Origin of the sequence: Methylorubrum sp. SL192, from assembly GCF_026672325.1 — a bacterium.
GTDB classification, from domain to species: domain Bacteria; phylum Pseudomonadota; class Alphaproteobacteria; order Rhizobiales; family Beijerinckiaceae; genus Methylobacterium; species Methylobacterium extorquens.
In genome coordinates this window covers 4,177,951-4,232,679 of the sequence record NZ_JAPPQV010000003.1, presented here as the reverse complement: position 1 = coordinate 4,232,679, position 54,729 = coordinate 4,177,951, and the positions used below count along the sequence as shown (strand labels likewise).

The window sequence follows — 54,729 nt, the reverse complement described above, 5'->3', positions numbered from 1 at the left end:
CGCGAGCCGCGTCAAGCGCAGCGCGATCAGCAAAGCCGCCACGTAGAGGCTGCCGAAGAAGCCCGCGACGCCGGGCCAGCCGTAATGCAGGAAGAACCAGCCGCCTGCCGTGCCGAGCAGGGACGAGCCGAGATAGTACATGCATAGATAGATCGCGGAGGCCTGTGCCCGGTCGCTCAAGGCCCGGCGCCCGACCCAGCTCGACGCCACCGAATGCGCGCCGAAGAAGCTGACCGTGACGACGACGATGCCACCGATGATGAGAACGAGGTTGTCCGCCAGCGTCAGGGCGATGCCGCCGATTCCGAGCAGGATCGCCAGCCACAGCACCTTGCGCCGCCCCAGCACCCCGGCGATGTGGCCGGTGATGGCCGAACTCGCGGTGCCCGCGAGGTAGACGATGAAGATCAGGCCGATCACCGTCTGGCTCAACGAGAACGGCGGATCGAGCAGGCGGAAGCCGATGTAGTTGTAGACACAGACGAAGCCGCCCATCAGCAGGAACGGTTCGAAGAACAGCCAGGGCAGGCCCGCATCCCGGAAATGGTGGGTGAAGGTGCCCGGCACCTCGCGCCAGCGCATCCGGTGGGCGAGAAAGTGCCGCGAGGGCGGTAGGGCGAACTGGAAGGCCAGAGCCGCGAACAGCGCCAGCACGCCGATGATGCCGAGGCCCCAGCGCCAGGAGGCGTGATCGGCGATCACCCCCGCCAGCAGCCGCCCGACCATGCCGCCGAGCGCGTTGCCGCCGATCAGCAGCCCCATCGACAGGCCGATGGCGCGGCCATGCATCTCCTCGCTGAGATAGGCCATGGCGACGGCGGGCAGGCCGCTCGCGGCGATGCCGGTCAGCGCCCGCAGCACCAGGAATCCGTGCCAGCTCGGCATCAGGACGGCGCCGATGGTGAGCAGGGCCGAGGCGAACAGCGAGACCGCCATCACCCGCTTGCGCCCCCACACCTCGGAGAGCGGGCTGACGATCAGCAGCGCGATGGCGAGTGTGGCGCAGGGCAGCGACAGCGCGAGGCTGCTCTCGGCCGGGGAGACCGCGAAGGTGTCGTGAAAGATCGGCAGCAGCGGCTGGACGCCGTAGAGCACCGCGAAGGTGGAAAACCCCGCCGCGAACAGGGCGAGCGTCGCCCGGCGAAAGGTCGGCGTCCCGGCCTCGATGAACCGGTCGCTGTCGTCCGCCATCGCCGTCCCGTGTTGCTCACGCTTAACCCTCCCCCACCTGCGCCGCAGGTGGGGGAGGGTCAAGATGTTGATTAACGCGGCGCCGGGGGTTGTTGCCCCTCCGCCTGCTGCTGGAGCAGCGGGGTGATGCGGCGGACGGTGACGCGGCGGTTCTCGCGGTTGGCGTCCTGCGTATTCACCTTCAGGTACTGTTCGCCGTAGCCCTGCGTGGTGAGGTTCTCCGGCGGCACCTGGAAGTTCTGCGTCAGCACCGAGGCGACCGACTGCGCCCGGCGGTCGGAGAGCGAGAGGTTGTCGATGTCCGAGCCGACCGCATCGGTGTAGCCCTCGATCAGGAACACCTCCTGCGGATTGTCCTTGATCGTCCGGTTGATCGCCTCGGCGATGGTCGAGAGGCGCTTGGCCTGATCGGGCGTGACGGTGAAGGAGCCGGTGTCGAAGGTGATCGTGTTGATGTCCACCGACGGCATCCGCGCACGGAGCTGCGGGCTGTAGCGCACCTGATCGAGCGTGTAGCGCCGATCGAGCTTCTGCACCGGCGGGGCTGACAGCGCCTCGTAGACGGCGCGCTCGTCCGCCTGCTCGTAATCGACCACGTAACGGTCGCGGGGGATGCGGATGTCCGGCGGGGGCAGTTCCACCACGTCCTCGTAGATCGGCCGGGGTGCGCCGCCATAGGCGTTGTTGATGATCACCACCTCGCGGCCGTCGCGGTAGCGGCGGGAGCGGCGCAGGAGCCGGCCGTCATCGTCCACGACGGTGATGATCTGGCCGCCCGCCGGGCTGTCGACGTAGCTGTAGATCTCACCGCCGCGCCGCTCGCTGCGATAGCCGCGGTCGCCATAGATGGTGCGGAAGCGCTCGTTCTCGTCGTGGCGGATGAAGGTGGTGTCGCGGTCGCGCACGATGATGCGGCCGGGCTCCCGGTAATAGGTCCGGCCATCGACATCGTACTCGCGGCGGTCGCGCCGGATCGTATCGTAGTCGCGGCCGCGATAATCGTCGTCGCGGAAGCCGCCGGGGACGTAGGCCGGTGTGCCCGGCACGTTTAAGCGGTCGCGACGGTCGCCACGGCGGTCATCGAACCGGTTTTCGTCGCGGCGATCACCGTCACGGCGGTCATTGGGGTCGCCGCGCCGGTCATCGCGGCGGTCGCCGTCGCGACGATCATCGAGGCTGCGCGAATCCGGCTGTGTGCCAGGAGCCGGCGCCGGCTGGCCCAGCGGGACGGCACCGGGCTGGGTCGGGGCCGCACCATCAGGCGGTTGAACCGGACGGCCGGGAACACCGGGTTGCTGGTTCGGCGCCACCGGACGGCCGGGAACGCCGGGCTGCTGATTCGGCGGCGTGCGACCGCCGGGCGCCTCCCGCGTGCCGTCGGGCTGCGCCGCGGAGGGTGCGGCCGGCTGGTCCGGTCGGGTGGGCTGCTGCACATTCGGCGTCGCCGGACGGCCGGGAACACCGGGCCGCTGGTTCGGCGGGGTGTTCGGCTGAGCCGGATTCGGGGCCGACGGCGTCGTCGGCTGCTCCGGGCGTTCCGCATTGGGCGGCGTCGGCGCGTTCGGAGCACGGCGCTGGTTCGGGGCGCTGTCGGGACGATCGGCCTCGCGGCCGGCGGGACGGCCCGGACGGTCCTGACCATCACGGTCGGGCCGGTCCGGGCTCTCGCGTCGGGCCGGCGCCTCGCGCTCGGGCGCTTCGCGCCGAGCGGGTGCGTCGCGGTCCGGCGTGCGCTCGCGGGACGCAGGCGCCGCCGGCCGTTCTTCGGAGCGATCGGGCCGCTGGGGCGGTGCCGCACGTTCGGGACGGTCCGGACGCTCCTGACGATCAGGACGCTCTTGACGTTCCTGGCGGTCGGGACGCTCCTGGCGCTCGGGCCGCTCTTGCCGCTCCTGCGCCGCCGGACGTTCGGGACGAGCCGGCCGCTCGGCGGGCTCGGGCCTCTCACGGGCGGCAGGCGCTTGGCGCGGCTCGGGCCGCTCCGGACGCTCGGATCTTTCCGGCCTCTCCCTTGCCGGCGGGCCACCGCGCTCGACGCCGCCACGCTCCGCCGGGCCGGCACCATCGGGTCCGCCGGGACCACCCGGTCCGCGTCCGCCACCGCGCGGTCCCTCGCCGGCATCCTCGCGCTGGGCCAGTTCGATCCGCCCGCCGTCACTGAGAGACCGCGCTGCGGACAGATCGGACAGGACGAGCGCGGGCAGCATGGTGCCGGCAAGGAGCAGCGAGCGGGTCATCCGCATGAAGTCGGCCTCGTAAAACACAATCGGCGGTTCCGAACACGGGCTGGCCGGATTGGTTCCCGATCGCTCCACGTCGAGATCCGACGGCGACCGGTCGAGGCAGGTGCTTCGTCTGCGGCTCATCAAACGATGAAACCGGGCTTTGCGCCCGGCGGCGCCGGTCTCAGGGGATGGGTGTCAGGGCCGGGGGCGGAAGCAGGCTCGGCACGATGACGCGAATGGCGCTGCTTCTCTCGCCGGTCGAGCCTGTCTGTTCGGCCTGCTCGGCGGCGTCCTTCGAGGCCGGGGCCACGGCGCCGTCGCGGCTGGCGGCGTCCGCCGCAAGCCCCGCCGCGGTCCGGTCGGCTCGACCGACCAGGGTCAGGCGCACCTTGGGCGCGCGGGAGAGCTTCTCGGCCGTCATCGGGGTGACGAAGATGTCGCCCTTGTGCCGCACCAGCATGCTCTCGGCCTTCACGAGCGACTGGGCCCAGGTCTGGCCCTCCTGCTTGCACGAGCAGTCGGCGGTGAAGCTCTTGCGGAACTTGAAGGCGGTGGGCAGCGCCGTGTAGGCGCGGCTGCCTTTGAGGGTGGCGGCGTATTTCAGGGCGTCGTCGCCATGCGGCATCGAGTAGGCGACCGCTTCCGTGCCGGGGCAGAGCGCCTGGCACATCTCATCGGCCCCGCCGCGCCCGTCCGGCAGGTTGCCCATCGGGAAATACGACCCGTCGCAGGTCTTCACGCAGATGACCTTCGGGCCGCCCCGGGCGGTCTGGCCGCCTGAAACGCCCTCTTGTCCCTCGCCGGGGATCAGGCCGGTGCAGGCGTTCGACACGGCGGAGACGAGTTGCCGACGGCGGGCGGCGACGACCTCGCCATCCCCACCGCCATAGGTGGCGTTGAGTGAACGGATCCGCGCTTCGACGGCGCCGCATTGCGGCGGCCGCGTATCGAAGAACAGGAACTTGCCGCCCTCGCAGTTGAGGCTGCGATAGTAAGACTCGAGACGCGCGACCTCGCTCTGGAGCGCCGACGCGGTCGAGGCGCTGGCGTTGAGGTTGGCGAGTTCCGTGCGGTAGCGCTGGCATGCCCAGACATCCGGCGCAGCCGCAGCCGGCCACGCTCCAGCGAGGACAAGCGCGGCGAGCGCGGCGCCGATTACGCGGCGAAACTGCGGTCCGATCATCGGCATGGTGCGGATGCTGGGGATCTCGAGCAGGGGGTCGCGGGAAAGGACGCGTGAGGATGCCGAGCCGCACGAAGCGGCACAAGCGATCACCGACATGTGTTAAAGCCCCTCGCCCTTTCGGGACAGAGACACCATGTCTCTGCGGCCAAGCTTTGAGGGGATTGCGTCGATGATGTGGCTCACGGGCACCAATGGGAGCGGCCGCTCGGTCGCGACCGGCCTCGTCGCGGGCGTCGCCGCCCTCGTCGTCTCTTGTCTCGCCGCGTCCGCCCCGGCCCGGGCCCAGGAGCCCGACCGGATCTTCGACAAGTCGACGGTCTGGCGCCCGCTGACACCCAACGATAAGCTCGTGGTCTACGGCATCGACGATCCGGCCGTGGCCGGCATCGCCTGCTGGTACACCCAACCCGAGAAGGGCGGCATCAAGGGGACGTTCGGTCTTGCCGAGGATGTCTCGGACATCTCGCTCGCCTGCCGGCAGGTCGGCCCGGTCCAGTTCAAGGACAAGGTCAAACAGGGCGAGGTGGTGTTCAGCGAGCGCCGCTCGCTGATCTTCAAATCGATGCAGATCGTGCGTGGCTGCGACGTCAAGCGCAATGCGCTGATCTACATGGTCTATTCGGACAAGGTGGTTCAGGGCTCGCCCAAGAACTCTACCTCCGCCGTGCCGCTCGCGCCGTGGGGGACCGAGCCGCCGCCGAAATGCGCGGATTTCGTGAAGTAGCGCGTCCGCCGAATCAATCCTGGCAGGTGATGCGCAGCGGGCGCGGCGCGCTCTTCACCGGAGCGGCGTCGCCGATGGCGCCGGTATACTCGTCCTGGGCAGCGACGCCATAATTGGCGGCGCTGGCAAAGCCCTGCGACTCGCACCACGCGTTGGCGACGACCTGTCCGCACTCGCTCGGGCCGCCGCTGAGGCACTCGCCGACGCCGTAGCCGTCTTCGGCCGGAATCAGGAACGTCTTCTCGACATGCTTGGGCGCAGGCGCGGGCTCACTACCGGCGATGGCCGGGAGGGCGGCGGTGGCGAGGACGAAGAGGGCGGCGACCGTGCGGCGCATGGTGAAAACCTTGTGAACGGGTTCGTTCGAGTGCGGAGTGTTCGGACGGCGCGGTAAACAAATCCTTGCCGGTCCGCCTTCGGTCGGTTGAGGGAGGGCGCATCCGCCGCCCCGCTCGAATTCATCACCGTTTTGCGGTAGCCCAACCCTGGCGCGGCGACCGTCGCGGCAGCGCAACAGCGGCGGCCGGCGGCTCCGGCGACACTGTGGCAGCGGTGCCGTTAGGCGCCGTGGGACGGCCGGCGGAAGCTGCTGGGCCGCAACGACAAACGACGAGGGCGGCACAGGCCGCAGGGGAGGCCGGGCAAGCCCGGCAGGAACGCAGTCGATGACGCCGATGTTGCGCCTCTACAACACGCTGACCCGCGAGAAGGCGGCCTTCGTTCCGATCGATCCGACGAATGTGCGGATGTATGCCTGCGGGCCGACGGTCTACGACGCGGCGCATATCGGCAACGCGCGGCCGATCATCGTCTTCGACCTGCTGTTCCGGCTGCTGCGCCACCTCTACGGCGCGGCGCACGTCACCTATGCCCGCAACGTCACGGACGTGGACGACAAGATCAACGCCCGCGCGCTCGAACGCGGCATCACCATCCGCGAACTGACCGACGGCACGCTGGCACAGTTCCACCGGGACATCCGTGACCTCGGCGTGCTGATGGCCGACGACGTGAACCGCGCGGGCGAGCCGGCGCGCTTCATCGAGCCGCGGGCGACCGACCACATCGCCGAGATGCACCGGCTGATCGAGGGGCTGGTTGCCGCCGGCCACGCCTACGTGGCGGAAGGGCACGTTCTGTTCGACGTGCCCTCCATGCCCGATTACGGCGCGCTCTCGAAGCGCCCGCTCGACGAGATGGAATCGGGCGCACGGGTCGAGGTCGCGCCCTACAAGCGCTCGCCGCTCGATTTCGTGCTGTGGAAGCCGTCAAAAGCGGGCGAACCGTCCTGGCCCTCACCCTGCGGGATCGACCTGCCCGGCCGGCCCGGCTGGCACATCGAGTGCTCGGCGATGTCGTGGAAGCATCTCGGCGAAACCTTCGACATTCATGCCGGCGGCCTCGATCTGATCTTCCCCCACCACGAGAACGAGGTAGCCCAATCGCGCTGCTGCTTCGGCACCGACGTGATGGCCCATGTCTGGCTCCACAACGGCTTCCTGCAGGTCGAGGGGGAGAAGATGTCGAAGTCGCTCGGCAACTTCATCACCATCCGCCAGGTGCTGGACGACTGGCCGGGCGAGGTCGTGCGCCTCAACATGCTCAAGACCCACTACCGCCAGCCGATCGACTGGACCCTGCGCGGCCTCGAGGAATCGAGCCGGATGCTGGACCGCTGGTACGAGGCCGCCGGCGAAGCGGCGCCCGACGCGGAGATGCCCGAAGGCGTGGTCGAGGCGCTCTGCGACGACCTGAACACGCCCGCGGCCCTCGGCGAATTGCATCGCCTTGCCGGCACCAGCCCCTCCGCACTCAAGGCCGGCGCGGGCCTGATGGGTTTCCTGGCCGTCACGCAGGCGCAGCGCGAAGCGGAGCGGGTCGGCGCGGCCGGCATCGACGTGGCGCGGGTCGAGGCGCTGATCGCCGAGCGCAAGGCGGCCCGCGCCGCGAAGGACTGGGCGGCCTCCGACCGGGTGCGCGACGCGCTCACCGCAATGGGCGTGAGCGTGAAGGACAACAAGGACGGCACCACCACCTGGACGGTGGCGGGCTGAAGGGCTGCCCGAACCCTAGGGGATGGCTGGGCGAGGTGCGCAGCGCCGAAGCGATCAGCCCTTCAGCCGCTGCAACCAGCCGCCACGATGGGCGTAGGAGCGCCCGCCGAGGCGGCGCAAAGCCTCGGTCGTCGGCACGATCGGGTACTCGGCATAGACCTGCGCGATCTCGGCGGCCGTGTTGGGCAGCCGCGAGAATTCCTCGAGGATCGCCTCGTAGTTCGTCTTGAGCGTGCGCGAGGACGGATCGAGGCCGGTGACGATCACGAGGCCCGTGGGGGCGGCGTCCACGAGCATCACGTCGAGATCCGGCCGGTAGCGCTTCAGGATCGGCACGATCTTCCAGACGTCACCGGTCCACCAGTTCTCGAACGGGGTGCCGCGCCCGCGGATGCCGGCCTGCATCGGGTCGCGGTCGGCCATCGGCGCGGCCACCGGCAGGCAGTCGTGCATCACGATGATCGAATCCCGCCGGCAGATCGCTTCCGTGTTGAAGAAATCCCGCAGCAGGAATTCGAACAGGTGCATCCCGTCGAGGAAGGCGAGATCGATCCGGCCGCCGACATGGCGGCGCAGGTTCAGGTTCGCGAAAAACACGTCGCTCATCGTCTGGAACAGCGAGACCCTGACCTTGTTGGCCGCGACGTTGGTCTTGAGCTGGAACTCCGGATCGACGGCGACGCCGTGACGGCAGGCGATGCCCGAGAAGATGTCGCCGAAGGCAACGCCGATTTCCAGGTAGCGCTGGACGGCGGCATTGCGCGAGAGGCGGGCCAGCACCGTCCCGTAATACTCGCCCTGGTGCTCGCCGGCGATGGTCTGGCCGGGCTCGATCGTGGCGGCCATCAGAAGCGCTTCTCGATCAGTTCATCCGCCAGCGGCGCCGGCTCGACCCGGCCCAGAACCTCGCGCAGCGTTTCCACGACAAGGTCGGGATCCTCGCCGACGAGGTAGTTCAGATCGAGCCCCTCGCGGATGAAGCCGTGGGCGCGCATGTGGTCGATCAGGGTGATCAGCGGGTCCCAGAAGCCGTTTACCGAGAGCAGCAGGATCGGCTTGCGGTGCTGGCCAAGCTGGGCCCAGGTGAGCTGCTCGACCAGTTCCTCCAGCGTGCCGATGCCGCCGGGCAGGGCGACGAAGGCGTCGGCGCGGTCGAACATCAGCCGCTTGCGGGTGTGCATGTCGGAGACGACGATCGTCTCCTGCACCGCATCGAGCATGCGCTCGCGCGACTTCAGGAAATCCGGGATGATGCCGGTGACGTAGCCGCCCGCCTCGAGCGTCGCACTCGCGACGGTGCCCATCAGGCCGACATTGCCGCCGCCATAGACGAGCTTGATCCTCTGACAGGCCAGCGCCGTGCCGAGCCGTTGGGCGGCGTCGGCAAAGGCCGGATCACCGCCGAAGCCGGACCCGCAATAGACGCAGACGGAAGTGAGCGGCACCATCACAGGCCTCCCCGACCGCGACGGCGGGACACGGCCGGGCCTTTATCCGAGCGACAGATTGCTGAGTTTGCCGAGGAAACGACGGCGCAGCCGTGTTCGAGCTTTGGTGTTCTTCTCATGTTCGTTAATATGTCACCGGATTTAGACGGGTTTTCGACACGCGGCGGCAGATCGTGCGCGCCCGCGGCGGCCCGTGGCGTACGGGAGTAGGCGGCCATGACGGCTGAGGTACGGCGAAGCATCGTCCTCGCGATTGCGGGCCTGCTCGGCGGCTTCGCCATGGTGGTCGCGTTGTTCGGGACCGGAGAGCTTCTCAAGCGCAACGCGGCGGTCAATCCTTCTGCCGAAACACCGGCCACGCCGGACAAGCCTTCGGCCGGGACGCAGACCGGCGACCGCGCGGGTAAGGCGCCCTCGACGGACTCCCCTCATGCCGCCCTCGGAGCCCTCTCGCAAGAGGGGATCGGGCCGGGAGAACCGAGCGCAGCCGATGCGAGGCCGCGTGCGGATGACGGCACGCCGACCTTCGACATCGTGCGTGTCGAGCCCGACGGAGCGAGCGTGATCGCCGGGCGCGCGGCGCCGAACAGCCGCATCGAGCTGCTGCGCGACGGAAAACCCTTCGCCAGCGCTCAGGCCGACGCCGCCGGCCAGTTCGCCCTGACGCCGCCGGACCTGCCGCCGGGCTCGAGCGAAATCGCCTTGCGCGCCACCGGCGCCGACGGAAAGCCGCTGCCGGGGCGTGAGAGCGTGACCGTCGTGGTCGCCGAGGCACGCAACACCAAGCCGCTGATCGCCCTGACGGCCCCGGACGCGCCGACGCGGGTTCTGTCCCAACCCGGCGCGCCGGACGCCTCCGGCAAGCCGCCGGCCACGGTTGCCGCCGAAACGCCCGGCCGGGCCGGGCCCGAGCCGAAAGTCGCCGAGGGATCGCGGGGAGCCGGCAAGGCGGCATCGGGGGCGGGCGCCCTTCGCATCGTCAGCGTGGACGCGCAGGAGGGCGGGCGCCTGCACGTCACCGGCCAGACGACGGCGTGGAGCAGCCTGCGCCTCTACCTCAACGACACTATGGTCGCCTCGGGACAATCCGGAGCCGACGGGCGGGTGGCGTTCACGATCGGGCGCGGGGTGAAGCCGGGCGCCTACCGCATCCGTGTCGATTCCGTCGATTCGGGGGGCAGCAAGGTGAAGGCTCGCGCCGAGGTCGCCTTCGCCTATCCCGACAGCGTGCCGCCGACGCGCTACGCCGACAACAGCCCGGCCGAGACAACAGCACCCGCGGCGACGGGCAAGCCTTCCGCGACGGCACCGGCTGCGGCGAAGCTCAAATCCGGCGAGGTGGGGGCCGCACCGAGCCCCGCAGCTCCCCCGACCAGGGCAGGTGGCGCGGCAGGGACCGAACCGGAGCGTCCGGCTGCGTCCGGCACCGGGTCTTTGGCCGCAGCGGCACCGGCGCCGGGCGCGGATGGCAGAGCCGCCGCGCTCTCGCCGCGCCGTCCGGACGGCATCGAGGGGGGCGCCGTGTTCGTGCCGGAGGTCGCCACCGCCCGGATCACGCGCGGCGACAGCCTGTGGCAGATCAGCCGGCGCACCTATGGCCGCGGCAACCGCTACACCGTGATCTACGACGCCAACCAAGAGCAGATCCGCGACCCGAACCGGATCTATCCCGGCCAGATGTTCGTGCTGCCGAACAACGAATCCAAGCCGAGCGTGCCGTCCGCCAAAAGCGGCCCAGACCGCCGGACCTGACGGAACGGGCGGAGGCCCGAGGCGCGAAGAGGATGTGCGATCCGGTGCGAGCGCCTATATGCGCCTCGCGACGGCCGCCTGGCGCCGAAAGATCTCTTCGAACCTCATCATGGCAAATGCACCCGTGCCGGCGGGGGAGGGCGCGTCTCCGCCCCTCGAACGCCCTGGCCTTCTGACGACCTATCGCCGGCTCTGGCCCTATCTCTGGCCACACGGCCGCGTCGATCTTCAGCGCCGGGTCTTCCTCGCCTTCGGCCTCCTGTTCGTCGCCAAGGCCGCGACGATGGTGATGCCCTTCACCTTCAAATGGGCCACCGACGCGCTGGTCGCGGCCATCGGCTCCAAGGACGGCGCCGGCGAGGCCGCCGCTGCAGTGCCGGCCGGGCTCCTCTCGGCGCCCTTCCTGCTGATCGCGCTCTACGGCCTGTCGCGTATTGCCATGGCCGGGCTCACGCAGGTTCGCGACGGGCTGTTCGCCAAGGTCGCGATGCATGCCGTGCGCAAGCTCGCGCTCCAGACCTTCGAGCACATGCATCGTCTGTCCCTGCGCTTCCACCTCGAGCGCAAGACCGGCGGCCTCACCCGCGTGCTGGAGCGCGGCCGCTCCGGCATCGAGGAATTGTCGCGCCTGATGGTGCTGACGCTGGTGCCGACCATCGTCGAGCTGGTCCTCGTGCTCGGCATCCTCGCCTACGAGTTCGACTGGCTCTACTCTGTCGTCGTGGCGGCGATGATCGCCAGTTATCTCGGCTTCACCTGGAAGGCGACCGACTGGCGCATCGGCATCCGCCGCCGGATGAACAACTCGGACACCGAGGCCAACTCCAAGGCGGTCGATTCGCTGCTCAACTTCGAAACGGTGAAGTATTTCGGTGCCGAACGGCGCGAGACCGCCCGCTACGACGCGTCGATGGAACGCTACGAGAAGGCCTCGACCCAGACCTACGTCTCGCTCGCCGTGCTCAATGCCGGCCAAGCCGTAATCTTCACCGTCGGCATGACGGCGGTGATGCTCCTGGCCGCCCGCGATATCATGGCTGGTAACACCACCATCGGCGGCTTCGTGCTCGTCAACACGATGCTGATTCAGCTCTCGATGCCCCTGAACTTCATGGGCATGATCTACCGTGAGATCAAACAGGCGCTGATCGACATCGACGACATGTTCCTGATCCTCCACCGCAACCCGGAGATCGCCGACCGCGCGGGCGCGCCCCCGCTCAAGGTCGAGGCCGGGACGGTGCGCTTCGAGGATGTGCGCTTTGCCTACATCCCGGAGCGGCCGATCCTGCGCGGCGTCTCGTTCGAAGTGCCGGCCGGGAAGACTGTGGCCATCGTCGGCCCCTCGGGGGCGGGCAAATCCACGCTGTCGCGCCTCCTCTTCCGCTTCTACGAGCCGGGGGCCGGCCGCATCACCATCGACGGCCAGGACATCACCGCCGTCCGTCAGGATTCGCTGCGCGCGGCGATCGGCATGGTCCCGCAGGACACGGTGCTGTTCAACGACACGATCGGCTACAACATCCGCTACGGCCGCTGGGACGCGACCGAGGCCGAGGTGCGGGAGGCCGCTCGCCTGGCCCAGATCGACCGCTTCATCGAGAGCCTGCCGGAGGGCTACGACACGCCGGTGGGCGAGCGGGGGCTCAAGCTCTCGGGCGGCGAGAAGCAGCGCGTGGCGATCGCTCGCACCATCCTGAAAGGGCCGCCGATCCTCGTGCTCGACGAGGCCACCTCGGCGCTCGACTCGTTCACCGAACGCGACATCCAGACGGCCCTCGACCGGGTCAGCCAGGGCCGCACCACGTTGGTCATCGCGCACCGCCTCTCGACGGTCATCAACGCCGACGAGATCCTCGTGCTCGACCAGGGCCGCGTGGTCGAGCGGGGCAATCACGCCGAATTGCTCGCCCGCGGGGGCGTCTACGCCGCGCTCTGGAACCGCCAGCGCGAGGCGGATGCCGCCCGCGAGGCGCTCAAGCGGGCCGAGGACGAGCGCCTGCTGCTGGAAGAGGCGCGGCGCTCGGAGCCGGAAGCCGTGCACTAACCCGCGGTTGACGGAACCGCGCCCCCCTGCCATCCGGCGGGGAAGATTCGCCCCGCCGGAGTCCAACGGGAGCCCATGACCGACCTCATCGAGACGATCCGCCGGACGCTCGTGCCGATCCACAAGGAGGGCTACCCCTTCATCCTGATCGGCATCGTGCTCACCGTGGTGCTCGGCTACTTCTCGCAGTTCTTCGGCTGGATCTTCCTGATCCTGACGCTCTGGGTCTGCTACTTCTTCCGCGATCCCGAGCGGGTGGTGCCGGTCGGCGACGGCCTCATCGTCTCCCCCGCGGACGGGCGCGTGAACCTGATCTCGACCGTGCTGCCGCCGGCCGAACTCGACCTCTCGCACGAGCCGATGCTGCGGATCTCGGTGTTCATGAACGTGTTCGACTGCCACGTGAATCGCGTGCCGGTCTCCGGCAAGATCGGGCAGATCCACTACACGCCGGGCCTGTTCCTCAACGCCGAGCTCGACAAGGCGAGCGAGGACAACGAGCGCAACGGCCTCGTCATGGAGACGACGCATCGCGGCCAGCCGGTGCGCATCGGCGTGGTGCAGATCGCCGGCCTCGTGGCCCGGCGCATCGTCGGCTTCGTCTCGGCCGGCGAGTCCCGCCAAGTCGGCGAGCGCTTCGGCCTCATCCGCTTCGGCTCGCGGGTCGATGTCTACCTGCCGCTCGGCACCCGCGTGCTCGTTGGCCTCGGCCAGAAGGCGGTGGCCGGCGAGACCGTATTGGCCGACCTCGGTGGCGGCTCGGAGCGGGCCTTCCGCCGCATCTGATCTCTTTGCAGAAGAGCGACATGCCGAGAAGCGACGAGCCGAAAGACACGTCGAGAGACGAGTCGAGCGACGACATGGACGATCTGTTCCCGCCCTTCGCGCCGGACCCGAACGATCGGCCGCGCCGGTTCCGGCCGGTGCCGTTCCGGATGATCGCGCCGAATATGATCACCCTGCTCGCGCTCTGCCTCGGGCTGACCGCGATTCGGCTGGCCTTCGAGGGCCGGTTCGAGCCGGCGGTGATCGCGGTGATCGTCGCCGCCGTCCTCGACGGGATCGACGGCCGCGTGGCGCGCCTGCTCAAGGGCACGTCGCGCTTCGGCGCCGAACTCGACTCGCTCTCCGACTTCGTCAATTTCGGCTGTGCCCCGGCGCTGATCCTCTACAGCTTCACCCTGCACAACCTGAAATCCGTCGGCTGGATCGTCGCCCTGGTCTTCGCCATCGCCATGTGCCTGCGGCTCGCGCGCTTCAACGCGATGCTCGACGATCCCAACCGCCCCGAATGGAAGAAGGACTACTTCGTCGGCATGCCGGCGCCAGCCGGCGCCATCACCGGCATGCTGCCGCTCTATCTGCATTTCCTCGGCCTCGACTTCAGTGCCTGGGGTCGGCCGGTGATCCTCGTCTACGTGCTCGCCATCGCGCTCCTCGTCGTCTCCACCGTGCCGACCTTCTCGGGCAAGACCTGGGGCAAGCGCGTGCCGCGCGACCTCGTGGTTCCGATCTTCCTCGTCGTGGTGGTGGGCTTCGGCCTCGTGATCAGCTTCCCGTTCGAGGCGATGGCGGCGGTGAGCCTGGCCTATCTCGCGGGCCTTCCCTTCGGCGCCGCGCAGTACCGCAAGCGCCTGAAGCAGGAGGCGGCGCGCACGACCGCCTCCGCGACGGCGGAGCATCCGGCGTCGCCGGGGGCCTAGCGCTCCGCCCCCGCGACGATCCCTCCGCCGACCGGGATCTGGCCCCGCGCCCCGTCCGGCCTCCGTCCCGTCACCCGTATTGGGGCGAGTGAGGAGACAGCCGTGACAGGTGAGACGGATTTCGTCCGGCGGATCGGGATCGTACATCCGATCATCCAGGCTCCCATGGTCGGCCCGAAGGCGCCGCTCGCCGCTGCCGTTAGCGGCGCCGGCGGCCTCGGCTCGCTCGCCTGCGCCGCGCTCACGCCCGATCAGATCCGCGCCGAGACGGCCGCGATCCGGGCCGTGACGGAGGCGCCATTCAACCTGAACTTCTTCTGCCACGAGACGCCCGCACCCGACCCGGCGCGCGAGGCCGCGTGGCGGGCCGCCCTCGCACCCTACTACGCGGCGTTCGGGCTCGACCCGACGGCGCCGGTGGCGATGGCCAACCGTACGCCCTTCGACGCCGCGATGGCCGAGGTGGTGGAAGAGCTGCGCCCGGCGGTCGTCAGCTTCCATTTCGGCCTGCCGGCAGAGCCGCTGCTGCAGCGGGTGCGGGACGTGGGCTGCCTGATCCTGTCCTCGGCCACCACCGTGCGCGAGGCGCGCTGGCTCGCCGAGCGCGGCGTCGATGCGGTGATCGCGCAAGGGGCGGAGGCCGGCGGTCACCGCGGTATGTTCCTCACCGACGCGACCGCCTCGCAGGTCGGCACCATCGCCCTCGTGCCGCAGATCGTGGACGCCGTGGATGTGCCGGTGATCGCGGCGGGCGGCATCGGCGATCCCCGCGGCGTCGCGGCGGCCTTCGCGCTGGGTGCCAGCGCCGTGCAGGTCGGCACCGCTTATCTGCGCTGCCCCGAGGCCGGCATTTCCGCGCCCTATCGTGCGGCGCTGGCGGCGGCCCGCGACGAGGACACGGCGCTCACCAACGTGCTGACCGGGCGCCCGGCCCGCGGCCTGCTCACCCGTGCGGTGCGCGAGCTCGGACCCATCAGCCCGCTCGCTCCGGCCTTTCCCGGCGCGGCGGTGGCGGCTCCAGCCCCTGCGCACGGCCGCGGAGGCGGTGGGCTCAGGCGATTTCTCGCCGCTCTGGTCCGGGCAGGCGGTCGGCCTCTCGCGGGAGCGGCCGGCGGCGGAACTGACCCACCTGCTGGTGAGCGGGAGTCCACGATAGGCCGAAACGAGAAAGGGCCGCCCCGAGGGGCGGCCCTTCCAGATTCCGAGACGATCTCGAAAAATTAGCGCGAGTAGAACTCGATGACGAGGTTCGGTTCCATCTGCACCGGGTAGGGCACCTCGGTGAGGCCCGGGATCCGGGTGACGCGGGCGGTCATCTTGTGATGATCGACCTCGATGTAGTCCGGCACGTCGCGCTCGGCGAGCTGCGAAGCCACGACCACGATCTCGAGCTGGCGGGACGCTTCCTTCACCTCGATCACGTCGCCGGCCTTGACCTGGTAGCTCGGGATGTTGACCCGGCGGCCGTTGACCTTGATGTGCCCGTGGTTGACGAACTGGCGCGCCGCGAACGGGGTCGCCACGAACTTCGAACGGTACACCACGGCGTCGAGGCGGCGCTCGAGCAGACCGATCAGGTTCTCACCGGAGTCACCGCGCAGGCGGATCGCCTCGGCGTAGTAACGGCGGAACTGCTTCTCGGTGATGTTGCCGTAGTAGCCCTTGAGCTTCTGCTTGGCGCGCAGCTGCGTGCCGAAGTCGCTCATCTTGCCCTTGCGGCGCTGGCCGTGCTGGCCGGGGCCGTATTCGCGGCGGTTCACGGGGCTCTTCGGGCGGCCCCAGATGTTCTGGCCCATGCGGCGATCGAGCTTGTGCTTCGCCTGGACGCGTTTTGACATCGCTGTTCCTCTGGAACAAAATTTTGAGGAACGCGCCCTCCTCTCCCTCTTCGCCGAAGCGGCGAGGGCGACAGGGCGGCTGTTACCGCCCACGGGTGCGCATGAAATGCGACGGGGCCCCAAACCGGAGCCCCGTACACCAGCGGGTGCCTAGACGAGAACGCCGACACGGTCAATGCCGCGCCCTGGAGGATCGCTCGTAGCGATCCTCCAGGACTTTCTCATTCGGCCTCAAACGCCGGCGGCCGCCTCCGCGGCCTCAGGCTTTCGCTCCGCTCGGTGCTTTCCGGGGCTCACGCCCCGAAAAGCCCGCTCCGCGCGGCGCTCTTCGCGCCGCGAAGCCGCTCAGGCGGCTTCGAGCGATGGCCCTGCCCCTATCCTCACCTTTCGTTAACCCTCGTATCGCCTGAATCGCGCGAGAGAATCCCCGAACTCTGACGGAGCGCCGACCCATGCCGACGCCAGCCACCCGCGCCAGCCTGATCGGGCTTGCCCTTGCCAGCGGCCTTCTCGCCGGCCCTGCGCGAGCCGACTTCCAATCCTGCCTTGCCGGCATCCAGGCGCAGGCCGCCGGGGCCGGCGTCTCGGCCCAGACCTTCCGCGCCGCGACGGCCAACATCGCCTACGACGACAAGGTGATCGAGCTGTCCCAGGCGCAGCCGGAATTCAAGACGCCGATCTGGGACTACATGTCGGCGCTGGTCGACGAGGAGCGGGTCGAGGACGGGCGCGCGGCCATGCGCCAGCATGCCCAGGCCTTGGCGAACGCAGAGGCACGCTACGGCGTCGATCGTCACACCATCGCCGCGGTGTGGGGCGTCGAGTCCAATTTCGGCAAGAACCTCGGCAAGATGCCGCTGGTGCAGTCGCTTGCCACGCTCGCCTGCTCAAGCAACCGCCGTCGCGACTTCTTCCGCACCGAACTGATCGCGACGCTGAAGATCATCGAGCGCGGCGACATTGAGGCCTCGCGGCTGACCGGCTCCTGGGCCGGCGCCTTCGGCCAAACGCAGTTCATGCCGACCACCTACCAGCGTCTGGCCGTGGACGGCGACGGCGACGGGCGGCGCGACGTGGTCGATTCGGTGGCCGACGCGGTCGCCTCCACCGCCAACTTCCTGCGCGTCGCCAAATGGTCGAACGGCCAGCCCTGGGGCTACGAGGTGCGGCTGCCGCGCGGCTTCAACGTCGCCACCGCGGGCCGCAAGAACAAGCACGCCGTCGGCCACTGGGCCTCGCTCGGCGTCACCCGGGTCGATGGCAAGGCGCTGACGGGGGAGGGGCCTGCCGGCATCATCGCGCCCGCCGGCATCAACGGCCCGGCCTTCCTCGTGACGAAGAACTTCGACGCGATCTATTCCTACAACGCCGCTGAGTCCTACGGGCTGGCCATTGCCGTCCTCTCGGACCGCCTGCGGGGCCGCCCCGGCGTCCAGGCCGACTGGCCGACCGACGATCCGCCGCTCTCGCGTGCCGAGCGCCGCGACCTCCAGACCCGCCTGACCGCTCGCGGCTACGATGTCGGCGAGCCGGACGGCAAGGTCGGCTCCAAGACCCGCGAAGCGATCAAGGAGATCGAGCGCCAACTCGGCATGCCCGCCACCGGGCGGCCGGGCGGCAAGGTGCTGGAGGCGCTGCGGCGGGGGTAGCGGCAACCCGGCGCGCCACTCTCGTCCGCGCTCAGAGCCCCGGAAAACGGGCTTTGACCTCGTTGACGAAGGCATCCGCCTGCTCGACGGCCCAACGGCCGTCGTCCGCCGCCAGCACGTCACCGAAATAGTCGGAGGAAAGCCGAAGCTTCTCGACCTGATTCAGAGAGCGTCCGAAAGCCGGATCGATCCGGCCCGTTGCGACGAGACGCTGACCGAACGCCGCAATCAAACCGCGGTGCGTCTTGATGGTCGCCAGCGGGCCAACGTCTTCGGGAAGCGTCATCAACGCGGCACGAGCCGCGTCGAACATCGCGTAATACGCGCGATTGCAGGCCCCCTCGGGATCACCGTCATGGAGAAGCACCCGCGCGCTCGCCAAGGCTCGCTCAGCCTTCCGCATGAAGGACGCGGGACTGTCGGGCGTCTCGCTCACACGCGCACCCCGTCGCGCCAAATCGCATCGATGAGCGCCGGGTTGCTGAACGCGACCCGGCGTTCGAGTTCGTCCTCCCAAAGCGGAAGCGGATCAACGAGCACACCCGTTTCCATCAGAACGTCGAATGCGATTCCGGCCATCTCTCGCGACGCGGAACGTCGATCGCCCGAAGAGCCCGCGAGCACGACGGCCAAATCCGCATCGCTGTCCGCTTGATGGCTGGCACGCGCGCGGCTCCCGAACAAGACGCCGCCCCGAACGGGATAGCGGCCTTCGAGCCGCTCCAGAAACACCTTGGCGACATCCAAGATCTTGCGATCGACCGATCCGCCAGGTGCGCTGATCGTCCTCATCACAGTGGTTGTCCAATCCTCGGTAGTCTCCAACTCATCTAGCACGGCACAAGGGCTAGAGGAGCCGCAGATTCTCCTCACACGCTTTTCGGTCGGTCGCTGGGGTTTCACCCCACCCCGTCAACGCGAGGCGATCGAACGGAACCTCCCGAACGTCGCCGAAAAACAAAAAACCCGCCCCGATCATCTCGGGACGGGCGCATCGGCAAGAGCGGCCCCGCAGGGCCACTCTCAGATAGGACTTACTCAGCGGCAGTCGCGGCGGCGGCCTTCTGGGCCTTGGCCTTATCGGAGCGGTCCGAACGCTCGACGATACGGGCCGACTTACCGCGGCGGTCGCGCAGGTAGTAGAGCTTGGCGCGACGCACCTTACCGCGGCGGACCACCTTGATCGAATCGATCATCGGGGAGTGCACGGGGAAGACGCGCTCCACGCCCTCGCCGTAGGAGATCTTGCGGACGGTGAAGCTCTCGTTGAGCCCGCCGCCGTTCCGGGCGATGCAGACGCCCTCATAGGCCTGGACGCGGGTACGCTCGCCTTCCTTGACGCGAACGTTGACGATGACCGTGTCGCCCGGCTCGAAATCCGGAATGGTCTTGGCGAGGCGGGCAACTTCTTCCCGCTCAAGCTGCTCGATGATGTTCATTGAAAAAGCTCCGGCCGTTAGCGCCCGTCCGGTAAAGTCCGGGCGTCAGGATTTCGGCATCCTGTTGTGAGTTGGGCGGGGCTGTACAGGATGCCCGCCGCTTTGTCGATGGGGTGAGCGCCCCGCTCCGGCAATCACCCGAGCGGGAGCGTCACGATACGATCATGCTCCCGAACGCCGACGATCCGTCAGGGGCGATCAGTTCCGCAGGGAACCGGTGGTCGTGACCGCGGCCTGCGGCTTCGCCTTGGGGGCCTCGGATTTGTGGGTCTCGGGCTTGTGGGCCTCGGCGGCCTTTTCGTCCTTGCCGGGCTTCTTGCCCAGGACCTTGCTGAACGCGCTTACATCGCCGTCCGCGTCGGCCACGGTGACACGGGCCGGCTTGGCTGAGCCGGGCTTGGTGTGACCCGCCTTGCTGTCAGCCGCCTTGGCCGGCTCCTGCACGGCGACCACCGTCGTCGGCTTCACCTGCTCCTTACGGGCGGCGGCGGCCTTGGTCGGGCCGGGCGCGTCGGCGGGAGCGGCGGCGATCAGGACGGGCTTGCCCTTGGCATCGACCTCGAACTCGTTCGGCCCGAGCGCGAGGCTCTCCGGCCGGCTGACGTCACCGAGGTGATAGCGGCCGTATTCCTTGGCCGTATAGGCGAGCTCCTTCTCCTTTTCCTTCTCGTTCTCGATCAGGGCTGCGAAGGTCGGCCCCTCCGGCTTCTGGGGGCGGAAGACCGGGTTCTGACCGCCGTCGTCATAGACGACGCGGGTCGCAGGCGTGCCCTTGGCGATCAGCTCGGCAACCTCGTGGCTGTCGCGGTCGCGCTTCTCGGCGACCAGCGGATCGACCCGCGGCGTGCAATTGCCCGCCGCCACATCGGCACCGCCGAACACGTATTTGGTGCCGCAGGCCGCGACCCGCGGCTCCTCCTTGAGGGTCTCGAAATAGTCCGAGCCTTCCTTGAGGTTCTTCCAGAACGGCGCGTTGGGGTCGTTACGGAACTTGGCGATGTTCGAGGCCGTCATCCGGAACGGGTAGGACTGGAACTGGAACGCGCGCTGGCCGCCGTTGAAGGCCTCGCGGGCGATGGCGTAGATCTCCGACATCGAGGCGTCGGTCATCGCGAAACAGCCCGACGACGAGCAGGTGCCGTGCACCATGATGTAGTTGCCGGTGCCGCCCTTGGCCCGGTCGATGGCGTTGGGGTAGCCGACATCGAAGGAGAGGTAGTAGCTCGAATTCGGGTTCATCTGACCCGGCGTGATCGCGTAGAACCCTTCCGGCGCCTGCCGGTCGCCCTGCTTCAGCTTGGGGCCGAGCTGGCCCGACCAGCGGCAGATCGGGAAGGTCTTCAGCAGCGCGTACTGGCCATTGGCGCCGCGCTTCCACACCTCCATCTCCGCTTCCTTCTTGAAGGCGCGGATCAGGATCGGGTCGGATTGGCTCATGCCTTTGGTCTGCATGAGCGCGAGCGTCTGCGGGGGAATCGGCGTCAGGCTGCGGGTCGAAGCGCCGCCAAGCATGGCGCTGTCCTGGCAGGCACCGAGGGTCATCGCCAGAGCGACGGCAGCAGCCGCCACAAACGGACGCACAGCCATGGGGAACCCGTCCTTACGTGTCCTCGCCCGCAGGGCAATTCCTGCCCTTTTGCGGACGTCACTCCCCGAACCCTATAGGCTCGCTAAGCTTACCCAGAGCTTACCGCAAGACGGCGATCCACATTGTGGACAGCCGTTGCAAATCCATCACGGTTCCGCGGGAAATGGGCTGCGCTCCCGCAGAACAGCCTTCACGAAGGCGTCATCGGCGGAATCGGCGAAGCGAACACCGACCGATGGCGAACGAACCTCGATCCGGAGCCAGTCGAGATGCGGCTCCTGCGCGAGCACGCTCAGCGTCCGGCTCTCCCCCTGGTGCAGCTGAAGCATCAGGAGGTGATTGTCCGCACCCCGCGCCGTCAGCGCATCACAGATCGCCCGAACCGTCGCGGCCTCGGTGGGGAGGGCGGTCATCAGGTAGAAGCGGTTGCGGGCGCCGGGCCGGTCCAGGGCCGCACGCAGCCGCCGCACGCCGGCTTGCAGGAAACGGTAATCCTCGTCGCTGGCCGCCGGGTCGTGGTGGTTGAACACGAACGGAATCGCGTGCCGATCCCGGTAGAGGAGATGGCGGCACCGCGTCTCGTTCGGTGCCTGCCGCTCATGCAGGGGCGTGCTCTCGTAGTGGCGCCGGTCGAGCAGATCGGAAAAGTCGTCGGCCAGGCAATCGCGGACCATTCCCGGCGACGAGAAGATCCAGTCGAAGGGCGCCGACCATGTGCGCAGGTCGAGCCCCTTCAGGATCTGCGCGGTATGGCAGTGGCTGCCGAGCGAGATGTGGTTGACGGCGCCGGGCTCGCGGAGGTCGCGCCGGCCGAGGCGGCGCAGACCGTTCAGCAGGCCCGCGCCGAGCCCCCGTTTCACAGCTTGCGGCCGATCTCGAGAAACTTCTGAGCGCGCCGGTCGCGGACCTCGTCCGGGCTCAAACCTTCGAACTCGGTCAGCGCGCGGGCGATAGCGTCACCGGTGGCGTTGAGCGCCGCCTGACGGTCGCGGTGCGCGCCGCCGGTGGCTTCGGGGACGATGGAATCGATGATGCCGAGGCGCAGCAGATCCTGCGCGGTGATCTTCATGGCGGTGGCGGCGTCGTGCGCCCGGCCCTGGTCGCGCCAGAGGATCGAGGCGGCGCCCTCCGGCGAGATCACGCTGTAGATGGCATGTTCCAGCATCATCACCGTGTTGGCGGTGGCGATGGCGATGGCCCCGCCCGAGCCGCCTTCGCCGATGACGACGGCGACGTTCGGCACGCCAAGCGCGAGACAGGCTTCCGTGGAACGGGCGATGGCCTCGGCCTGGCCGCGTTCCTCGGCCTCGATGCCGGGGAAGGCTCCGGCGGTGTCGACGAAGGCGAGGACCGGCAGGCCGAAGCGGTCGGCGGTCTCCATCAGGCGCACGGCCTTGCGGTAGCCCTCCGGCCGGGCCATCCCGAAATTGTGCCGCAGCCGCGCCTCGGTGGTCGCGCCCTTCTCCTGGCCGAGGACGCAAACCGGGCGGCCGCGAAAGCGCCCGAAGCCGCCGATGATGGCCTCGTCCTCGCCGAAGGTGCGGTCGCCGGCCAGCGGCGTGAACTCCTCGATCAGCCCGGCGCAGTAATCGACGAAATGCGGTCGCTGCGGATGGCGCGCGACCTGCGTCTTTTGCCAGGGGGTGAGGGCGGCGTAGATCTCGGCGAGCGCCTGGGCCGCCTTGCCCTCCAGGCGTCCGACCTCCTCGCTAATCGAGACCGCGCCGTCGCGCTGGCCCAGGGCCTTGAGTTCCTCGAGCTTCGCCTCGAGTTCCGCCACGGGCTTCTCGAAGTCGAGATAGGAGCGCATCACCGCCATCGATCGTCGGTCCAACTTCTTGCTCGGCAGCCGTGCACCCGCCTGGCGCCCTGCGACCGGCGCGAGGTGTTCGGGGAAGCGGGCATGGGTGTCAACCGCCGCTTAGCGTCAGCGCGTGCGGCGCAGCAAGATCGACTTCGCCGAACCATTGGGGCAAGTCGTGGGGTGAGAGGGTCCGCGCGGCCCGCGAACCGGAGGGAAATCATGAGCCTGCAAGGGAAAGCCGCCGTGGTCACCGGCTCGACGAGCGGCATCGGCCTCGCCATCGCCAAGAGCTTCGCGAAAGACGGCGCCAACGTGGTCCTCAATGGATTCGGCAACCCCGAGGACATCGAGCGGACCCGCAGCGGCATCGAGAGCGAGTTCGGGGTCAAGGCGGTCTATTCGCCCGCCGACCTCACCAAGCCGGACGAGATCGGCGGGCTGATCGCACTCTCGGTCGAGACGTTCGGCAGCATCGACATCCTCGTGAACAATGCGGGCATCCAATACGTCTCGCCGATCGAGGACTTTCCGGTCGAGAAGTGGGACCAGATCATCGCCCTCAATCTCTGCTCGGCCTTCCACACCCTGCGTGCGGCCGTGCCGCACATGAAGGCGAAGGGCTGGGGCCGGGTCATCAACACGGCTTCGGCGCACTCGATGGTCGCCTCGCCCTACAAGTCGGCCTACGTCGCGGCCAAGCACGGCGTCGTCGGCCTCACCAAGACGGCGGCGCTCGAACTCGCCACCCACGGCATCACCGTGAACTGCATCTCACCGGGTTATGTCTGGACGCCGCTGGTGGAGAGCCAGATCCCGGACACGATGAAGGCGCGCGGCCTCACCAAGGAACAGGTGATCGAGGAGGTGCTGCTCAAGGCGCAGCCGACCAAGGAATTCGTGACGATCGATCAGGTGGCCGCGCTCGCCCTGTTCCTGTGCACGGACAGCGCCAGCCAGATCACCGGCGCCAACATCGCCATGGATGGCGGCTGGACGGCGCAGTAGCACCGCCGAACTGTGGAGCGCAGCGCTAAGGCATCGTCCCGAAAGTCGGTAGCCGGCTTTCGGAAAAAATGCTGCAAAAGCAGGAGTCTAAGTCATCGTCCTGGGTTTGGAATCCAGGACGATGATCGAGAGCCGCGCTCCGATGGCTTCGCTCAGCGGCGCGAATGCAGCAGCAGGGCGAGGCCGTAGCCGACAGCGCCGGCGATCATGAGAGCAAGGAACGGGTTCTCCCCGACCTGCGTCTCGACCCGCTCGCGCCCGTCGCGCAGATACGTGCCGCCGTTGCGGCTGACGCGGTCATAGGCATCCTCCGCATAGCCGCCGACATCGTCGGCGATGTCGCGCACGGTGTCCTTGGCCTGCCCGTAGATGCGCTGCGCGCGGCCCTCGGCTTCCCGGTAGCGGCCCTCCAGCGAATCCCGGTCCGAGCCGAGCGCATCGCCCACCACGCCCTGCGCCCGGCCGCCGAGATCCTTTGCGGTGCCGACGATGCGATCCGAATCCACCATGGCGGAACTCCTGTTTTTGTTAGGCCCGCCACCTTGAGAGTTTCGGGCGGGCGTCGGACAGGAGAACGTGCGAGGAGGGATTCGGTCCCGCGCCGCCGCGAAAAAGCGGCGTCCGCCGTCCCGCTGAAGACGCGGATCAGCCCGCCTCGGCCAGCACCACCGCCCGCGGCGGCGGGAGGTTGGAGCGCAGTTCGCGGCTGACCGCCGAGGAGGTCGCGACGGTACCGAGATTGACGTAGGTCTCGTGGTTCTTCTCGATCGCCGAGAGGTCGTAGAGGTAGTTCACCATCAGCCCGTAGGACTGCTTCAGACCCTTCTTCGAAGTGTCGCCGAGGAAGTTCATCCGCTCCAGCCGGGCGCCGTTGCCGAGATGGAAGCGGGCCACCGGATCGAGCGGGCGGCCCTTCTCGTTCTTGGCGCGCAGGAAATAGGCCGCCGCCGCGGGCAGCATGGCGCGCCGCACCGCCTCGCACTTCGTCTTGTCGCTGCGCCAATCCTCGGTATCGAGCAGGCGCAGCGCCTCCACATCCTCCCGCGTCAGGCCCTGCGGCGCGTCGGCGCCACGCTCCCGGTCGAGCCAGGTGCGGAAGCCGGGCACCGGCGAGAGGGTGACGAAGGTCTTCAGCGAGGGAATCTCGCGGGCGAGATCCTCGACCACCTGCTTGATGAGGAAGTTGCCGAAGGTGACGCCGGCCAAGCCCTTCTGGCAGTTCGAGATCGAGTAGAAGATCGCGGTCGTGGCGCTGCGCGCGGGCACCGGTTCGCGCCCGTCGGCCAGGATCGGCTGGATCGCCGGAGCAATGGCGTTGGTGAGCGCCACCTCGACGAAGATCAGCGGCTCGTCGAGCAGGGCCGGGTGGAAGAAGGCGAAGCAGCGCCGGTCCGTCGGCTGGATGCGGCGGCGCAACTCGTCCCAATCGGCGATCTCGTGGACCGCCTCATAGCGGATGATCTTTTCGAGGATGTCGGCCGGCGTCGACCAGTCGATCGGGCGCAAAACGAGGAAGCCCCGGTTGAACCAAGAGGCGAACAGGTGCTCGAAATCGCTGTCGAGGCTCACCGCTGCGTCGATCGTCTCCGGGGCGGCTTCCCGATCCTTCAGGCGCTTGCGAAGCGTGAACAGATCCTCGCGCATCCGCACCAGCGCCAGGGTGCCGCCGCGGGCGAGGTTGAGCCGCCGAATCAGCTCCTGCGAGCGCGGCTCGGCCGCCACGTGCAACAGACCGAGTCGGGCCCGCGTCGGATCGGCACGGTAAGCGGCGATCGCAGCATCGACCGCGTCATGGTCGGCACCGAATTCGGTGGCGACGAGTTCGAGGAAGGCGAGCCGGTCCTCAAGGGGAAAGGCGGCATAGCGATCGAGGATCAAGCGCGCGAGCGCGACGCCCGAGGCTTCGCCGCGCCGGGAAATCAGGTCTTCGCAGAACCGGGCGAGGTCGGCCGCGCTCGCCGTCCGCGCCAGATCGGAACGGGCCAAGCCGATGAGGTCCCGGCCCCGGTCGCTGATGGTCTGGATGAGATCGCCGAGGAACGAGATCGCCGCCATGACCGAACAAGCCCTTGGATCCGCCGAGCCGACGCAGACAAGGCTCGGCCGTTACCGGAACCTAAAGCCTACGCCGCCTCGGCGCCAGATATGGGAGGTATGCGGGAACCCCGCCGGGCGCCTCCGGCAACACCATTCCGCTGCGCGAATCACCCTGTCGCGGCAGGCGATGGTCGGCCGAGGCCGAGCCGTCGGCGGCCCTCAGAACTCGGCCTCCGCATGCGGCGCGAGATCCACCGTGTCGGCGCGTTCGCGCCAATCGTTCACACCGCGTGAGCGGGCAAAGCGGATCTCTGCGGCCTTCAGGGCGCGCTCCGGATCGCGGGCGCGCGAAATCTCGACGAAGCCGACCGTGAAGGGCACCCCGAGGATCTGCTTCGCGAAGTGGACGCGGTAATTCGACATACACGACTCCTCATCTTGAAGCGGCGGCCGGCCACCTGGAAAAAATGTGCGCCATCACGCGCCCATCTGTAAATGGTTACCCGGCCAAGCTGCTGCGAAGGCTGTGCGTTTTTCTTACAATTGATCATATAGGCGCTCTTTTGAGGGATGCTACCACCGCGCGTCCGGGTGTCGCCGGTGCGACGTGCGCTCCCCATTCGCCCTTGGCGAGGACACGGTCTTTGACCGGGCGTTTCGTCGGGCCGTCCGAGCAAAATCGGACATTCTGCCGCGCGAAGGCTGCGCCTCACCGTGTCGCCGGGGCTGGCGGTCCGGCGGCGGCCTGCCGTATGGGGCGGTGCATGCCGTTTTCCACGCCCCTCAATGCCCCTCCGTCCCAACCCTGCGAGATGCGGGCGGCGCAGCGATGAGCCGTGATGCGGGGGGCGACCGCACCCTTTCTCCGACGACGCGCATCGGGCTCACCCTGATCGCGGGCGGGGCCGTCGCCAACATCTACTACAATCAGCCTCTGCTCGCGGTCCTCGTCGCCGAGTTCGGCGAGCGGGCGGCCCTGCTCGTGCCCACGGCCAGCCTCGTCGGCTACGGCCTGGGCATCCTGTTCCTTGTGCCCCTGGGCGATGCCCTGCCGCGGCGCGACCTGATCGTGTGGCAATTGCTGGGGATGGCCGTCGCCCTGGTCGTCGCGGCGCTCAGCCCAAATCTCGCCGTGCTCGCGGCGGCGAGCCTCGTGATCGGCGTGCTCGCCTGCGCCGCGCAGCAGGCGGTGCCCTTCGCCGCCGAGCTTGCGCCCGATGCGAGCCGGGGGCGAATCGTCGGCGGGGTGATGACCGGCCTCCTCTCCGGCATCCTGCTCGCCCGCACCGCGAGCGGCTTCGTCGGCGCGCAGTTCGGCTGGCGTGCGGTGTTCTTCGCCGCGGCCGGCCTCGCCGTCGCCATGGCGGGGGTCGCGTGGCGCACGCTGCCGCGCAGCGCTCCGAAGCAGCGCCTGCGCTATCGCGCGCTGATGATCTCGCTGCTGCATCTCGTGCGCAGCCAGCCGATCCTGCGCAACGCCAGCCTGTCCCAGGCCCTGCTATTTGCCAGCTTCAACGCGTTCTGGGCGACGCTGGCCCTCCTCGTCGAAGCGCCGCCCTTCGACCTCACCGCGGCGGGCGCGGGCCTGTTCGGCGTCATCGGCGTGGCCGGCGCGCTGATCGCCCCGTATTCCGGACGCTACAGCGACCGGCGCGGCGCCCGGCCGGTGGTGATCGTCGGCAGCGTCCTGGTCGCGGCGGCCTTCGCGGTGCTGGCACTGGCCGGTGAGGTGTCGCTCCTCGCCATCGCGGCAGGCGTGCTGCTCCTCGACATCGGCATCAACGGCGCGCTGATCGCCAACCAAACCCGCGCCTACGCCCTCGCGCCGGGCGCTCGCGGGCGCATCAACACCGTGCTGTTCACCGCGGTCTTCATCGGCGGGGCGGCCGGCGCCTTCCTCGGCTCGCGCGCCTTCCTCCTCGCGGGCTGGCCCGGTGTCTGCGCCGTCGGCGGCGCCTTTGCGCTTGCCGCGCTGGCCGTGTCCTGGCTCGGCGGCAGAACCCAGCCTACTTGAGCACCCGCGAGAGGCGGCACCACGCCGCCTTATCCGGAGGCAGGCCGAAGCGCAGCCGCTCCGGCGCCTCGACAAAGCGCCGCACGTAAATCCCGGCCTCGCCGAGTGCCCGGAACAGGCCGGGCCCGTCCGGGAAATCCGCCGTGCGGAACAGGGCCGTCCCGCCAATGACCCGTCCACCGACGCGCCCGATCATCCGGTCAAGGCGGCCCGCATCCTTCGCCCGAGCGGCGGCGGCCTCACGGCGCCACGCGGCATCCGGCAGCGCCGCGCAGCCTGCGGCGATGGCGGGTCCCGAGACCGCCCAGGGTCCGAGGGCGGATTCGAGACGTCGCGCCAGTGCCGGCTCCGCAAGCGCGAAGCCGAGCCGAAGGCCCGCGAGCCCGTAGGTCTTGCCGAACGAGCGCAGGATTACGAGGCCGGGCCCCGGCCGCGCCGCCTCCACGGGTTCAAGGTCGGCGAAGGCCTGATCGAGCACGACGAGACCGCCCCCGGCGACGCGCGCCAGCGCCTCGGCCGAGAACACGCGCCCGTCGGGATTGTTGGGGCTGACCGCCACCACGATTTCGGCGCCCTCGGCCTCACGCGGATCGGTCACCATCCGCACCGTATGGCCGGAGCGGGTCCAGGCGGCGGCGTGCTCGGCATAGGTCGGGCCGACCACCGCGACGCGGGACGGCGGCCTCAGCCGCGGCAGGGTTTCGATCAGGATCTGCGTACCGGGCGCGGCGACGACGTGATCCGGCCCCGGCGCGCCGTAGGCCTCCGCCGCCGCGGATTTGAGCCGGGCAAGGTCGGCGGGGGAGGGCAGGCGGTAAAGGGCACTGGCTATGAGGGGCGGCAGCGGATAGGGCACCGGGTTGATGCCGGTCGAAAGGTCGATCCACGGCTCGGGTGCGCCCGGAAACAGCCGGCGGGCCGCGTCGAGATCGCCGCCATGCGCGATCCCGTCGCGCGAATCGTCCGTCAGCACCTCGCGTCCGCCCATCCCGCCCCGCACCGACCCCACCAACGATGTCCTGGATCGCCCTGACCCATCCGCCCGACACCCTCGGCATCCTGGCCCTTGCCCTGCTGATCGAGGCCATGGCGGGTTATCCGGACCGCCTCTACAGGGCGCTCGGCCATCCTGTCACCTGGATCGGCCGACTGATCGCCGCGCTCGAACGCAGGCTCAACCGGGGCGCGCCGCGAACGCGCCGGCTCGGCGGCATCCTGGCGCTCACCGGCCTGCTCGCCACGGTGGCCGCCGTCACCCTGGGGCTGACGGCGCTCGCCGGGCTCACGGGCCACGGGTTCGGGCTGGTCGTCCTGGCGATTCTCGCCGCGAGCCTGCCGGCGCAGCGCAGCCTGTTCGTCCATGTCCGGCGCGTCTCCGCCGCCCTGCGAACGGAGGGGCTGGCCGGGGGTCGCACCGCCGTCTCGATGATCGTCGGCCGAAACCCTGAAAGCCTCGACGAGGCGGCCGTGTGCCGGGCCGCGATCGAGAGCCTCGCCGAGAACTTTTCCGATGGCATCGTCGCGCCGGCCTTCTGGATCGGCGCGGGCGGGCTCACCGGCGGTGCGCTCTACAAGGCGATCAACACCGCCGACAGCATGATCGGCCACCGGACTCCCCGCTACGAGGCGTTCGGCTGGGCCTCGGCCCGTCTTGACGACCTCGTGAACCTGCCGGCCTCGCGGCTCACCGCCCTTCTGCTGATCGCCGCGGCGGCCCTGAGCCGGGATGTCTCCGCGGCGGGCGCGTGGCGGGCGATCCGCCGCGACGCGGGCCGCCACCGCTCGCCCAATGCCGGCTGGCCCGAGGCGGCCATGGCCGGCGCACTGGGCTTACGGCTCGCCGGTCCGCGCATCTACGGCGACACCCGCGTCGAGGATGCCTGGATGGGCGACGGGCGGGCCGAGGCCAACCCCGACGACATCGTGCGCGCGCTGAAGCTCTACCGGACGGCCTGCGCGCTGCAATTCACGCTGGTCGCGGCCGGGACCGGACTCTGGCTCACCTTCGGCCGCTAAGGTTCTTGTCTTTGCATCATCTTTTTCCGAAAGTCGGCAACCAGCTTTCGGAATGATGCTCGAGCGTCACTCAACGCAGGCGCAGCAGCCCGTCGCAGTCGAGATGCGCTTCGAGATGGTCGGCAAAGCGGTCGAGCACCTCTTCGATGCCGGCCTCGTAGCGGGTGAGGCCCGGCCCGGCGCCGAGCCGGGCGAGCCAGGCCGCGCGTTGGCGATCGTCGGCGAACAGGCCGTGGACATAGGTGCCGGTCACGAGCCCGTCGCCCGAGACGGCGCCGTCGACCCGACCGTCGGCGAAGCGCAGCAGCGGTCGGGCAGTGTCCGGCCCGGTCGTGTCGCCGATATGCATCTCGTAGCCGGAGAACGGCGCGCCATCCGCGAGCGTCGTGCCGGTGGCCGCGACGAGGCGCTTCTCGCCCGTCATCACCGTCTCGACGTCGAGGAGGCCGAGACCCGGCCGGTCACGCGGCGCGCCCTCGATCCCCTGCGGATCGGCAATGGAGCGCCCGAGCATCTGGTAGCCGCCGCACAGCCCGAGCACGCGACGGCCGCGGCGCAGATGCGCGCGGATATCGATGTCCCATCCTTCCGCGCGCAGACATTCGAGATCGTCGATCGTGGTCTTCGAACCCGGCAGGATGATGAGATCGGCTTCCGCCGGGACGGGCTCGCCGGGGGCCAAGAAGGTCACGGCGACGCCGGGCTCCTGCCGCAGCGGGTCGAGGTCGTCGAAATTGGCGATGTGCGGAAAGCGCAGCACCGCGATCAGCGGCACGGCGCCGTCACGGCGCGCTTGCGGGGCATCGAGCGCCACCGCGTCCTCCGGCGGCAGGCGGCCGGCATCGGGAAAGAACGGCACGAGGCCGAACGGCGACCAGCCGGTGCGCGCGGCGATCAGGGTCATGCCGTCGGCAAACAGCGTCGGGTCGCCGCGAAAGCGGTTGACGATGAAACCGCGGATCATCGCCGCATCGTCGGGCTCCAGCACCGCCTGCGTGCCGACGAGGCTGGCGATGACGCCACCCCGGTCGATGTCGCCGACGAGCACCACCGGCGTTCCGGTCGCCCGGGCAAAGCCCATATTGGCGATGTCGCCCTGCCGCAGGTTCACCTCGGCCGGCGAGCCCGCACCCTCCACGAGCACGATGTCCGCCTCGCCGCGCAGCCGCTCGAAGCTGTCGAGCACGGAGGCCATCAGGCGCGGCTTCCAGGCCTGGTACTCCCGCGCCCGCGCCGTGCCGATCATCCGCCCCTGCACCACCACCTGCGCGCCGACCTCGCTCTGCGGCTTCAGGAGCACCGGGTTCATGTGAACCGAAGGCGCGACCCGCGCGGCGCGGGCCTGGAGCGCCTGGGCCCGGCCGATCTCCCCGCCATCGGCGGTGACGGCGGCATTATTCGACATGTTCTGCGGCTTGAACGGACGCACCGTCAGGCCGCGCCGGGTGAAGGCACGGGCGAGGCCGGCCACGAGCAGCGACTTGCCGACATCGGATCCGGTCCCCTGGATCATCAGGGCGCGGGTCATCGGCGGTTCTTTGGTCGAGGCGCGGGCATCACGCTGCCATGGCATCGGGGCCGGGCGGCGTCGAGCCGATTTACGGCGCTCTGCGCTCACTGCGCCGTGCCATCAGCCAGGAAAGCGCGCCCGCGGCATCGGGGATGGCGGGCACATCCGGCAGGGCAGGGCGGTCGACGATCACCACGGGGAGCCCGAGCCGACGCGCCGCCTCGATCTTCGGATAGGTCGCCGCGCCGCCGGAATTCTTCGTCACCAGCACCTCGATTCGCGCCTCGCCCATGAAACGGATCTCGTCCGCGAGCGTGAAGGGACCGCGGGCGCTGACGGTGACGAGGTTCGGCACCGGTAACGCATCGCCGACCGGCTCGATCGTGCGCACGACGTAAGCGTGCTGCGGCGCGTGGACGAAGGCGGCCAGTTCCTGCCGGCCGATGGTGAGGAACACCGTTCTCGGTGCGGCCCCGAGCGCGTCGAGACAGGCCGGCACGTTCGCCGCCGCGATCCAGTCGTCGCCGGGCTCGCGCTCCCAGGCCGGGCGGCGCACCGCGAGGAGCGGCACCGCGACAGCCTTGCACGCTTCGGCCGCATTGGCCGAAATCCGCGCGGCGAACGGGTGGGTCGCATCGATCACCGCCTCGATGCTGTTCTCCGAAAGCCACCGCGCCAGCCCCTGCGCACCGCCGAACCCGCCGATGCGGGTCGGCACCGGCTCGGGCCGCGGCGCGGCGGTGCGGCCGGCCAGCGACAGCGTCACCGCGACATCCGGCTCCCGCACCAGAAGGGCGACGAGCGCGCTGGCCTCGGTGGTCCCGCCGAGGACGAGGATGCGCAGGGGCGTTGCATCGGCATTCGGCGTGGGATGGCGCGCGGGAGAACCCTGGTCGGCGGCTCCGGACATTCGTACAACCTGTCTCGCCCGCATCAGCCCGGCAAAGGCCGGGCGAGGTTTTCGACGTGAGACCCTTCTGCCGCGATTGCCTGACGATGCAAGCTGAGGGCGCCCTGCGCTGCCGCGGATGCGGCTCGCCGCGCCTGCTCACGCACCCGGCCCGCGACGCCTTGAGCATCGCCCACGTCGATTGCGACGCCTTCTACGCGGCGATCGAGAAGCGCGACGACCCGTCCTTGCGCGACAAGCCGCTCATCATCGGCGGGGGCAAGCGCGGCGTCGTCTCCACCGCGTGCTATCTCGCCCGGATCTCCGGGGTGCGCTCGGCGATGCCGATGTTCGAAGCGTTGAAGCGCTGCCCCGACGCCACAGTACTGCGGCCGGATATGGAGAAATACGCCCGCGTCGGGCGCGAGGTGCGGGCGATGATGCTGGCGCTGACGCCTTTGGTTGAGCCGGTCTCCATCGACGAGGCGTTCCTCGACCTCTCCGGCACCGAGCGCCTGCACGGGACGAGCCCGGCGCTCACGCTCGCCCGCTTCGCCGCACGGGTCGAGGCGGAGGTCGGCATTACCGTGTCGGTGGGACTGTCCGACAACAAGTTCCTGGCCAAGATCGCCTCGGACCTCGACAAGCCGCGCGGCTTCTCGATCATCGCGGGCGAGGATGCCGCGACCTTCCTCGCCGACAAGCCGGTCGGCATCCTGCCCGGCATCGGCGAAAGTGCACGAAACCGCCTCGCTTCCCTCAACATCCACCGCGTCGGCGACATCCCGCGGGCCGATCCGACGCGCCTCCAGGCATCCCTCGGGCGGGATGCGCTGCGTCTCATCGATCTCGCCGCCGGCCGGGACCGGCGGCCGGTGCGCCCGACGCGGGAGACCAAGAGCGTCTCGTCCGAGACGACCTTCTCGACCGATCTCACCCGGTTCGAGGATCTGCGGCCGATCCTTTGGCAGCTCTGCGAAAAGGTGTCGGCACGGCTCAAGCGGGCGGAACTCGCCGCTGGCAGCGTCACGCTGAAGCTGAAGGATGCCCGCTTTCGGCTGCGGACCCGCACCCGCGGCGGCCTGAAACCCACCCAGCTCGCCGACCGCCTCTTCCGCGAGGGCGAGCCCATGCTGCGGGCGGCCTGCGACGGCACGGCCTTCCGGCTGATCGGCATCGGCGGCGGCGATCTCTGCGGCGCGATCCATGCCGACCGCGGCGATCTCGCCGATCAGGGTATCGAGCGCGTCGCCCGCCGCGAGGCGGCGCTCGACCGGCTGCGGGAAAAGTTCGGAAGCGCCGCGATTCAGCGTGGGCTCGTCTTCACCGGCGAGCCGGAGCGGCGGCGGACCTGACGCGCGGCGACTACTTCTTGCAGGTGGGATCGGCCTTCGGGTCGGCTTTGGCGAGGTCGAGCCGCGTCAGATTCCCGTCGATGGCGAAATCCCCGTAATCGAGGTGCAGCCGCCCGCTGACGCCGTCCTCGTAGAGGTCGAAGGTGAGGGTGTAAATCGGCGTGCGCTCACCCGCTCCGGCGGTGAAGTAGCTCAGCGTCACCGGCCACCGGCGCATGCCGCCGTGGTCGCCCTCGCGCAGCGGCTTGTCGCGCTCGGTGTCGGCGGCGGGCGCCGCGTTCGGGCGGCCGATGATGGCCAGCGTGTCGTAGACCTTGCGCCCGTCATCCGAGCCGTCGAACACCTTGGCCGAGACCGTCGTCTCACCCGCCTTGGCCGCCTCGATCAGGCGGATCATGTGGTGGATCGGAAACAGGACCGCGCCCTCGGCCTGGAACTGGTCGCGCTTGGGCTCCTTGAGCTTCACCTTGAGCGCGTCGGCTGCCTCGGCCGTCCCATCGACGGCCGGGGAGGGCGCGTTGTTGAGAACGGTCGTGGTGCGGAAGCGGAAGCTCTTGCCGTCGCCGTTCTCGAAGGTGGTGCTGCGCAGATCCGAGGTGCGGTCGCCGGACTCGCCGGAATTGAGCATCGTCACCTGACGCGTCTGCATGGTGTAGCCGCGGCAGGCGTCGCCCGAGAAATCGATGACGATGCGCCCGCGCACGCCCTCGACCGCACGCGTCCCTTCGGAGCGCGCCAGCGACAGGTCGTAGACCGCGCGGTGGTTGGCCAGCCGGATCGCGGCGTCGTTCGGAACCGGTGCGGCCGGCCCCGCGGCCATCGCGCTTCCCGGCATCGCGGCAAGGAGGAAAAGGGCCGGCGCGAGGCGCAGTCGCATGCGATCTCCCAAAGTCCGCTTGAAGTGGGTTGTCCACAGGCGGCAGGCCGGCGGACGACGTCCGTCACATAGTCATCCCGTCCGCCCGGACAATCTTTTTCGATCGCGCTTCCGACGCGACCACGGACATCTCGGCGATAGGCGCAACCGCCCGGCACTCCGGCCAGCCGGCCCTCGCCCGGTCCGCATGCTCGGAAAAGATCAAGTTTACGCAACGCGTTAACGGATGGCGGAGGATTCGCTTGCTCCACCACGGAAACCGACCCGTCTCACCGTCCGACGGGTCCGATTGCCGGGGGAAACCGGACCGTGAGACGCGCGGACCCTTGCTCCGCGGCCGAGCTGTCCTGTAGTCTCCACAGCGTCGCCAACGGCATCTTTGGCGTCTGTTAACCGACATGTGCAGGGCCGGATCGCGGGCCCTGGCCATGCCTGCTGTCGCCATGCGCGCCAGCAGCGCCGCGCTGCCGGCCGGTCTCGCGTTCAAGGATGTTTCGACGTGGAGGGGACAATGACGGAAGCGGTCCCGAGCTGGACGGATGAGCGCGTCGAGCTGCTTCGTCGCCTGTGGGACGACGGCCTGAGCGCCAGCCAGATCGCCCTGCAGATCGGTGGCGTCTCGCGCAATGCCGTCATCGGCAAGGTGCATCGCCTCGGGCTCTCCGGCCGCGTCAAGTCGATGGGTGCGGCGTCGCAGGGACGTCGCCGGGAGGGCTTGGCCGCCGAGGTCGAGATGGAGGTCGTGGTCGTCGAGGAGCCGACGCTGCCGGAGCCGCCCGCGATCGTCGCGCACAGACCCGCACCGGACTTCCCGCTGCCGCAGAAGCCTGCCCCGGAGCCGGTGGCCCTCGCGGTTTCCGAGCGGGTCACCATCATGGATCTGCGCGAATCGATGTGCCGCTGGCCGATGGGCGACCCGACCTCGCCGGACTTCCGCTTCTGCGGCGGCCGCGCGATCACGGGCCTTCCGTACTGCACCCAGCACGCGCAGATCGCCTATCAGCCGGCCGCCGAGCGCAAGCGCGACCGCCGCGTCGCCGGTTTCCGCTAACGACTCTGGGAGAGGACGGCCGGGCACGCCCGAGACGACGGGCGGATGCCCGCGTGCACCGAGCAGGGACGGGCTTTGCCCGACTCGCAGGACCGCCCCTCGGGCCAAATCCGGTCGATCCGTTCGGATGGCGGATTTGGACTTGGCTCAAGCGCCGCGCGGGCTGAGCGAGACAGTTCCCCCTTCGATCAGGCGGAGACCGTATCACTCCGCTCCGGCGAACATCTCGTCGAACGAGTAGCCGGAGCCGCGCACGGTGCGGATCGGGTCGCTCTGGCGCGGGCGGTTGATCGCCTTGCGCAGGCGGCCGACATGAACATCGACCGTGCGCTCGTCGATGTAGACGTCGTGGCCCCACACACCGTCGAGCAGCTGCTCCCGGGAGAAGACCCGGCCAGGGCTCTGCATCAGGTATTCGAGCAGCTTGAACTCGGTCGGCCCGAGATGGATCTCGCGGCCCTGCCGGCGGATGCGATGGCTGACGCGGTCGAGCTCGATATCGCCGGCGACGAGCATGTCGGAAACGTGGGTGGGCTTGGCGCGGCGCAGGAGCGCTCGGACGCGAGCGAGCAACTCCGGCACGGAGAACGGCTTGACGACGTAGTCGTCGGCGCCGGTCGAGAGGCCGCGCACACGGTCGGTCTCTTCGCCCCGGGCGGTCAGCATGATGACCGGCAGGCGTTCGGTCTCACGGCGGGCACGGATGCGCCGGCACAGCTCGATCCCCGAGAGGCCCGGCACCATCCAGTCGAGGAGTACGAGGTCGGGCGTGGTCTCGTGCAGGCGAAGGTCGGCCTCGTCGCCGCGAACCGCGACATCGACTTGGAAACCCTCCGCTTCCAGATTGTAGCGCAGCAGGGTCGTCAGCGATTCCTCGTCCTCGACGATCAGGATGTGCGCACTCGTCATCGCCCGTCTTTCCATCCGTCACGCCCGGCCCTCAAGAGAGGAGCCGGGGGCGTCTCTTGATCGCCGCGCCTGCCCCGAAACCTTAGGTGCTCGGCGTAATCGTCGCGTAGTTCGAAGCGTCGTTCTTCGGCCGCTCGGCCGTCGGCGTCTCGCCGGTGACGAGGTATTCGATGGTTTCGGCGACGTTGGTGGTGTGATCGCCGATCCGCTCGACGTTCTTGGCGCAGAACAGCAGGTGCGTACAGAACGAGATGTTGCGCGGATCCTCCATCATGTAGGTCAGGAGTTCCCGGAATAGTGAATTGTAGAGCGCGTCGATGGCGCTGTCCCGCTCCCAGACCTCGCGGGCGGCGGTCACGTCGCGGCTCGCATAGGCATCGAGCACGTCCTTGAGCTGTTCCTGCACGAGGTCGCTCATGTGCTGGACGCCGAGCACGATCTTCTGCGGCTGGGCCTGATCGCTGATCGCGACGACGCGCTTGGCGATGTTCTTGGCGAGATCGCCGATCCGTTCCAGGTCGCCCGAGACGCGGATGCCGGAGATCGTCTCGCGCAGATCGATGGCCAGCGGCTGACGGCGGGCGATGAGGAGAACCGAACGCTCCTCGATCTCCCGCTGCAGCAGGTCGAGGCGCTTGTCGGCGACGATTACCGCCTGAGCGAGGGTGGTATCCCGGCGCACCAGCGCGTCGGTGGCATCCGTCATCATCTTCTCGGCCACGCCGCCCATCTCGGCGATGGAGCGGCGCAGGTTCTCGAGGTCGGTGTCGTAGGAGGAGACGATATGGTCGGCCATGTCGCGAATTTCCCGATCAGGCGGTCGGACGAGGGCGCTCTCAAGCTGCGATGGACACGGGTCCGGCGGAAGAGGGCGCGTCTCAACGAGGGCGCAAGGGGGCTGCGACTGTCGTGCAGTCGCGGCCGATCTCAGCCGAAGCGGCCGGTGATGTAGTCCTGGGTCTGCCGCTTGGCCGGGTTCATGAAGATCTTTGTGGTCGCGTCGAACTCGATCAGCTCGCCGAGATACATGAACGCCGTGAACTGCGAGATGCGCGCGGCCTGCTGCATGTTGTGGGTCACGATGACGATCGTGAACTCGGTCCGCAACTGCTCGATCAGCTCCTCGATGCGGCCGGTGGAGATCGGGTCGAGGGCCGAGGTCGGCTCGTCGAACAGGATGACCTCGGGGCGCTGTGCCACGGTACGGGCGATGCACAGGCGCTGCTGCTGGCCGCCGGAGAGGCCGGTGCCGGACTGCTTGAGCTTGTCCTTCACCTCGTCCCACAACGCCGCCTTGCGCAGGGATTCCTCCACGCGCACGTCGAGCTCGGCTTTCGGAAGCTTCTCGTAGAGGCGCAGGCCGAAGGCGACGTTGTCGTAGATCGACATCGGGAAGGGGGTCGGCTTCTGGAACACCATGCCGACGCGCGAGCGCAGTTCGTTCAGGTCGATCTTCGGGTCCAGAACGTTCTGCCCGTCGAGCAGGATCTCACCTTCCGCGCGCTGCTCCGGATAGAGGCTGTAGATGCGGTTGAAGGTGCGCAGCAGCGTCGACTTTCCGCAGCCCGAAGGCCCGATCAGCGCGGTCACCTGCCTGTCGCGGAAATCGAGGTTGATGTCCTTCAGGCCATGGAAGCTGCCATAGTAGAAGTTGAGATCCTTGCAGGCGATGCGCACCGGAGCCTTGACGTCGGCCGGGCTTCGACCTTCGAACTGGCTGCGGATCGCGGGGGAGGCGCTCATCGGATTGTCTCGCAGGTAGGAGGTCTGTCCGGGGGGCGGCCTCAGCGCGCCCGCTGGTCCTTGATCACAAGGCGGGCCACCACCGACAGGGCCAGGATGGTGACGGTGATGAGAAGGGCGCCCGCCCAGGCCAGGCTCTGCCAGTTCGGATAGGGCGACAGCGCGAACTGGTAGATCATCACCGGCAGGTTGGGCACGCCGCCGAGAAGGTTCGCGTTGAACCAGCTGTTGTTGTTGAGCGCCGTGAACAGCAGCGGCGCGGTCTCGCCGGCGATGCGGGCGAGCGCCAGAATGATGCCGGTGACGACACCCGCACTCGCCGCCCGCCAGGTGATCGCGCGGATGACGAGGGAGCGGGGCGCGCCGAGCGCGGCGCCGGCCTCGCGCATCTGGCTCGGGACGAGGCGCAGCATGTCCTCGGTGGTGCGCACGATCACGGGGGTGGCGATGATGGCCAGCGCCACCGCGCCGGCCCAGCCGGAATAGGTCCCCATCGGCCGCACCATCAGCGTGTAGACGAACAGGCCGATCAGGATCGAGGGGGCGGAGAGCAGCACGTCGTTGAGGAAGCGGATGATGTCCGCGATCTTCGAGGTGCGGCCGTATTCCGCGAGGAAGGTGCCGGCCATCAGCCCGATCGGCGTGGCGATGACGATGCCGATGAACGTCATCACGAGGCTGCCGAGGATGGCGTTGGCGATGCCGCCGCCCACGGAGCCCGGCCCCGGCGTCGGCTCCGTGAGCAGGGCGGGGGTGAAGCCCTTCACGCCCTCGACGATCAGCATCAGCAGGATCGAGCCGAGCACGACGATGCCGAGCAGCGTGGCGAAGGTGCTCGCCAGGATCAGGACGCGGTCGGCGATCCGGCGGCCGGAGCGCACACGGCTCGCCCTCCGGGGGCGTTCGGCCGTTGCGAGGGGAGTGCTGGCATCCATGGCGCGTCGTTTTCCGAGGCTGGCGGCGTTGCGGACGTTTCGGTTCAGGCGACCTTGGTGCGCCGCACCAGCAGGCGCGCGATGATCAGCACGACGAAGGTGATAATGAAGAGCAGGCAGCCGAGCGCCATCAGCGAGGAGAGCTGGAGCCCGTCGGCCTCGTTGAACTCGTTGGCGATGCGCGAGGCGATGGTCGAACCCGGATCGAAGATCGAGGCGGAGAGGCGGTTGGCGTTGCCGATCACGAAGGTGACCGCCATGGTCTCGCCGAGCGCGCGGCCGAGGCCGAGCATGATCGCGCCGATGATCGAGACCGAGGCCTGCGGCACGAGGACGTGGCGCACGACCTCCCAGGTGGTGCAGCCGATGCCGTAGGCGCTCTCGCGCAGCACGGTCGGGATCTGGTCGAGCATGTCGCGGGTGATCGAGGCGACGAACGGCACGATCATGATCGCGAGGATGATGCCGGCGGTGAGCACGCCGACGCCGGAGGGGATGCGCGCGTAGAGGATCGTGCCGACGATCGGGAGCCCCTCGACGAGGTTCGAGACCGGCACCTGCACGAAGCGGGCGAACAGCGGCGCGAACACGAACAGGCCCCACATGCCGTAGATGATGCTCGGCACCGATGCGAGCAGCTCGATGGTCATGGCGACGGGCTTGCGCGCCCAGCCGGGGCAGAGCTGCGTCAGGTAGATCGCGATGCCGAGCGAAACCGGCACGCCGATGACGAGCGCCAGCAGGGCGGCGGCGACAGTGCCGATCACGGCGGGCAGCGCGCCGAACTGCTCGGTGCCGATGTTCCAGGCGCTGGAAGTGAGGAAGCCGAAGCCGAACTCCCTGAACGCGGGCAGCGCCCCGTAGATGATCGATCCGAGGATGCCCGCGAGCACCAGCAGCACGAGCAGAGCCGAGCCGTAGGCCCCGCCCTTGAACAGGCGGTCGGCGGTCTTGCTCGGGGCGGTGCGGGGCACGCCGCTCTCGCTGGCCAGGGCGATGGACTGGGTCAAGGCGGTCATCCGCGGAAGGGCTCTTCGAATGGAGGGCGTTTAGCGCGCCGTGGCCCGTGAGGCGAGCCGGACACTCGGAGAAAGACCCTCTCCCGGGTGCGGGAGAGGGCCTGAGACGGTTGCTTACATGCCGAAGACGGGTTTGCCGTCCTTGCCCTTGATGCCCTTCCACTCCTCGTGGATCAGCCCGACGACGTTGTCCGGCAGCGGCACGTAGTCGAGTTCGGTCGCGAGCTTGTCGCCGTTCTTGTAGGCCCAGTCGAAGAACTTCAGCACGTCGCCGGCCTTGGCGGCGTCCGCGGCCTCCTTGTGGACCAGGATGAAGGTGGCGGCGGTGATCGGCCACGCTTCCTCGCCGGCCTGGTTGGTCAGCGTGATGCCGAAGCCCGGAGTCGACTTCCAGTCGGCGCTGGCGGCGGCGGCCTGGAACGCCTTGTCATCGGGCTGCGGATACTTGCCGGCCTTGTTCTGGATCAGCGTGTAGGCGAGCTTGTTCTGCTTGGCATAGGCCGACTCGACGTAGCCGATCGAGTTCGGAACCTGCTTCACGGTGGCGGTCACACCCTCGTTGCCCTTGCCGCCCTGGCCGACCGGCCAGCTCACCGTGGTGGCGGCACCGAATTCCTTCTTCCACGGCTCGGAGATCGAGGAGAGGTAGGTGGTGAAGATGTTGGTCGTGCCGGAGGCGTCCGAGCGGTAGACCGGGGTGATGTTCGCGTCGGGCAGCTTCACGCCGTCGTTGAGCTTGACGATCTTCGGATCGGACCACTTCAGGATCTTGCCGGCATAGATGTCGGCCAGGAGTTCACCGGTCAGCTTGACCTTGCCGGCCTCGATGCCCGGGACGTTGATCACCGGGACGACGCCCCCCATGACGGTCGGGAACTGGACGAGGCCGTCCTTCTCGAGCTGGGCGGGCTTCAGCGGCGCGTCGGTGGCACCGAAATCAACGGTCTTGGCCTGGATCTGCTTGATGCCACCGCCCGAGCCGATCGACTGGTAGTTCAGGCCCGTGCCGGTATCCTTGCGGTAGGCTTCGGCCCATTTCGAATAGACGGGGAAGGGGAAGGTGGCACCGGCGCCGGTGATGTCGGCGGCCAGGGCTGAGGTCGCGAGCTGGGCGGCCGCGAGGCCGACGGCCAGAGCGTAAGTGAAGGGTTTCACGAGCATCTCCGTAGGGTGTCGGGCGCATTGTCGGGGCCGGTCCTGATTTGAAACCGGTCTCGCTGCGACGCTGCTGCCATCTAGTGCACCGACGCGCCGCCTCTATGACGGCGACATGACGGTGACATGACAGCCCCTGGAAAGCTCCCGGAAAGCCCTGGGGGAAGACGAAATTTCACGGAGGATGGGACCGCGACGGGACCACTCGTCCCCCGGGAGCGTTACCGGAACAGGTGCGCGGGTCAGTTTCTCTGACAATATGTCCGCCGCAGCATCGCGGCCGATGCAACGATGGTCAGCGCCCGGAAGTTTCGTGAGGCACGCTCAGTCGTTCCACGGCAGTGATCTTCACGAGATCTCGCTCTTGAGATCCTGAGTGGGACCGGGTCTGCGCTTGAAACGTCCGAGGAGACCGTCATCGTGACGGAGCCACATTTACCCCGCGAGGAAGAGCCCCTCCTCGATCCGGCCGATCCTCAGGACGCGGCCTACCTCGCGCTCCACGCGGAGCGGGCGGCGCTTGAGGACGAGCTGACGCTGCAGCAGCAGCGTCAGCGCTTCGGCAGCGATGACCAGGAGATCGCCTCGGCACGCGCGACCGAGTCGTCTTTGCTCAAGGATCTCGATCGGGTACTGACCATGATCCGGGCCGCCGAGGTCCGGCGCCAGCAGCCGAAGGCCCGGCGCTGGCAGTAATCGTCAAGCCATGGCCTCTTGAGACGGGGAGACCCGATCCTCAGGCGCTGCGGCGGCGATCGCGCTCTTTCTGCCGGAGTTGCAGCAGCAATTCGACTTGCGCGTCGGTGATCGGCTGCGCGTCGCAGCGCTCGACATAGGCGTCACGCAGGCCCTGTCCGATCCGATCGCGACTCTCGCCATTTAGAGCGGGCATGGCGGCTTCGACGATCAATCCGCTGGGGCAGTCCGTCGCGAGATGTACCATGAATCGACCAGGCCGAATCTGAAGGAACTGTGTCGCAACCGGCAAGGGGGAGCGATGGTCACGAGGATTGCATCGAGATGGTTAATAAGAACTTACCGTTGACGACGCGGCCGGAACTTCGTCGGCAATAATTCGAGGTGCCGGACGTGAACCGTGGCGGGACAAAAGTTGTCCACGCTCCGGTCGAACGCATCGATATAAAGCCGGAATATCCGAGCGCCTCCGTGCCGTTTCGGGGAAACGCCTTCTTCCGCAACCCCCGTCATGGAGAGCAAATTTCGTGCGCTAGCGCACATGATGGGATAAAATTCTCCCGTGCCGCAGCGATTTCGCGGAAAAAAGACCGCTGTGACAATGATTTGGCGGCCTTACCGAAGTTTTCCCGGTCGTTACGGTTCGGGATGATCCGCTGCACTGGGTCCGTTTGAATCACTGTCGTTGGGCTGCCAGCCCCCCAATGCGGTACGCAGGCGACAGGCGGGTCGGTCTTCTCCTGAGAAGCCGGCCCGTCACGCGTTGACCTCAAGGCAACACGCGCATCATCGCGTTTCAGGCGACCAGCGCTTCAGCGCTTACGGCTCGCGCCGCTCGCCTTCCGCCTTGTCGCTTTGACCCTGCTTCGCGCCGCCTTGGGGGTCGGTGCTGTCCTCCCCGGAAGCTGTGCCGCTGCTATGGCCCTGAGGCGTCAGGCGCGGTCGATCCGGGGCTTCGACTTTGTCCGTCTGTTTGGTCTCGGCCATGAGGAACCTCCGGCTCGATCAACCCGGCAACGGCCTGCGCGGTTCGTTGCACACGCATCGATGCGCTTTCCGAAGCAATGCTCGAAGCCGCCATTATCGTACCGCTGTACCGCTGTGTCGAAGGCCGGCGACCATTGTCTGGACGACACCCTAAAGATGCCGTGCGCCGATCATCTCGTCGGTTCGCCACAGGGTGCGGCACACCTTGATGGACTCCTGGGCCGACGATGTCAGCAGGAACACGTCCGGGACGAGGGAGGCGTCGGGAACGACGATCTCGACGTCCTGCGCGGAGATGTCGTGGACCCAGCACCCAATCGAGGTGTGCTCATCGACCGCGATCAACCCAGGTTCACCGGGCGTCGGAGGGGCGTCGACCGGAAATCCTGCATGATTGGACATCGATGTCCCCGCGTGAGCACCGAAGCGTGGCAGGCGCCCGATAAGATGCCGTTGCACCATCGCGTAAAGTTGGAACAATCGTGCATCGACACACGTCGGCAGGGCGTCCGAAGCGGGCCGACCGGATCACGCCGCCGGGGCAATGGCTGGGATCGCCCGATCGCAGCGATCCGTTAGGTCAGCGCAACAGCCACACGACGAGCCCGACCGCCAGGGCCGCCACCACGATGGCCCCGTAATAGGCCGGCATGACCCAGCGGTTGGCGCCGTGCCCGGTCTGCATTCGGCTGGCCCTCTGGCGGCGCGGCCGGGTCTCCTCTTGGCGTGCCAGCGCGACGCGGGACGCATCCGCGGGCGTCCCGGCCGCTTCGTCATCGGTCCCGAGGGGCGACAAGCCGGGATCGTGAGCGGGGATCTTATCGCCGGTGCGGCCGGAATCGATTTCGGCCTTCAGCTGCGCGCTGGTCGGACGCTCCGACGGAGCGGGTGCGTCCGGCACATGGTCGGCCGGAGGGGGCGGGGTCTCGGAACGGAGTGCCATCGATCACACACTTTCTTCGCATCGATTGTCGTCGTGATCGCCGCCCGCGCCGTTCACCGACGCCGAGTGGGCGTCACTGCGCGCCGGCGCCACCGCTTCCGCCACCACCGCTCCCCTGCGGGACCGCACGCTCGGGCTGATTGGCATTGCCGCCCGCCGCGGAATTGCGGCTGATGGTGCTGGCTCCCGTGGCGCCGCGGGAGATCGTTTGGCCCCGGCCGCGTCCGCCGGTCACGCTGCCGTCGCTCGTGACGATCCCACGGCTCTTGTGACGGGAGCGGGCATCGGCCGATGTCGCAGTCAGAGGGACGAGACTCGCAGCCATGAGGCCGGCCGCGCTTGCGAGAATGAGAAGGTTTTTCATGGCGGTTCCCGATGATCTGTCCATCGGGGAACCCGAGGCCGCGATTTTGTATCCAATCGCCAATTGGAGCTAGTGACACGTTCGAAGCGGCTAAATCGAATCGAGTTGCTCGTACGCTGAAGGGATACGGACGCGCCGTCCGACGCTTTACCGTCCGGCACCATCCTCGGACCTGCGAAGGATGGCGCCGCGACGTTGGACCGATCCGGACGCACACGCAGCCGCTCGATGAAGGTAAACCACCTCACACTCGATCGCCTTCGGGAGTTGCCCCTGCCGATCCCCGAGGAGGGCAGCAAGGAGGAGCGCGGCACGGTCCTCGTGGTCGGTGGATCCGCCGAAGTTCCGGGCGCCGCCTTTCTGGCAGGCGTCGCCACGCTCCGGGCCGGAGCCGGTCGCCTCCGAATCGCGACCGTGGAGAGCGCCGCGTCGGCGATGGCTCTCGCGGTGCCCGAGGCGCGGGTCATCGGCTTCGTCGAGACGGAGGAGGGTGGGATCGACCCGGCCTCGGCCGCGGCACGCCTGCCGGCCTTGGCGGAGCGCTGCAACGCGATCCTGATCGGCCCGGGGCTGAGCGCCGGAGCTACGGCCGACGCACTGGTCCACTCGCTTCTTCCGGCTGGAGCCTCCTCGGCACTCGTGCTCGATGCCGGCGTCATAGCCGGGCTCGGCGCGCAGGCCGGCGCGGTCCGGTCCTGCGGTAGCCGCGCGGTGATCACGCCGCATGCCGGCGAGATGGCTCGGCTCCTGGACATCGACAGAAGCGAGGTCGAAGCCAATCCTCTGGCGGCAGCTCAAAGGGCTGCCGAAAAGCTCGGATGCGTCGTGATCATGAAGGGCGCGCAGAGCTGGATCGTGCCCCCCTCCGGTGAGCCGTGGCTCTACAGCGGCGGCGGTGTCGGGCTGGCGACCTCCGGCTCCGGTGATGTCTTGGCGGGCATCGTCGCGGGGCTGCTCGCACGCGGCACGGAGGCGACGACAGCGGCGGCATGGGGGGTCTATCTGCACGGGCAAGCCGGGCGGCGGCTCGCTGAGCGCGTCGGACCAGTCGGCTTCCTGGCACGCGAGATCATCGACGAGGTACCCGCCATCCTGCGTGACGTCGATGCGGGCCACTCGTCGTAAACGTCGGCGCCGGGAACATGGCTAAAACGGCGCGGGTTCTCCCTGACCTCAGACGAGGGAGCGTAATTATGACGCAATCGGAGCCCGCGAAACCCGGCGATGAAGCACCGCCCGGTACACCCGGAACGGGTGAGAACCTGTGTCCCCGCTGTAGCGGAAGCGGCCAGATCGAAGCCAAGACTTGTCCGGACTGCAACGGCACCGGCAAAGTGATCTCCGGCATCGGTGGTGGCTGATCGCGAACGCTGCAAACAGCCGCCCGCCAAGCGTGTCGGCGCTGCAAAACAAGCTCACGCAGCGCCATCTTTCGTGCTAGAACGAAAATAGAACAAGCGGGCGGCCGATTTCCGGCTCGGGCTTCCGTGACCGCGTCGGCCTGCCCGACGCGTGAATGGCGGCCGGCTCGGCCCTGGTGCGGGAGAACCGACGGTGACGATGCGGACGACCTACCTCGTGCAGACCTTCATTCTGAAGCGCAAACGTCTGTGCCCCGGCGACCAGCAGGTATCACCGACGGTGAACGGTGCACTGAAGCGGGCCGAGGCGATGGCCACACGGCTGCCGGGCACCGCCGCGATCCAGATCGTGGCTGACGACGAAACGGGGGAGTTGGAAAGCGCGACGATTCTCGGCCGGTTCGGCGAGGTGCCGGAAGACTTCGCCGAGACGCTGCAGGCCGCCTGACGAAAGTATCGAGAGAAGAGGCATCACATGGCTTTCAAGCCGAAATCGGCCGCGGAGACGAAAGCGCGCGACCTGGGTTTGGCGCTCGCACGGATCGCCGAGAACGAGGGCATGCCGGCCCATGTCGGCGTGGATGCGCTGCGTCGCTCGAGCCCGCGCCTGACGCCGCTGGCGATCGGGCAGATGGTGCGTAAGCACCGCGACATCCTCGAAGAGACGCTGATCGAGCGCGGGCTGACGCTCGTGGATTATGCCGACCAGGGACCGGGACGCGGCATGGAGTTCGAGGTCGCCAGCGCCTGAGGGCGCTGGCGGAACAGGCCGACGTGAAGCTCGCCGGCTTCTTGGTGAGGATGAGAGTTTCGACCGGTCCGACGCCGGCAGGGCGACGCACGCGACCATCAGGGCGGGTGCACTCCAGGAACGATCACCGCGCGCAGGTCTTGTCCCGGCACTTCGACAGCCTGAGGAGGACCCCGTGGACGATGATCGTGTTTGGTCGTTCGAAAAGAGCCTTTGGACCGGTGACCCGGATCATTACCGCGAACTCGTCGACGACGAGTGCCTGATGGCCTTGCCGCAGCCGCCCTACGTCTTCGGCGGCGCTCAAGCGATCGAAGCGGTCGCGAACACACCCCGTTGGTCCGGCGTCGAATTCGACGATGGCCGGATCGCGCGTCCCCAGGAAGGCCTGATCGTCATCGCCTACTCCGTGAAAGCCTCACGGGGCGAAGAGACCTACGAGGCCCATTGCACCTCGACCTACCGCCGGCTGTCGCATGAGGAATGGCGGGTGGTCCAACACCAGCAGACCCCGCGCATTCTTGCCCCCGTCGTTGACGAGAAGCGCTGACGCGGCGGTCACGTGAGAGCGGTCGCCGACGACGACTCGCGTCGCGATCAACGGCCGAGCACATCGTGAAAGGGAGCCGCCTCGGAAGACCGGGCGGCTCTCGCTCTTATAGTAGAGGCGGCGCAGGGCCGGTGCGCATACCCCCCTTCAAGCGAGCGCAAGCGCGATGCAGGGGGCAACTCAGCAAAGCTGGTCGAACGGATCACACACGATCAGCCCTGCGCAGCCGTCGCGCTCGCGGTCATTCCAGCGCACCGTAAAGTGCGGAAACCGCAGGCTCTCCGAGAGCTTGGAAGAGTTTGGCTCACCGAGCCGGCCTTGAACCTGCGACAAAGCGATGAACAGTCAGGTGGAGTGGCTGACTTTTTTGAGAGACGGCAACACGGAGAGGATGATTCGCTGAGGCGAGATTCACCCTGCGGTGACATCCTGTCTCGATTGCGCGCGATCGCCGGGATAGGCTGGCGGCAAGGTTGAACTCCAACGCCTCGCACTCCGCCAAGCCCTCCGTCGAGCGAAAGGTCTGCCACGATGACCCGCAACCTACCTGCCGATCCGCTGACGTCCGTAGCGGTCCGAGAGGCCGCGGTCAGGCGGGGCGCCGTTGGGGCACTCGCCGTTGGAGCGTTGGCCGTTGGTGCGCTTGCCGTAGGAGCTTTCGCGATCGGGCGGCTGTCGATCGGGCGGGCCCGGATCGGCCGCTTAGAGATCGGCGAGCTTACGGTCGATCGGCTTCGCATTCGACGGGAGGAGTGACGCCACTCTCTGTTGGTGAATGGAGCCCCTGAAACGTTCGGCGCCGGCACGTACCGTCCTCTGCGCGTCCAGGGCTTGTGCAGCTCTTTTTGCCTCCGACCGGCGAGGCTGAGGTAACTGACGGTTTCTATGTCGGTGGACAGCACCGATGCCCCGTCCTGAACCCGCGCCCGGTCCGCTCCCCTCCGAAGCGGATCAAGGGCGCAGAGTCTTCGGCGCACTCCAACCGACTTCACCGCTTTGCCGGTATCTCGGCACCACGGCCTGCGCGAACATCTACAAGGCCTGCATCGACTTCATCGAGCGCTTCGGCGCTGAGGCCGTGGGCTTAGGCTGGATCATGCCGCTGAACTACGGCGTCCATCCTGAGTATAGGTCGTTGCGCGTGGATTGATGCGGGGTGATGATCAAGAAGCGCATAAGGCGGTCGGCACCGATCTGCAAAAGATCCGGTTCGGCAACGTGACCGGCTATTAGGACACGCTCAGCGCCCCGACTGGCATTCCGGCGATCCCCGTTTGGCTCCCGGTCTTCATCATCAGGGCAGCTTTCCCAGCATGGTAGGCCAGACGGGCCGATCAACTCAGGCGTGCATGATCGGCAGGTCCTCGGTCTGTCCACGCCAAGCATCGACAGCAACGCACCAGTATCCAGCTTTTGAGTTGCGATACCCGGCTGAGCGAGGGTTGGTTTCATTGCGTAGCGGCAATGCTCTTTACGCAGGCCTATGCACTCAAACAGTCGCTGAGACGCCTAAGCGAAATATAAAGCGTCAGAATAAATCCTTTTGAGCATTTCAAGATTTTCTTGATATCCGCTGAGCGCATGGCTCACGGACCAGAGACAACGCAACATGCCTAGAGGTTCTGCATAATATCGAGAAGAAACACCTGACAGCGCATTATGGTGCGATGCACACAGCGATTATCGCACTGCACAAATTCCATGGTTCAATCCTCCATCGGTCGCCGTGAAAGGCTGACCACACCGGAGATGATCCATGCGTACGATGCAGCTTCTTTCCCTCGTCGCTCTCGCGTCTGTCGCTGTGGCAAACTCCGCCATGGCTGATGAGAGCATTCATCTAACCCCGCCGCTGTTCCGCGAACAGGCGCGCGCCACGGCGTCGGTCCGTCCGGCGTCCGAGCTTACGACCACGCCTCACATCACGGTTGCTGCGCCCGCTAGCCGCAAGATCGTGGCCGACGCCACGGCAGCGTCCGTTCGCTGAGTCTTGTCAGAGGGGGCTGTCTGGCGGAGCTGACGCCGGCGGCCCCTCTGCGCGGGATCACCAGTCTCCAAGCCACACACTTCGTCTTGAAGGCGCTGGCACGACTGGCAGTTGAGGGCAGCAATGCGCGACCGGCGGCTCGTCCACCTGCGGCTTGCAGTCCGGCGCAAGCATATCGAACTTCGTCGCCTAGGCTCGCCGCGTAGATCTTATACGGGGCGAACGCACCAGCGCATGTAAGAAGTCCGATGCAGTGTAGCGATTGGCTTTTGCCTCTCGCTCTGCAAAGGCCTGCTTCGAGTTTCGATCGATGGCGACGAAGAGCTAGAGCTTGCCTTCCTCTGTCCTGACTTCGGCAATGTCGACGCGCAGGTAGCCGATGGAGTACTCGGAGAAGCGCTTCTTCTCCGGCTTGCCGCTATCCATCTCCGGCAGGCAGCTCAGGCGGCCGCTCAGCGACGAGCGGATCAGGTGCGGGATGGTGGGCTGCAGGCCGTAGAGGCCGTCACCCAGCGGCAGCACCGTGTGCCGCTGAATATAGCGACGTTGACCGCCTCCCCTCCGGTGTCAGCACGGTCGAGCGGGGCTCCTTCGGCCGCATGGCATCAGCCGTCGTCTCCCGATCGTGCCACTTCTGCATGATCGCGGGATATGACGCCGTCGCGCTTAGCCGCCGCTCTCACGCTCGCTTGACGTCGCTGTAATGCGCGACGGACCGCCTTAGTCGTCGCGACGCTGTCGTGGAGAACCGCGCCCAATGCGCATCCCTCGCAGCATGGCGGTCAACCGTATCACCACATCGCGAATCAGACACCTCGACCCCTGCCGGCCGCGCTTGATGGGGCTAGGGACGCATGCACCCTGTGTTGGTGAATAACTTCACAGACCGCGTACCGGAGGGCGCCCCTCGGCTCCCAACCGAAATTCGTAAGCCAAAGGCGGTTATCCGATCTGCCTCAGCATGACCTCAATGCAAATATTGGGGGCTTGGCGCGTTGAGATGGGCACTGATCGTCACTTCCAAGACGCTGAGCTTCAGGCGTAGCTGAAGAATGGTCGGCGCGACTAACTCTGGATCAACGCCATCGATCGCCACCTCATGAAGCTCGGTGAGCAATCGATAGATCTCGACCAAATCGTCATCGGATATTAGGTGAAAACCGTCCTGCCTCAGCGCATTATGCGCCCTCACCAGCGCAAGCACCCGTTCAACGAGAAGGTCCAAATCGGCGAAAACGATCAGTGTCTCTGTTGCTTTTTTGAGATCCATAATTCCACGGCTGGCGACGCATTTCTGCGAGGCACAACCGTCGTCATCGCGGGTCACGAAGAGTTATGGAAGGCCGCAGGCGCCGTTAAATATGATTTCAGGATGTATCAATCTACAAAATCAACACAGATCCGTCCGTGCGATGACGCACCTCAGATAAATTGGGCAAATACAAAATCAAAGCAAGTAGTTTCCCAAGCGAATATTCAATAGAAGACCCAGAAATTAATTCACATAACTTGATCCGACCAGATTTCAAAACATCCTCGGCATTCTCTGCTACGCGTTTATCGAACTGGCCCCCGATTCGTTCGAACCCGTCGAGCGCTCACGACTGCACGTCCTGCCGACGAGAGCGCGCGACCAGCGATCCCTGCACGCGATCAGAGCCTCACGCGGGCGAGAAAGCCCGTGTTCGTCGTGTTCGACTTGGACGGCACCTTGGCCCTCACCGAGCACCGGGCGCAGGTCCCGAATCGTCCCGGCAAGGAGAAGGACTGGCGCGGATATTACGCGGCTTGCGACCGGGACGGGCCCTGCACCTGATCGTTCGCACTCTGCTGGCGCTCCACAACACTTGCGCCGACGTCGAGATTTGGTCCGGCCGATCCGACGAGGTGAAGGACAAGACGACGGCTTGGTTTGTCGATCATGGGCTGGGACACCCCGATTCGAACGCGCCCGCGGGCGACCGCCGGCCCTGGTGTTCGAGGATCACGCATCCATGGTGGCCCGGCCGATGTCGGGATCGACCGGCAACGCGGTCGCCGAGTACGATCTCAGCCACGCCCCCGAACGGCTCGCCGAGAAGCAGCCGCCCGGCGCTGGTCCCTGGTCATCGACGAACGCTCCGGCCTCCTGTGGCGGTGCTCCGCACCTCGGCCGCACGTTCCGCGAACCCGCGCGTGCCTCCGGCAAGCCAGACGGCATCTGGAACATGGACGGCAGGGCAGGGGCGATGAGTGAGGCTTGCGAGGCCAGGGCGGTGCCGGACAACGTGATGCGCACCGCGACGCCCACGCCGATATCGACAACGATGCTCTAAAACCGCGGATCAGTGGTTCAGTCGGACCGCGCTACGAACGGCGAAGCTCGGCGGCTAAAAACGGCCGAGGAACAAAGGCGGCATCGCGCCTCTGCCGTAGATCCGCTATGTGCTTGAAAGATTTGGCTCCCCGAGCAGGACTCGAACCTGCGACAAAGCGATTAACAGTCGCTTGCTCTACCAACTGAGCTATCGGGGATCACCGGGCCGCCTCAGCGGCGGTGGCGGGTCATTAGCCTTCGCCGGTTTCGGACGCAAGGGTCCTAACGCCGCTTTTTGCGCCTTCTGAGCCGACGACGCACTTTTTCCACCGGGTCGCGGGGCGGCGGCGGCGTTTGTGTCGATCGAGCGACAAGACCGTTGCCGAGCGGGTCAAGCCTCTGCTAGAGACGCCTCGCTCCGGACCGGCCGCTCGGCCCGGAGTGTCGCGCATTCGCGACGAGGCCTCGTGGCGGAGTGGTTACGCAGAGGACTGCAAATCCTTGCACCCCGGTTCGATTCCGGGCGAGGCCTCCAAACTTTCCGATACCCCTGACAATCTGCTCGTTTCTGGCCATGCAAGGCGCTCGTGCGAGCCTTGCAATTCTAGGAACGATCCACGACAACCCGACCCGCTCGGGCCGGCGCCGCTCGACGGGCGGGCGGGGAAACGGTCTGGCGCGGCGGCGAGGGATGCACGGCTCATGCTCGATTATGCTCAGGCGCGGCGCCTCATGGTCGATTGTCAGCTCCGGACCTTCGATGTGAACGACGTCGCGGTGCTCGATGCCTTCGACACCGTACCCCGCGAGCGCTTCGTCCCGCCGGGCCGCGAGGATTTCGCCTATATCGACCAGACGCTGACCTTCGATACCGGCGCGGACGGGATTCGCGCGATGCCCGCCCCGATGCTGCTGGCGCGCTTGATTCAGGCGCTCAAGATTCGTCCGGGCACCCGCGCCCTCGATGTCGGCACCGGCTACGGCTACGGCGCGGCCATGCTTCGGCAGCTCGGCGCCGAGGTCGTCGCCCTGGAATCCGACACGGATCTCATCGGCGCCGCCCGCGAGCGCCTCGGCGACACCGTCGACCTCGTCCAGGGTGCCTTGACCGCTCCGGCCAAGGGCGGGCCTTTCGACGCCATCCTCGTCGAGGGACGGGTCGAGGTCCGGCCGCAGGCCCTGCTCGATCAATTGCGCGATGACGGGCGCTTGGTCTGCGTGCTCGGTCCGCACCGCAACGCCAAGGCGACCCTGTTCGTGCGGGCGGGCGATGCCTTCGGGGCCCGCCCACTCTTCGATGCCTCGCTGCCGGCCCTGAAGAGCTTCGCGACCGAACCCGGCTTCGCGTTCTAAGCGCGCTCATAGAGCCGTATCCGACCTGATTGCATCAGGTCGGCGTCTCTCGGTCTTTGTTTCAAAGCGCTCCCGACCGCCCCCGTCTTCCCTCCGGACACGGCGGCACGGCGAGCGTTTTGTGAGCGACACGGAGCCTCCGCCGGGGCTGTCGCCAGGCCCCTGTCGCCCTCGCAATCCGGGCGCCGCGCGCCCGGCCGATGCACCGAATCCATCCCATCTCAGGCCGACTGCCGCGCCGGGTACGGTGACCGCCGAAAACTGCGCGAAAGCACGCGTGCGCGCCGGCACACGGCCATGAGGGATTAGTCCGCTGGGGTGTCGCTTTTTTGAGGCACCCGCCCGCAATCCGACGACGCGGTGCGGTAAGCCCTGTCGTCGGTAACGCAAGCTCGGCTACTCTCGGGCACGAGGCGGGCTAGCCATTCCATCGCATGGATGTGCATGCGGCATCCCTGTCGCGACCCTCACGGTGCGGGTCGTCCTGCAGATGTCCTCCGGGGCATTTGCTGAGGCGACGCACCGGAGCGGACACGGCAGTGCGGCGGGACGGCATATCGAGAAACCGCAAGGGCTGATCGACGTGAAAGAACGGAACCCTGCGGCGCGGTCCGCGCTTCGGCTGGCTGGCGCCGTCGTCTCGGCACTGGCTGTCGCAAGTCCGGCGGCTGCCGAGACCCTCGAGAGCGCGTTGTCCCGCGCCTATCAGGCCAACCCGGCGCTGAACGCGGCGCGGGCGAACCTGCGCGCGACCGACGAGGATGTGAATCGCTTCCAGGCCGGCTACCGACCGAACGCCGCGCTTTCGGCTGACATCGGCATCCAGCAATTCCAGGGTAAGATCGGCGGCGTCGGTGCCAGCGGGCCGATCAATCTCACGACCCGCCCGGGCGGCGCCGGCCTGACCATCAACCAGAACGTCTTCGACGGCTTTCAGACCGACAACCGGGTGCGCGCGGCCGAATCGACCGTGCTCAGCACGCGGGAAGGCCTGCGCCAGACCGAGATGAACACGCTGTTCAACGCCGCTCAGGCCTACATGAACGTCCTGAGCGACACGGCGACGTTGGAGCTTCAGCGCAACAACGTCGAGGTGCTCGAAGAGCAGCTTCGTCAGACTCGCGACCGCTTCAATGTCGGCGAGGTGACCCGCACCGACGTCGCCCAGGCCGAAGCGCGCCTCGCCGGCGCCCGCTCACAGGTGAGCGCGGCGGAGGCGGCCCTGCGTGCCTCGATCGGTATCTTCCGCCAGATCGTCGGCGTCGAACCGCGCCAGCTCGCCCCCGGGCGCCCGCTCGACCGCTACGTGCCGGCCTCGCTCGATCAGGCGATTCTCATCGGCCTGAAGGAGCATCCGCAGATCCTCGCCTCGCTGCACGCCGTGGACGTGGCGGAGCTGCAGGTGAAGGTGAACGAGGGCGCGCTCTATCCGCAGGCGCAGATCACCGGAGCGGTGCAGCAGCGGTACGATCAGCAGTTCCCCGGCGACAACGGCGTCACCGCCTCCATCGTCGGACGGGTCAACATTCCGCTCTATCAGGGTGGCGCCGAATACGCCGCGATCCGGCAGGCGAAAGAGAATGTCGGGCGGGCCCGCCTCGTCGCCGACCAGGACCGCGACACCATCCGCGCCTCGATCGTGCGGACCTGGGGCAATCTCGAAGCCTCGAAGGCGCAGGTGATCGCCTCGCAGGCGCAGGTTCAGGCCAACGAGGTGGCGCTGAACGGCGTGCGTGAGGAGGCTCGCGTCGGCCAGCGCACCACCCTCGACGTGCTGAACGCGCAGCAGGAACTGCTTTCCGCGCGCGTCGCCCTGATCCGCGCCCAGCGCGACCGCGTGGTGAACTCCTACGATGTCGTCCAGGCCGTCGGCCGGCTCACCGTCCGCTTCACCAGCCTGCCGGTCACCCCGTACAGCGCCCGCGAACATCTCGATCAGGTGCGCGATCTCTGGTTCGGCCTGCGCACCCCCGACGGGCGCTGACGGCCTCGTCGGGGACGACGTTTTCCTGTTGGCCGGCGGCGGACCATGGTTGATGCCGGGCAAGGCGATGCAATAGTTCGTTAACCAAGTCATCGTCTTGTCAATCGTCACCGAGTATCGTCCCGATGAGCGCAGCGAGCCCTAAGGTTCAGGACAAGACGCAGGAGCCCTCCATGGAGGAGATCCTGGCTTCGATCCGCCGCATCATTGCCGACGACCAAGCTCCCAAGACCGTCGAGGCCGAAGCGCCGCCCGCGCCGGCCCCCGTGCTGCCGCCGGACGACGACGTGCTCG

56 protein-coding genes, 2 tRNA genes and 2 pseudogenes (2 of these 60 cut by a window edge) are annotated in these 54,729 nt (G+C 68.0%); 26 read left to right on the top strand and 34 right to left on the bottom strand.

The window, feature by feature from the left end:
- The 3 genes from OVA30_RS20405 to OVA30_RS20395 form a co-directional block, all read right to left on the bottom strand.
- On the bottom strand, positions 1-1,191 hold the 5' portion of the coding sequence (locus OVA30_RS20405) for an MFS transporter (protein ID WP_012255793.1). 24 nt of this gene lie to the left of the window's left edge; only the first 1,191 of its 1,215 coding nucleotides appear in the window; its start codon is at positions 1,189-1,191; the stop codon falls past the left edge of the window.
- 71 nt (positions 1,192-1,262) lie between these two features.
- Positions 1,263-3,434, bottom strand: coding sequence for an OmpA family protein (locus tag OVA30_RS20400; protein ID WP_268176626.1), 2,172 nt, complete (start codon positions 3,432-3,434; stop codon positions 1,263-1,265).
- Positions 3,435-3,597: 163 nt separating this feature from the next.
- Positions 3,598-4,698 carry a DUF2865 domain-containing protein gene (locus OVA30_RS20395; protein ID WP_268176625.1) on the bottom strand — a complete coding sequence of 367 codons (1,101 nt, stop codon included), beginning with the start codon at positions 4,696-4,698 and terminating at the stop codon, positions 3,598-3,600.
- 73 nt (positions 4,699-4,771) lie between these two features.
- Here OVA30_RS20395 and OVA30_RS20390 point away from each other — a divergent pair, with 73 nt between their 5' ends.
- Complete coding sequence (locus tag OVA30_RS20390) at positions 4,772-5,326, top strand: CreA family protein (RefSeq protein ID WP_147016480.1); 555 nt, start codon at positions 4,772-4,774, stop codon at positions 5,324-5,326.
- A gap of 13 nt (positions 5,327-5,339) precedes the next feature.
- Here OVA30_RS20390 and OVA30_RS20385 read toward each other — a convergent pair whose 3' ends face one another.
- On the bottom strand, positions 5,340-5,663 hold the full coding sequence (locus OVA30_RS20385) for a hypothetical protein (protein ID WP_003605962.1): 324 nt from the start codon (positions 5,661-5,663) through the stop codon (positions 5,340-5,342).
- Between the two features lie 328 nt (positions 5,664-5,991).
- Between OVA30_RS20385 and cysS the strand changes: the two genes are divergently transcribed.
- Positions 5,992-7,380, top strand: a complete 1,389-nt coding sequence (gene cysS, locus OVA30_RS20380; protein ID WP_268176622.1) for a cysteine--tRNA ligase — start codon at positions 5,992-5,994, stop codon at positions 7,378-7,380.
- A gap of 54 nt (positions 7,381-7,434) precedes the next feature.
- Here the strand turns inward: cysS and OVA30_RS20375 are convergent, their stop codons facing one another.
- Positions 7,435-8,226 carry a class I SAM-dependent methyltransferase gene (locus tag OVA30_RS20375; protein WP_268176620.1) on the bottom strand — a complete coding sequence of 264 codons (792 nt, stop codon included), beginning with the start codon at positions 8,224-8,226 and terminating at the stop codon, positions 7,435-7,437.
- On the bottom strand, positions 8,226-8,828 hold the full coding sequence (locus OVA30_RS20370) for a TIGR00730 family Rossman fold protein (protein ID WP_268176619.1): 603 nt from the start codon (positions 8,826-8,828) through the stop codon (positions 8,226-8,228). The genes OVA30_RS20375 and OVA30_RS20370 overlap by 1 nt, the downstream gene beginning before the upstream one ends.
- A 216-nt stretch (positions 8,829-9,044) precedes the next feature.
- Between OVA30_RS20370 and OVA30_RS20365 the strand changes: the two genes are divergently transcribed.
- The 5 genes and pseudogenes from OVA30_RS20365 to OVA30_RS20345 all read left to right on the top strand — a co-directional run bounded on the left by OVA30_RS20365 (position 9,045) and on the right by OVA30_RS20345 (position 15,486).
- Positions 9,045-10,580: a LysM peptidoglycan-binding domain-containing protein gene (locus OVA30_RS20365; RefSeq protein WP_268176618.1), complete on the top strand. Its 1,536-nt coding sequence runs from the start codon at positions 9,045-9,047 to the stop codon at positions 10,578-10,580.
- A gap of 109 nt (positions 10,581-10,689) precedes the next feature.
- Complete coding sequence (locus OVA30_RS20360) at positions 10,690-12,627, top strand: ABCB family ABC transporter ATP-binding protein/permease (RefSeq protein WP_268176617.1); 1,938 nt, start codon at positions 10,690-10,692, stop codon at positions 12,625-12,627.
- Between the two features lie 75 nt (positions 12,628-12,702).
- Positions 12,703-13,413, top strand: coding sequence for a phosphatidylserine decarboxylase (locus tag OVA30_RS20355; protein ID WP_003606210.1), 711 nt, complete (start codon positions 12,703-12,705; stop codon positions 13,411-13,413).
- A gap of 74 nt (positions 13,414-13,487) precedes the next feature.
- Complete coding sequence (locus OVA30_RS20350; RefSeq protein ID WP_238507895.1) at positions 13,488-14,330, top strand: CDP-alcohol phosphatidyltransferase family protein; 843 nt, start codon at positions 13,488-13,490, stop codon at positions 14,328-14,330.
- A 102-nt stretch (positions 14,331-14,432) separates the two neighbouring features.
- Positions 14,433-15,486, top strand: a pseudogene (locus OVA30_RS20345) (NAD(P)H-dependent flavin oxidoreductase).
- 64 nt (positions 15,487-15,550) lie between these two features.
- Here the strand turns inward: OVA30_RS20345 and rpsD are convergent.
- On the bottom strand, positions 15,551-16,168 hold the full coding sequence (gene rpsD, locus OVA30_RS20340) for a 30S ribosomal protein S4 (protein ID WP_003603696.1): 618 nt from the start codon (positions 16,166-16,168) through the stop codon (positions 15,551-15,553).
- A gap of 452 nt (positions 16,169-16,620) precedes the next feature.
- Here rpsD and OVA30_RS20335 point away from each other — a divergent pair, with 452 nt between their 5' ends.
- On the top strand, positions 16,621-17,817 hold the full coding sequence (locus OVA30_RS20335) for a lytic murein transglycosylase (protein ID WP_268176616.1): 1,197 nt from the start codon (positions 16,621-16,623) through the stop codon (positions 17,815-17,817).
- A 31-nt stretch (positions 17,818-17,848) separates the two neighbouring features.
- Here the strand turns inward: OVA30_RS20335 and OVA30_RS20330 are convergent, their stop codons facing one another.
- From OVA30_RS20330 to OVA30_RS20305, 6 genes are all read right to left on the bottom strand, one after another.
- Positions 17,849-18,253: a HEPN domain-containing protein gene (locus tag OVA30_RS20330; RefSeq protein ID WP_246687605.1), complete on the bottom strand. Its 405-nt coding sequence runs from the start codon at positions 18,251-18,253 to the stop codon at positions 17,849-17,851.
- Positions 18,250-18,609 carry a nucleotidyltransferase domain-containing protein gene (locus OVA30_RS20325; RefSeq protein WP_147016475.1) on the bottom strand — a complete coding sequence of 120 codons (360 nt, stop codon included), beginning with the start codon at positions 18,607-18,609 and terminating at the stop codon, positions 18,250-18,252. Before OVA30_RS20325 ends, OVA30_RS20330 begins: the two co-directional genes overlap by 4 nt.
- A 242-nt stretch (positions 18,610-18,851) precedes the next feature.
- On the bottom strand, positions 18,852-19,256 hold the full coding sequence (rplS, locus tag OVA30_RS20320) for a 50S ribosomal protein L19 (RefSeq protein ID WP_003603692.1): 405 nt from the start codon (positions 19,254-19,256) through the stop codon (positions 18,852-18,854).
- A 198-nt stretch (positions 19,257-19,454) separates the two neighbouring features.
- Positions 19,455-20,843 (bottom strand): L,D-transpeptidase family protein, encoded by a 1,389-nt coding sequence (locus OVA30_RS20315; RefSeq protein ID WP_268176614.1) that lies wholly within the window; start codon positions 20,841-20,843, stop codon positions 19,455-19,457.
- A gap of 147 nt (positions 20,844-20,990) precedes the next feature.
- A complete protein-coding gene (locus tag OVA30_RS20310; RefSeq protein ID WP_268176613.1) occupies positions 20,991-21,704 on the bottom strand; it encodes a DUF1796 family putative cysteine peptidase in 714 nt (237 codons plus the stop codon).
- A complete protein-coding gene (locus tag OVA30_RS20305; protein ID WP_268177519.1) occupies positions 21,701-22,654 on the bottom strand; it encodes an acetyl-CoA carboxylase carboxyltransferase subunit alpha in 954 nt (317 codons plus the stop codon). Before OVA30_RS20305 ends, OVA30_RS20310 begins: the two co-directional genes overlap by 4 nt.
- A 213-nt stretch (positions 22,655-22,867) precedes the next feature.
- Between OVA30_RS20305 and OVA30_RS20300 the strand changes: the two genes are divergently transcribed.
- Positions 22,868-23,653 (top strand): 3-hydroxybutyrate dehydrogenase, encoded by a 786-nt coding sequence (locus tag OVA30_RS20300; protein WP_012255776.1) that lies wholly within the window; start codon positions 22,868-22,870, stop codon positions 23,651-23,653.
- A gap of 152 nt (positions 23,654-23,805) precedes the next feature.
- Here OVA30_RS20300 and OVA30_RS20295 read toward each other — a convergent pair whose 3' ends face one another.
- From OVA30_RS20295 to OVA30_RS20285, 3 genes are all read right to left on the bottom strand, one after another.
- Complete coding sequence (locus tag OVA30_RS20295; protein ID WP_003603685.1) at positions 23,806-24,162, bottom strand: CsbD family protein; 357 nt, start codon at positions 24,160-24,162, stop codon at positions 23,806-23,808.
- A gap of 136 nt (positions 24,163-24,298) precedes the next feature.
- Positions 24,299-25,708, bottom strand: a complete 1,410-nt coding sequence (locus OVA30_RS20290) for a malonyl-CoA decarboxylase (RefSeq protein ID WP_015824750.1) — start codon at positions 25,706-25,708, stop codon at positions 24,299-24,301.
- Between the two features lie 201 nt (positions 25,709-25,909).
- Positions 25,910-26,113, bottom strand: coding sequence for a hypothetical protein (locus tag OVA30_RS20285; RefSeq protein WP_003603680.1), 204 nt, complete (start codon positions 26,111-26,113; stop codon positions 25,910-25,912).
- Positions 26,114-26,519: 406 nt separating this feature from the next.
- Between OVA30_RS20285 and OVA30_RS20280 the strand changes: the two genes are divergently transcribed.
- Positions 26,520-27,704 carry an MFS transporter gene (locus tag OVA30_RS20280; protein ID WP_268176611.1) on the top strand — a complete coding sequence of 395 codons (1,185 nt, stop codon included), beginning with the start codon at positions 26,520-26,522 and terminating at the stop codon, positions 27,702-27,704.
- Here the strand turns inward: OVA30_RS20280 and cobD are convergent.
- Positions 27,697-28,692 (bottom strand): threonine-phosphate decarboxylase CobD, encoded by a 996-nt coding sequence (cobD, locus tag OVA30_RS20275; RefSeq protein WP_268177518.1) that lies wholly within the window; start codon positions 28,690-28,692, stop codon positions 27,697-27,699. The two genes, OVA30_RS20280 and cobD, sit on opposite strands and share 8 nt — an antisense overlap.
- Before the next feature lie 26 nt (positions 28,693-28,718).
- On the opposite strand from cobD, the gene cbiB reads away from it, so the two are divergent.
- On the top strand, positions 28,719-29,720 hold the full coding sequence (cbiB, locus tag OVA30_RS20270; protein ID WP_268176609.1) for an adenosylcobinamide-phosphate synthase CbiB: 1,002 nt from the start codon (positions 28,719-28,721) through the stop codon (positions 29,718-29,720).
- A 70-nt stretch (positions 29,721-29,790) separates the two neighbouring features.
- Here cbiB and OVA30_RS20265 read toward each other — a convergent pair whose 3' ends face one another.
- On the bottom strand, positions 29,791-31,248 hold the full coding sequence (locus OVA30_RS20265; protein WP_268176607.1) for a cobyric acid synthase: 1,458 nt from the start codon (positions 31,246-31,248) through the stop codon (positions 29,791-29,793).
- A 70-nt stretch (positions 31,249-31,318) separates the two neighbouring features.
- On the bottom strand, positions 31,319-32,140 hold the full coding sequence (locus OVA30_RS20260) for a cobalt-precorrin-6A reductase (protein WP_268176606.1): 822 nt from the start codon (positions 32,138-32,140) through the stop codon (positions 31,319-31,321).
- Between the two features lie 56 nt (positions 32,141-32,196).
- Here OVA30_RS20260 and OVA30_RS20255 point away from each other — a divergent pair, with 56 nt between their 5' ends.
- Complete coding sequence (locus OVA30_RS20255) at positions 32,197-33,474, top strand: DNA polymerase IV (protein ID WP_268176605.1); 1,278 nt, start codon at positions 32,197-32,199, stop codon at positions 33,472-33,474.
- Between the two features lie 10 nt (positions 33,475-33,484).
- Here the strand turns inward: OVA30_RS20255 and OVA30_RS20250 are convergent, their stop codons facing one another.
- Positions 33,485-34,351, bottom strand: coding sequence for a cell envelope integrity EipB family protein (locus OVA30_RS20250; protein WP_268176603.1), 867 nt, complete (start codon positions 34,349-34,351; stop codon positions 33,485-33,487).
- A gap of 511 nt (positions 34,352-34,862) precedes the next feature.
- Between OVA30_RS20250 and OVA30_RS20245 the strand changes: the two genes are divergently transcribed.
- Positions 34,863-35,402: a GcrA family cell cycle regulator gene (locus OVA30_RS20245; protein WP_012255766.1), complete on the top strand. Its 540-nt coding sequence runs from the start codon at positions 34,863-34,865 to the stop codon at positions 35,400-35,402.
- Positions 35,403-35,606: 204 nt separating this feature from the next.
- Here the strand turns inward: OVA30_RS20245 and phoB are convergent, their stop codons facing one another.
- The 6 genes from phoB to pstS all read right to left on the bottom strand — a co-directional run bounded on the left by phoB (position 35,607) and on the right by pstS (position 41,163).
- A complete protein-coding gene (phoB, locus tag OVA30_RS20240; RefSeq protein WP_003600784.1) occupies positions 35,607-36,311 on the bottom strand; it encodes a phosphate regulon transcriptional regulator PhoB in 705 nt (234 codons plus the stop codon).
- An 82-nt stretch (positions 36,312-36,393) separates the two neighbouring features.
- Positions 36,394-37,107 carry a phosphate signaling complex protein PhoU gene (phoU, locus tag OVA30_RS20235; RefSeq protein ID WP_003600785.1) on the bottom strand — a complete coding sequence of 238 codons (714 nt, stop codon included), beginning with the start codon at positions 37,105-37,107 and terminating at the stop codon, positions 36,394-36,396.
- A gap of 131 nt (positions 37,108-37,238) precedes the next feature.
- Positions 37,239-38,054: a phosphate ABC transporter ATP-binding protein PstB gene (pstB, locus tag OVA30_RS20230; RefSeq protein ID WP_003600786.1), complete on the bottom strand. Its 816-nt coding sequence runs from the start codon at positions 38,052-38,054 to the stop codon at positions 37,239-37,241.
- 41 nt (positions 38,055-38,095) lie between these two features.
- Complete coding sequence (gene pstA / locus OVA30_RS20225; RefSeq protein WP_015824741.1) at positions 38,096-38,989, bottom strand: phosphate ABC transporter permease PstA; 894 nt, start codon at positions 38,987-38,989, stop codon at positions 38,096-38,098.
- Between the two features lie 44 nt (positions 38,990-39,033).
- Positions 39,034-40,008 carry a phosphate ABC transporter permease subunit PstC gene (pstC, locus tag OVA30_RS20220; protein WP_268176601.1) on the bottom strand — a complete coding sequence of 325 codons (975 nt, stop codon included), beginning with the start codon at positions 40,006-40,008 and terminating at the stop codon, positions 39,034-39,036.
- Between the two features lie 114 nt (positions 40,009-40,122).
- The gene (pstS, locus tag OVA30_RS20215) at positions 40,123-41,163 is read right to left on the bottom strand and encodes a phosphate ABC transporter substrate-binding protein PstS (RefSeq protein WP_268176599.1); all 1,041 of its coding nucleotides are present in this window, start codon (positions 41,161-41,163) and stop codon (positions 40,123-40,125) included.
- A gap of 420 nt (positions 41,164-41,583) precedes the next feature.
- Here pstS and OVA30_RS20210 point away from each other — a divergent pair, with 420 nt between their 5' ends.
- On the top strand, positions 41,584-41,859 hold the full coding sequence (locus OVA30_RS20210) for a hypothetical protein (RefSeq protein WP_056464203.1): 276 nt from the start codon (positions 41,584-41,586) through the stop codon (positions 41,857-41,859).
- A 40-nt stretch (positions 41,860-41,899) separates the two neighbouring features.
- Here the strand turns inward: OVA30_RS20210 and OVA30_RS20205 are convergent, their stop codons facing one another.
- From OVA30_RS20205 to OVA30_RS20185, 5 genes are all read right to left on the bottom strand, one after another.
- On the bottom strand, positions 41,900-42,106 hold the full coding sequence (locus OVA30_RS20205; RefSeq protein WP_012255761.1) for a hypothetical protein: 207 nt from the start codon (positions 42,104-42,106) through the stop codon (positions 41,900-41,902).
- 572 nt (positions 42,107-42,678) lie between these two features.
- Positions 42,679-42,846: a hypothetical protein gene (locus OVA30_RS20200; RefSeq protein WP_165301602.1), complete on the bottom strand. Its 168-nt coding sequence runs from the start codon at positions 42,844-42,846 to the stop codon at positions 42,679-42,681.
- 150 nt (positions 42,847-42,996) lie between these two features.
- Positions 42,997-43,191: a hypothetical protein gene (locus OVA30_RS20195; RefSeq protein WP_015824740.1), complete on the bottom strand. Its 195-nt coding sequence runs from the start codon at positions 43,189-43,191 to the stop codon at positions 42,997-42,999.
- A gap of 235 nt (positions 43,192-43,426) precedes the next feature.
- Entirely contained in the window at positions 43,427-43,789 is a 363-nt protein-coding gene (locus OVA30_RS20190) for a hypothetical protein (protein WP_268176587.1), read from the bottom strand.
- A gap of 73 nt (positions 43,790-43,862) precedes the next feature.
- The gene (locus tag OVA30_RS20185) at positions 43,863-44,153 is read right to left on the bottom strand and encodes a hypothetical protein (RefSeq protein ID WP_015952821.1); all 291 of its coding nucleotides are present in this window, start codon (positions 44,151-44,153) and stop codon (positions 43,863-43,865) included.
- Positions 44,154-44,381: 228 nt separating this feature from the next.
- Between OVA30_RS20185 and OVA30_RS20180 the strand changes: the two genes are divergently transcribed.
- The 6 genes from OVA30_RS20180 to OVA30_RS20155 all read left to right on the top strand — a co-directional run bounded on the left by OVA30_RS20180 (position 44,382) and on the right by OVA30_RS20155 (position 48,802).
- Positions 44,382-45,278, top strand: a complete 897-nt coding sequence (locus OVA30_RS20180; protein WP_268176586.1) for an NAD(P)H-hydrate dehydratase — start codon at positions 44,382-44,384, stop codon at positions 45,276-45,278.
- Between the two features lie 429 nt (positions 45,279-45,707).
- Positions 45,708-45,962: a hypothetical protein gene (locus tag OVA30_RS20175; RefSeq protein WP_003600804.1), complete on the top strand. Its 255-nt coding sequence runs from the start codon at positions 45,708-45,710 to the stop codon at positions 45,960-45,962.
- A gap of 27 nt (positions 45,963-45,989) precedes the next feature.
- A complete protein-coding gene (locus tag OVA30_RS20170; RefSeq protein WP_003600805.1) occupies positions 45,990-46,265 on the top strand; it encodes a hypothetical protein in 276 nt (91 codons plus the stop codon).
- A 175-nt stretch (positions 46,266-46,440) separates the two neighbouring features.
- Positions 46,441-46,815 (top strand): DUF4440 domain-containing protein, encoded by a 375-nt coding sequence (locus OVA30_RS20165; RefSeq protein ID WP_003600807.1) that lies wholly within the window; start codon positions 46,441-46,443, stop codon positions 46,813-46,815.
- Between the two features lie 904 nt (positions 46,816-47,719).
- A complete protein-coding gene (locus OVA30_RS20160) occupies positions 47,720-47,965 on the top strand; it encodes a hypothetical protein (protein ID WP_268176584.1) in 246 nt (81 codons plus the stop codon).
- Between the two features lie 606 nt (positions 47,966-48,571).
- Positions 48,572-48,802, top strand: coding sequence for a hypothetical protein (locus tag OVA30_RS20155; protein ID WP_082291296.1), 231 nt, complete (start codon positions 48,572-48,574; stop codon positions 48,800-48,802).
- A gap of 225 nt (positions 48,803-49,027) precedes the next feature.
- Here the strand turns inward: OVA30_RS20155 and OVA30_RS20150 are convergent.
- Together OVA30_RS20150 and OVA30_RS20145 are read right to left on the bottom strand one after the other, a co-directional pair.
- Positions 49,028-49,560, bottom strand: a pseudogene (locus OVA30_RS20150) (IS481 family transposase); the annotation flags it as partial.
- A 209-nt stretch (positions 49,561-49,769) separates the two neighbouring features.
- On the bottom strand, positions 49,770-50,129 hold the full coding sequence (locus OVA30_RS20145; protein WP_244413449.1) for a hypothetical protein: 360 nt from the start codon (positions 50,127-50,129) through the stop codon (positions 49,770-49,772).
- 354 nt (positions 50,130-50,483) lie between these two features.
- Here OVA30_RS20145 and OVA30_RS20140 point away from each other — a divergent pair, with 354 nt between their 5' ends.
- The gene (locus OVA30_RS20140) at positions 50,484-50,618 is read left to right on the top strand and encodes a hypothetical protein (protein ID WP_268176582.1); all 135 of its coding nucleotides are present in this window, start codon (positions 50,484-50,486) and stop codon (positions 50,616-50,618) included.
- Positions 50,619-50,775: 157 nt separating this feature from the next.
- Entirely contained in the window at positions 50,776-51,117 is a 342-nt protein-coding gene (locus OVA30_RS20135; protein WP_268176581.1) for a hypothetical protein, read from the top strand.
- A 123-nt stretch (positions 51,118-51,240) separates the two neighbouring features.
- On the opposite strand, the gene OVA30_RS20130 is transcribed toward OVA30_RS20135, so the two are convergent.
- Positions 51,241-51,316 (bottom strand) — tRNA-Asn (locus OVA30_RS20130).
- 243 nt (positions 51,317-51,559) lie between these two features.
- Here OVA30_RS20130 and OVA30_RS20125 point away from each other — a divergent pair.
- The 4 genes from OVA30_RS20125 to OVA30_RS20110 form a co-directional block, all read left to right on the top strand.
- Positions 51,560-51,633, top strand: a tRNA-Cys gene (locus OVA30_RS20125).
- Positions 51,634-51,800: 167 nt separating this feature from the next.
- The gene (locus tag OVA30_RS20120) at positions 51,801-52,451 is read left to right on the top strand and encodes a protein-L-isoaspartate O-methyltransferase family protein (RefSeq protein ID WP_268176580.1); all 651 of its coding nucleotides are present in this window, start codon (positions 51,801-51,803) and stop codon (positions 52,449-52,451) included.
- Positions 52,452-52,941: 490 nt separating this feature from the next.
- Complete coding sequence (locus OVA30_RS20115) at positions 52,942-54,435, top strand: TolC family outer membrane protein (protein ID WP_012255747.1); 1,494 nt, start codon at positions 52,942-52,944, stop codon at positions 54,433-54,435.
- A 125-nt stretch (positions 54,436-54,560) separates the two neighbouring features.
- Positions 54,561-54,729, top strand: partial view of a PopZ family protein gene (locus tag OVA30_RS20110; protein WP_268176579.1) — the beginning only. The gene runs 428 nt beyond the window's last position; only the first 169 of its 597 coding nucleotides appear in the window; its start codon is at positions 54,561-54,563; its stop codon lies off the right edge, out of view.

Bases quoted from the DNA above. Each gene is read 5' to 3' on its own strand.
- OVA30_RS20400 (WP_268176626.1), bottom strand. From the start codon at position 3,434: ATGCGGATGACCCGCTCGCTGCTCCTTGCCGGCACCATGCTGCCCGCG.
- OVA30_RS20395 (WP_268176625.1), bottom strand. From the start codon at position 4,698: ATGTCGGTGATCGCTTGTGCCGCTTCGTGCGGCTCGGCATCCTCACGC.
- OVA30_RS20390 (WP_147016480.1), top strand. From the start codon at position 4,772: ATGATGTGGCTCACGGGCACCAATGGGAGCGGCCGCTCGGTCGCGACC.
- OVA30_RS20385 (WP_003605962.1), bottom strand. From the start codon at position 5,663: ATGCGCCGCACGGTCGCCGCCCTCTTCGTCCTCGCCACCGCCGCCCTC.
- cysS (WP_268176622.1), top strand. From the start codon at position 5,992: ATGACGCCGATGTTGCGCCTCTACAACACGCTGACCCGCGAGAAGGCG.
- OVA30_RS20375 (WP_268176620.1), bottom strand. From the start codon at position 8,226: ATGGCCGCCACGATCGAGCCCGGCCAGACCATCGCCGGCGAGCACCAG.
- OVA30_RS20370 (WP_268176619.1), bottom strand. From the start codon at position 8,828: ATGGTGCCGCTCACTTCCGTCTGCGTCTATTGCGGGTCCGGCTTCGGC.
- OVA30_RS20365 (WP_268176618.1), top strand. From the start codon at position 9,045: ATGACGGCTGAGGTACGGCGAAGCATCGTCCTCGCGATTGCGGGCCTG.
- OVA30_RS20360 (WP_268176617.1), top strand. From the start codon at position 10,690: ATGGCAAATGCACCCGTGCCGGCGGGGGAGGGCGCGTCTCCGCCCCTC.
- OVA30_RS20355 (WP_003606210.1), top strand. From the start codon at position 12,703: ATGACCGACCTCATCGAGACGATCCGCCGGACGCTCGTGCCGATCCAC.
- OVA30_RS20350 (WP_238507895.1), top strand. From the start codon at position 13,488: ATGGACGATCTGTTCCCGCCCTTCGCGCCGGACCCGAACGATCGGCCG.
- rpsD (WP_003603696.1), bottom strand. From the start codon at position 16,168: ATGTCAAAACGCGTCCAGGCGAAGCACAAGCTCGATCGCCGCATGGGC.
- OVA30_RS20335 (WP_268176616.1), top strand. From the start codon at position 16,621: ATGCCGACGCCAGCCACCCGCGCCAGCCTGATCGGGCTTGCCCTTGCC.
- OVA30_RS20325 (WP_147016475.1), bottom strand. From the start codon at position 18,609: ATGAGGACGATCAGCGCACCTGGCGGATCGGTCGATCGCAAGATCTTG.
- rplS (WP_003603692.1), bottom strand. From the start codon at position 19,256: ATGAACATCATCGAGCAGCTTGAGCGGGAAGAAGTTGCCCGCCTCGCC.
- OVA30_RS20315 (WP_268176614.1), bottom strand. From the start codon at position 20,843: ATGGCTGTGCGTCCGTTTGTGGCGGCTGCTGCCGTCGCTCTGGCGATG.
- OVA30_RS20305 (WP_268177519.1), bottom strand. From the start codon at position 22,654: ATGCGCTCCTATCTCGACTTCGAGAAGCCCGTGGCGGAACTCGAGGCG.
- OVA30_RS20300 (WP_012255776.1), top strand. From the start codon at position 22,868: ATGAGCCTGCAAGGGAAAGCCGCCGTGGTCACCGGCTCGACGAGCGGC.
- OVA30_RS20295 (WP_003603685.1), bottom strand. From the start codon at position 24,162: ATGGTGGATTCGGATCGCATCGTCGGCACCGCAAAGGATCTCGGCGGC.
- OVA30_RS20290 (WP_015824750.1), bottom strand. From the start codon at position 25,708: ATGGCGGCGATCTCGTTCCTCGGCGATCTCATCCAGACCATCAGCGAC.
- OVA30_RS20285 (WP_003603680.1), bottom strand. From the start codon at position 26,113: ATGTCGAATTACCGCGTCCACTTCGCGAAGCAGATCCTCGGGGTGCCC.
- OVA30_RS20280 (WP_268176611.1), top strand. From the start codon at position 26,520: ATGAGCCGTGATGCGGGGGGCGACCGCACCCTTTCTCCGACGACGCGC.
- cobD (WP_268177518.1), bottom strand. From the start codon at position 28,692: ATGGGCGGACGCGAGGTGCTGACGGACGATTCGCGCGACGGGATCGCG.
- cbiB (WP_268176609.1), top strand. From the start codon at position 28,719: ATGTCCTGGATCGCCCTGACCCATCCGCCCGACACCCTCGGCATCCTG.
- OVA30_RS20265 (WP_268176607.1), bottom strand. From the start codon at position 31,248: ATGACCCGCGCCCTGATGATCCAGGGGACCGGATCCGATGTCGGCAAG.
- OVA30_RS20260 (WP_268176606.1), bottom strand. From the start codon at position 32,140: ATGTCCGGAGCCGCCGACCAGGGTTCTCCCGCGCGCCATCCCACGCCG.
- OVA30_RS20250 (WP_268176603.1), bottom strand. From the start codon at position 34,351: ATGCGACTGCGCCTCGCGCCGGCCCTTTTCCTCCTTGCCGCGATGCCG.
- OVA30_RS20245 (WP_012255766.1), top strand. From the start codon at position 34,863: ATGACGGAAGCGGTCCCGAGCTGGACGGATGAGCGCGTCGAGCTGCTT.
- phoB (WP_003600784.1), bottom strand. From the start codon at position 36,311: ATGACGAGTGCGCACATCCTGATCGTCGAGGACGAGGAATCGCTGACG.
- phoU (WP_003600785.1), bottom strand. From the start codon at position 37,107: ATGGCCGACCATATCGTCTCCTCCTACGACACCGACCTCGAGAACCTG.
- pstB (WP_003600786.1), bottom strand. From the start codon at position 38,054: ATGAGCGCCTCCCCCGCGATCCGCAGCCAGTTCGAAGGTCGAAGCCCG.
- pstA (WP_015824741.1), bottom strand. From the start codon at position 38,989: ATGGATGCCAGCACTCCCCTCGCAACGGCCGAACGCCCCCGGAGGGCG.
- pstC (WP_268176601.1), bottom strand. From the start codon at position 40,008: ATGACCGCCTTGACCCAGTCCATCGCCCTGGCCAGCGAGAGCGGCGTG.
- OVA30_RS20205 (WP_012255761.1), bottom strand. From the start codon at position 42,106: ATGGTACATCTCGCGACGGACTGCCCCAGCGGATTGATCGTCGAAGCC.
- OVA30_RS20200 (WP_165301602.1), bottom strand. From the start codon at position 42,846: ATGGCCGAGACCAAACAGACGGACAAAGTCGAAGCCCCGGATCGACCG.
- OVA30_RS20190 (WP_268176587.1), bottom strand. From the start codon at position 43,789: ATGGCACTCCGTTCCGAGACCCCGCCCCCTCCGGCCGACCATGTGCCG.
- OVA30_RS20185 (WP_015952821.1), bottom strand. From the start codon at position 44,153: ATGAAAAACCTTCTCATTCTCGCAAGCGCGGCCGGCCTCATGGCTGCG.
- OVA30_RS20180 (WP_268176586.1), top strand. From the start codon at position 44,382: ATGAAGGTAAACCACCTCACACTCGATCGCCTTCGGGAGTTGCCCCTG.
- OVA30_RS20170 (WP_003600805.1), top strand. From the start codon at position 45,990: ATGGCTTTCAAGCCGAAATCGGCCGCGGAGACGAAAGCGCGCGACCTG.
- OVA30_RS20160 (WP_268176584.1), top strand. From the start codon at position 47,720: ATGCCCCGTCCTGAACCCGCGCCCGGTCCGCTCCCCTCCGAAGCGGAT.
- OVA30_RS20155 (WP_082291296.1), top strand. From the start codon at position 48,572: ATGCGTACGATGCAGCTTCTTTCCCTCGTCGCTCTCGCGTCTGTCGCT.
- OVA30_RS20120 (WP_268176580.1), top strand. From the start codon at position 51,801: ATGCTCGATTATGCTCAGGCGCGGCGCCTCATGGTCGATTGTCAGCTC.
- OVA30_RS20115 (WP_012255747.1), top strand. From the start codon at position 52,942: ATGTCCTCCGGGGCATTTGCTGAGGCGACGCACCGGAGCGGACACGGC.